Source organism: Wolbachia endosymbiont (group A) of Scambus nigricans (assembly GCF_947251485.1).
Taxonomy (GTDB): Bacteria; Pseudomonadota; Alphaproteobacteria; order Rickettsiales; family Anaplasmataceae; genus Wolbachia; species Wolbachia pipientis.
The window spans coordinates 458,372-516,042 of record NZ_OX366356.1; the positions used below are offsets into that span (position 1 = coordinate 458,372).

Below are 57,671 nucleotides of genomic sequence, written 5' to 3' on the forward strand. Positions count from 1 at the left end.
TTATTTTCAAGATAAAGATTCAAAACTCAAATTAGTTCCACAAGGAGTGGAAGGAAGAGTTCCATTCAAAGGTCCAGCTTCAGGAGTAATCCATCAATTGATTGGCGGATTGCAAGCTGCAATGGGGTATACTGGTAATAGGAATATAGAAGAGATGAAAAAAAATTGTAAATTTGTTACTATTACTGCATCAGGATTAAGAGAGAGTCACGCTCATGATATAGTCATTACACAAGAAGCTCCAAATTATGCTTATCAAACGTCCAATTTGTCAACCGATTCGGAGTAGTCCAGAAAAAGTAGAGAGAAAGTTAAGACGTTTTTGGAGTAAAATAAAACGTTTTTTCAAAATATGACAAATAGAAGAGAATATACAGCAGAATTCAAATTAGAAGCTGTTAAGCTGGTTAAAGAAACAGGTCAAGCAAGTACAAAAATAGCAAAAGATCTAGGTATAGATGGCAGTATGTTAAGTAAGAAAATATGATGGAAAAATGTCTGGAGCATACGCATTTCCAGGCAAAGGCTCCTTATGACAAAGAAAGATTTGATCTAAAAAAAGAACTAACAAGAGAAAGAGACATTTTAAAAAAAGCCCTGGGCAAAGAAAAAGAGTAAAGTATTCTTTTATATAGAAATTGCTATAAAATACAGGAACTATGTAGGGTTTTGTACTGGTGGTATTGGTTGCTAAGGAAAAAAGCAGTAAAGAATTAGCAAAAGAAGGGCTTCTAGCAGATATTCAAAAAATACATCAAGCTTCTAAATGCAGATATGGAGCCCCTAAAATTCACGCTGAATTAAAAGCTTTAGGCAAAAATTAAAACAGTACAAAGTGTTATGCAAGAAAATGGCATTAAAACCAAGCTTAGACGAAGGTTCAAAAATAAAAAACAGCAAATAAGCAACCGAGTTGTGGCTCCGAACACATTGGATCAAAATTTTACTACTGATCAGCCAAATATAGCCTTTCTTATAATAGTCCGAATGCGATAAGATATGTGTTTATGGCTATAGCAGGCCAGTAGCATATTACGGTCTGTTCGGATTATTGTAAAAAGAGCTATAGTTATAGATTCTTTATTGATGGCCGTTGATAAACGCAAACCCGATAAAAATCTGCTGTTACATAGCGATCAAGGGTCACAGTATACCTATCAAAATCACCAATTTCTATTGAATACAAAAAACATCATTTCCAGCATGAGCCATAAGGGCTGTTGTTACGATAACTCTGTTGCAGAAAAGTTCACTTAAAAGGGAGCTGCTTATTGATACTTCTCGCTCAACAAACCAGAACTGCCATATTTGAATACATAGAAATCTTTTGTAACAAATAACGTAGACATTCTACTATTATAGCCTTTCTTATAATAGTCCGAATGCGATAAGATATGTGTTTATGGCTATAGCAGGCCAGTAGCATATTACGGTCTGTTCGGATTATTGTAAAAAGAGCTATAACTATTGCATTCCTGCACAATTTATTCTCATGATAAAAACGTCTTAACTTTCTCTCTACTTTTTCTGGGTAAGGTCAAATAGAGAATTTTACAAAAATCTATTTTTAACTTACAATCAATTATTACAATTTTAAACCTACAACTTATGTATAACAGGCTTATAGTCAAATCTTTTTCAGTATTATGCATCTGTTTATTTGCTTTATACATAACACTGCCAAATTTCTTTGATAATAAGCTTTTTATTTCGAAAAAAAGAATAAACTTAGGCCTTGACCTGAAAGGAGGGGCATCTTTGCTTTTAAACATAGACTTAGACTTCTATTTTAAGGAAAAGCTAAGCATGCTAGCTAACGAAATAAAAGAGACATTGCTAACAAAAAATATTGAATCTAACGTACAAAATAGCGTTATAACTTTAAATAATATTGATGATTATAAAAAAGCATCTGTGTTGATTAATGCGATAAATCCAAATTTAGAACTAAATAGAAAAGATTCTTCGATTCTCATTTCGTATAAACCCCATTATAAAAATTCTTTGATCAGTGAAGTAGCTGCAGAATCAATAAACAATGTCCAGCGCCGTTTGGACAAACTTGGCACAAAGGAAGTCAGCGTTCAAAAACAAGGGCAGAATAAAATATTAGTGCAGGTGCCTGGAGTAGAAGATACCAAGCAGATAAAATCTCTGCTTGGCAAAACTGCTAAGCTAGCTTTTCATTTGGCAAACACTAACATAGCCAAGGTGCAGGATATAGACCATGAAACCACTGTCATGCTCAAGGATTCTTTAGGCAATTCTTATCCAATATTCCGCAAAACTGAAATAGGTGGCGATTCGCTGGTTAACGCATCAGTTAGATTTGGTCACTTAGGTAAACCAACAGTGCATTTTAAATTTGACAGCATAGCGAGTAAAAGATTCGCGAAAATCACTAAAGAAAATGTAGGAAAACCTTTTGCAATTGTTCTGGATAACACAGTCTTAACAGTACCTACAATACGTGAGCCAATTTTAAATGGAGAGGGAGAAATTAGCGGTAATTTTACTGAAAAACAAGCAAGCGAACTTGCAATACTTTTAAAATCTGGAGCACTGCCAGCACCACTTAAAATAATTGAAGAAAAAAACATTGGCCCAAGTCTTGGAGAAGAATCAATAAAGGCAGGGGAAATGGCAGCAACAATCTCTATTATAGCCGTGGCTTTATTTATAATCATCACTTACGGTAAATTAGGTGTATTGGCCTCTGTTGCACTTTTTTCTAATGTACTTCTTATATTATCAATTCTCACTCTGCTTGAAGCAACTCTAACTTTACCTGGAATTGCCGGTATTGCACTTACTGTTGGTATGGCGGTGGATGCAAATGTTTTAATATTTGAGCGAATTCGTGAGGAAATCAAATCTGGCAAGAGAGTGGAACGTGCTATTGAAGAAGGGTTTAAAAACGCTATAAAGACAATACTGGATTCAAATATCACTACATTAATTGCTGCAGGAATAATGTTCATTATTGGCAGTGGAGCAATTAGAGGCTTTTCTGTCACTTTATCAATAGGAATTTTATGTTCGATGTTTTCTGCAATCACAGTCACAAAACTCCTGATAAAGTTGTGTATGAACCCGAAGGAACTAGTGCTTTGTTAGTCAACCACCTTCATTCCTACAACGTTATATCCTGAATCGACGTGCAAAATTTCTCCAGTAGTGCCACTACTTAAGTCGCTTAATAAGTATAACGCTGCCTTGCCAACATCCTCTATTGTAACATTGCGTCTGAGCGGAGAATTATTTCTATTCCATTCTGATATGGAGTGAAAATCGCTTATTCCAGAAGATGCTAAAGTTCTGATTGGACCAGCGGAAATTGCATTTACTCTGATATTTTGTGGCCCGAGATCACATGCTATATATTTTACACTTGCTTCAAGTGCTGCTTTACATAAACCCATAACGTTATAATTTGGCATAACTTTTTCAGCGCCATAATAAGATAAAGTAAGCAAACTACCACCACCTGACATCATTTTTTCAGCTCTTTGTGCTAAAGCAGTGAAAGAATAGCACGATATATGCATTGCATTGAGGAAGTTATCCAGTGAAGTATTGACATATTTACCATCTAACTCATTTTTATCGGAGAATGCTATTGCATGCACCAAAAAGTCAAGAGTACCCCATTTTTTCTCTATTATTTCGAAAGCGTTATCTATGATTTTTTCATTTGAAACGTCGCAGTGTAATATTAGCTCCACATTTAGTTCATCTGCTATTGGTGATAGTTTTTCTTTTATTATTTCATTCTGGTAGGTGATTGCAAGTTCTGCTCCGTGCTCTGAGAGAGTTTTTGCTATACCGTATGCTATTGATCTCTTATTTATTATTCCGGTTATTAATCCCTTTTTGCCTTGTAATAGACTTGTCGTCATAGAACTATCTGTTTTTTTATAATTTGGAATATTAACTAGGTAAAGTCAAGATATCACTATGTTTTAAAATATTTTTTGCAGTAACTTGAAGTCTATAAACAGTAATCTTGATTCTTCTACAACAAAGCCATCCCATATGACATTTTGCCTATACCCAATTAAGCATATTAATAAGTAAGTAAATCTTAATATAATCTTATTATACTTATAAATACGCTGTATAGAATGAAAGTATGGATGATTTCATAACTGCAAGAAGAAAAGATGATGCTGTGGTATCTGTTTGTCAGGATAATAAGAAAAAAAACGTGTTAATTTTAGGGCTCAATCAAGTTGCAAGGGATTTGTTAAAATATGAAGAGAAGAATTTGCTTAATAAGCCATTAATTAATATCTTAAGCACAAGAGCAGCTGACAACGTGAAGAATTATTTAGAGTATACCGAAAATGGACACGATTTACTTGATATACTACCTAAAGTGATAGATTTTTCCTTAATTGATGCTAAGGGAGAAGATATCAGGACAAAAGTAAAAGTTTTCCGCACTGCACAATTTGCCAGTAATAAAATAAATTATGAGCTATTAATACGTGATATCAGTTTGTCCCATAAATTAGGAATCTTTAGAGATGAATATCTAATGGGTAAGAAATATAAAAACCATGACTTATTCGATATAACGGGCAATGAGTCCACTATTCTAGAGTTATACATTATATTGAATTTCGCCTTTCAACATCAAATTAATGCAGCTATAGGAATAATTGGCTTAAATAGTAGCTGTAGCGAGACAAATGATGCACTGAAAGTTGTCATAGAACATTTTTATAAAAATTGCCGTAGTGATGATTTTCTAGGGTATATTGATGAGAATAAAGTGCTTTTTGTTTTGATTAACTGCGATGTATAGCTCTTTTTACAATAATCCGAACAGACCGTAATATGCTACTGGCCTGCTATAGCCATAAACACATATCTTATCGCATTCGGACTATTATAAGAAAGGCTATAAAAAGTACATCTAAAATAATTAATCGTATACATTCTGCCATTAATAAGCAGTTATTAATGCAAAAATTACCAAGTATATCAATAATTTATGGGAATATAGCTCAAAAACAGGCAGCAAAATCTACCAGCGGTGCCTTCTGAAAAGTTGTTTTTTATTTATATTGAGTTTAAACTTAAATTTTTATAAAGATTTAAGTTTATTTATGAAGTTAAAGTACTACCTGGTAGCACTGCTTTCATCATTGTTTTTGCAGAATAGTGCTAGCTCTAAAACAATTTTGGATAAGGAAATATTTTATGCAGAACTAGACGGAAAAATAGATTTGAGATTCGGCTACGCCTTCAACAGAGATTCTTTCAATGCTAAGCCTAAGGATAAAACTTCAAGTTATTCATACTTGCGCTTTCTTTATTTACAGCAAGTTTATCCAAATACTCAAATGGGGGTTAATGTTAAGGCAGGGGTTTCTGGTATTGCAAACCTAAAAGCGTTAGACATAGAAAAGTTAGACATGGAGGAATGGTATTTTATCATAAAAAACCAGGAACTTGGATCAATTGAATATGGTAAAAGAAGTTTAGTTGGTCAGAGCATGTTAATTAACACTTCAAAAATTTATGCAGCTGCTGGAGGAGTAAATGGTCATTGGACAAACTATGCAAATTTGCGCGGTGATCATAAAAAGGATGGTGACCATGGATATGATCAAGACAAGGTGTTCTGGGTCAAGCCCAATATTTATAGCGATTATAATGAACTCGGACTAGGGTTAAAACAATCATCAATTAACTACATCTCCCCTGAAATCTATAACTTTCAACTCGGATTCAGTTATGTTCCAGGAAAAAATAACTTACAGTACAGCAATTTAATTGCTGCTGGCCTTTCCTATAAAAACAGCTTGTCAGATGATATAGGTTTTACTACTGCCTTAACTGGTGAATTTGCAAGAGAAAATTTAACTGATTGCTCAGATGGGACTTCTAAAAATTATGAATGCCGCAATCAATTACTACACTGGAATTTTGGTTTGAAGCTAAAATTGTTCGATCTTGATTGCATTTTTTCGTATGGTAATGGTGGTAAATCTGGTGAGAAGCGTAATCCTGAAACAAATAATACGTATTATATGAATGCAGGTATCGCTTACCGTTCTGATTCTTACAAATCGAGCTTAACATATTTTAGTAGTGGTAGGGATATTGCAGGCGAAGGTACAAACGAGTTAGCATCATATGCTTTAAGTCTTGAAAATTCTCTTTTTTTAGGTACTTCATACTATTTCGATATTGTAAAGTTTAGTACAAAAGAGCCTAAAATAGAAAATAACAACTCTGGTTATGTGTTCTTGGCTGGACTGAAATTAAGTTTTTAATATTGCCTCCTTCCAACACTCTTTTCTGTCATCCAAGGTAACCGTTCACACTTAATTTTTCAATCTCACTCATGGAGAGGCCAGTAAACTGACCTTACCCAGAAAAAGTGGAGAGAAAGAAAAGAGTTTTTTTTGGTAAAATAAAATTTTGGAGGATTAGAAATGGTAAGAGAATATACAGCAGAATTCAAATTGGAAGCTGTTAAACTGGCAAATGAACAAAGAAAGGTAGGTCAACCAGTTGCAAAAGTAGCAAGAGATCTAGGAATAAGGGATAGTGTATTAGGAAAATGGATGAAGAAATATATAGCCTTTCTTATAATAGTCCGAATTCGATAAGATATGTGTTTATGGCTATAGCAGGCCAGTAGCATATTACGGTCTGTTCGGATTATTGTAAAAAGAGCTATAAAGTATGGGATTACTTACATCAAAACCAAGGAGGGATGGCTATATTTGGCAGCAATAATTCTCACGTATGGTAGTTAATGAGTAGTGCAATAAATAAACAATTGGTTATGAACTCTTTATTAATGGCCATTATAGCTCTTTTTACAATAATCCGAACAGACCGTAATATGCTACTGGCCTGCTATAGCCATAAACACATATCTTATCGAATTCGGACTATTATAAGAAAGGCTATAACTATTGCATTCCAGAACAATTTGATGCATCATTCTTTTTGTAAAAAACATTCCACACTTTCTCTCCACTTTTTCTGGGTAAGGTCACTGACTCAATACCCAGTCAATATCCTTTCCACCAGTTCTTTTACTGCCGGTACGTAGCCATTCTCATAAAATGGATCTTGCTTAAATTTGTACACATTGTGCCCGGAAAACATGAGTTCGTTCTCAATATCACCATCGTGTATAACGTTTTGCAGTGTTTTTTGTATGCAAAAACTACGCGGATCTGGCTTTCGTCCTGTTGAATGGTCACCATGATCTTTCCAATTGCTAAACAAACAATGGCTCAAACATCCCATACAATTGATTTGATCTTCTCTTATTTGTTTAAATTTATCTGGCGTTACAAAAATAACAGTTGAATCTGGGGTTTTCATTGCTTCTGTGTACCCTGCTTTAGTCCATGTATTTGCCAGTTCTTTGTCTTTTGCAGTAAGGTAGATCTTCCTACCTCTGCTACCCATTGCAAATTCACTATTGGATTCTTCGCTGGCATTTTCTGAAAAATTTACTTGATGTAATTTTCGTTCCTGTAACTCACGTATAAAATTATTCCTCACCGCAGATGAATAAAACCCTGTTGGACTGAATTTATTTAAAAATACATCACCTTCTTCTAAAGTGAGTAGCTTCTTTTTCCACTCTGCAGAAATTGGGCTTTCTTTCGTCAAAAGTGGACGAGTGCCAAACTGAAAAGCTATTGGTCCAATTTGCAGATTGTCAAACCAATGTTCCCAATCTTTCAAATGCCACACTCCTCCTGCCATAACAATTGGTGTTTCTGAGAGACCGACCTCGTTCATGAAAGATATAAGCTCTGCAACTCTTTCAAATGGAGCCTGTGGTAGCTCTGGGTCTTCACTGTTACTGAGTCCATTGTGCCCTCCAGCAAGCCATGGATCTTCATACACTACTCCACCAAGCAAATAGGAAGATATTCTTTGGTAAGTACGCTTCCATAATGCTTTAAAAGCACGCACCGATGAGATAATAGGGTAATAATAAACCTGATATTTAGCTGCAATTTCTCCAAGCCTATAAGGCATACCAGCACCGCAGGTAATACCATGAATCAAACCTTTCGCTCCTTCTAATATGCCATGAAGCACGCGTTCTGCTGCTCCCATCTCCCAAAGTACATTCATATGTACTCTTCCATGACCTTTTGATATTTCATTTGCTATTCTTGCCTGACTAATTCCAGCTTTAATACTATATTCAATCAATTCGCTGTGTTTTTCATTTCTTGTTCTGCCTTTGTAAATCAGCGGCACCAACTCGCCGTTATCATCAATAAGCTTAGCATTTGCACCAGAAAACGTACCCACAGCATCTGCTGCAGCAAATGCTCCGCTTGATCTCCCATCACTAACTGCAATGCCTTTACCACCTTCGATGATTGGCCACACTTCCTTTCCTGAAATTACTATCTTTTTTATCTTGTTTTTCAAAACTTCCTCGCAATCTTTCACTCTATTTTACTTAATTACTAAAAAAATGATAGCTGTTTATTTTTTCTTGTATCATTAAAGCTTCTGTAGCTACTCATGCTGTTGTAGTTTGAGAGCAGTTCCCATCGGAAGGGTGTCATTCCAGTGCTTGACACTGGAATCCAGTTTTTGATCAAAAATGTTGCTATAGTGCACAATCAATTTTCCTGGATCCCAGTGTCTGGGCACTGGGATGACACCATAGTGGGCTACTTGGATGACAGGGGAGGGAGGCTGCTGGGATCCTGACAACCGTATCCCGCTGCTTGTTAGCGGGATCTAGAGATACCGCGGCGGTATGACGTAGAGCTACGTGTTTAGGTTTAATAAATCCACTATATCTTTTACTTGAGAAAAAACATACTCTTTGCTTACACTGTTATCGATAATAAAGTCACTCATCTTCCTTTTCTCCTCAATAGATAACTGAACATCGGAGATTAGATTAAGCTTTTCTTTATCTATGTTGCGTTCGTTAAGTCTTTGAGCTTGCACAACGCTATCTGCATGAACAAAAACAATAAGGTCGCAATATAAATAAAATTTTGTTTCTAATAGAAGTGGCAGATCTAAAACTAAAAGTTTTCTATCGATCTTTTTTTCCTTGGCAATAAAAAATTCTAATTCACGCAGCACAGCAGAGTGAACCAAAGATTGAAATTGTTTCCAATTTTCATCGTAGGCTAAGAAATATTTAGACAGTACTGTTCTATCTATTTCACCATTTACTACCACTCCAGGAAAATTTTTCTCTGCATAACTTATTATGCTTTTATCCACTTTATAAAGTTGGTGTACAACAGAATCAGCATCAAATACAGCAGCACCAAACTCTTGAAAGCAATTAGTTACAAAGCTCTTTCCTACCCCAATTCCGCCTGTTAGACCTATAATCATATAACAAAAACACATTAGACTTCTTTCGAAACTATAGCTAAGGTTTCTCTATATATATTAACTAGATTTTCTAGATCCCAGTGTCAAGCACATAACTATACGAACATTGCAATTTGTAGGTGGTGTCGTTCCAGTCTGGGATCTAGCTTTTTGGTCATTTTATCGAAAATGTTTGCTCGTTTACAATCAATTTTCCTGGATTCCAGTGTCAAGCAATGGAATGACACCCTACTTAACCGTCATACCGCCGCGGTATCTCTTAGCCACTAACACGTAGCGGGATGACGATTGTCGATAAATCTAAGTTACTTTAGCAACAGTTATTCTCTACCAAATTACTCTGAATTTTGGTTATATTATTTGCGGATTTCACTGCTGAAATCTCAAATTTTGAGCTTGTGTTCAAAAATGATTCAACTGACCTGCCAAAAAAATCATATCTCCACCCCTTGAATAATTTATCTGTCTGTCTAGATATTGACCAGGTTAACTCACCTTTTGAAGAAACTAATTTCCTTGATATGTTACTTTCTTTACATTTACTATCTAAAATAATTGAGAGTATATCAAGTACAGATTTGTCATAATTACTCGATAAGGTATTGTTTTGCTGCATCCAATTTCCCTCATTTTCATTAAAAATATTCACAAACTCTAGTAAATCTGCATCTTTTATATTTTTTGCATTCCTCTTGAGATCATCTAAAATCTCATCAACATGCTCTATATTTTTTTCAATAAAACCAGCTATTACAGCATTATTGATTATTTTATTACGGTTCATATTATAGCGCTGTGCTAAGGTTTCTTGCCACTCACTAACTGCTTTAACAGTTAGTATCAACCTTGGATTTACTTCATAATTAAATTTCATCCTCTTCCATGCATCTTTTGGATTATGTAAGTACTTATTTATATTAACTATTGATTCCATCTCTTCTTGAAACCAACCCATCCTATTATTTTCTTCAAGTTTATTGCACAATATTTGGTGTAGGTCATATAGGTGTATCACGTCGTTTATTGCATAGTCTAACTGATCCTCGGACAACGGACGCCTTAACCAATCTGAATTTTTAGCTTTAATTTTATCCAGTGCTATTCCTTGATATTGCTCCACTACTTTTGAGTAACCAATAAAGTCATGATAATAATGACAAAACATAGCAGCAACTTGGGTATCAAAAATGGGAGTGGGAATACATTTAAACACAGTGAGTAAGGATTCTATATCCTGCTGGCAGCTATGAAACACTTTGGTTATCCCCTGATTTAGCATTATTTTCTTAATGAATGATAAATCAATTTCTGGCACTAGTGCGTCTACAATAAAACTCTTCTCTCCGTAAGAAATTTGAATTAACGATAATTTTGGGTAGTAGATTAAATTATTTCTAATGAACTCCGTGTCAACTGCTATAAATTTTGGCTTTTTTGCTATCAACCCCTCACATATGTCCTCCAGCTCCGACGTTGTATTAATTAACATATGTTTTTTATTCAGTGGTTCTACTTTACCACTTATATTAAATTTTTGCAATTAATGACTTCTTGCAGAACTTTCTATCACTCATTGGCATCACACAAATAGCCTTTTCCATCCCAATCCCAGTGCTTCCTTCTCCTGTGATCCCAGTGCCCTGACTACTTGGATCTAGCAAGCTTTGCTTGCAAATAAGTCTAATACGCGTCGCGTTTTATGCCAAAACACAATTGGAGTTACATGCAAAATAGATCCCAGACTGGGATGAAAAAAAGGAGCACTGGGATGACAGCAGTCCTACGTCATACCGCAGCGGTATCTCTAGATCCCGCTGCGGTATGACGATTGTCGTTTAGCTATAAATATTTAAGAAATTTACCAAATAAAAAAAAAGGCAAAAGAAGCCCCGTGGTTATTATCCGCTTTAAAATATTGGCGTTTTTTATGTTTTAAACGCTTGACAAGCGAAATTCAGCTGCTTTTAATTGCAACTAACTTACGCTGCAAATGTTTAAGAAATTTACTAAGCAGAAAAAAAGACAAAGAATCCCCGAGTTAGCTAGTCTTTTACTATCTCTGTCGAGTATTGGCATTTTTTGATGTCTTGTAACGCTTTATAAGCGCGTTCAGCTTATTTAGATAAAAATCTAGATGTAGATGAAGTTTTGTAAAGACATACAGTATCTATATACTGCAAAAAATTGAACATAAGACGCCGATACATTAAGTAATCCTTACCTTTTAATCTGCAGATTGGCGAAAGCAAATACAATAGCTCCACTATCATGATAAGGGCGCTGGCGAAGGGTGTCAAGTAAGTTTTTCGTTTCTATAGCTACTACCACGATTGTATAGGTAATTCTTCACTTATAATAATGATTCAAGCCTTCAGCTCCTCAAACACTTCACTTGCTCTATTTAAAACAGAATCAGGAAAACCAGCAAGTTTTGCTACATGTATTCCATATGACTCATCTGCAATGCCTTCAATTACTTCATGTAGAAAAATAACCTCTCCGTTCCACTCTCTTATTTTTACACAAAAACATTTCACGTTCTTCAAGTATTTGCTTACTTTAGTTAATTCATGATAATGAGTTGCAAAAATGGCGCGGCACTTATTTACATTGTGAATATGTTCAATCACCGCCTGTGCAATAGATAATCCATCATACACCCCTGTGCCCCTACCAATTTCATCAAGTATCACCAAGGAACGGTCCGTTGCCTGATTTACTATCGTTGCTGTTTCGATCATCTCTACCATGAAGGTAGAATAACCAGCTGTTATATTATCCGTTGCGCCAACCCTGCTGAATATCTTGTCAATCACTCCAATATGTGCACTCTCTGCTGGCACAAATGACCCCATGTGAGCTAAAATTGCAATGAGAGCGTTTTGCCTCAAGAAAGTGCTTTTTCCAGCCATATTAGGACCAGTAATTAGATGTATACCAGCTAAATTGATGCTATTTGCAATGAATTTATCGTTAACTTCAACCACTGGGTGTCTTCCGCTACAGATATTGAACTCTTTGCTGTCATCAATAATGGGTTTTACGTAATTATTTTGCACTGCAAGCTCTGCAAACGCGGTTCTAATGTCAAGTTTTGCCAAAGCATTTGCAGCAAGAGCAATTTTTTCAGACTCTTTAGCAACTTCACTACACAGTTCACTAAAAATTTTCATTTCTAAGCCGATTGCAGCATCACGTGCCGTAAGAATTTTATTTTCTAGTTCTTTCAATTCATTAGTAGTGTAGCGCATGCTATTTGCTAAGCTTTGCCTATGAATAAATATATCCGAAGTTATTTTGTGATTTGCCGACACTTCAACGTAATAACCAAGTATGTTGTTGTGTAATATTTTGAGTGCGGCAATGCCAGTTAGGTCGCGATAAGATTCACGGAGCTTAGTTACCAACTTGTTACTGTTGTTCAATATATAAGATAACTCAGATAATTCTGAGTTGTATTTTGGGTAGATAAACCCTCCCTCTTTCACGGAACTGAGATTATTATCAAGTATAGCACTATTTAGCAGTTCAAATAGGTCTTTATGATTACCAAGGCTCTTATGTATTGTGCTTAGTTCACTCTCGTCTGATTTTACTGTTATTCCAGCGCGTGACGCTGGCTGGATCTCAGTTTGGATGACATATTGTTGTGGGAGAGATCCATTTTCACCTGATTCAATTTTACATAAGAACTCAGACAATTCTAAAGTCTTTCCTAGGCCTATTTTCAATAGGTTCATATCCTTTGGTGAACCACGCCCTAGTATTAAGCGCGATAAAGACCTTTCAATATCCGGAATGTTAGATAATATCTCTCGTATTTTTCTGCGTGAATCATGATTATTTACAAAAAATTGAGCGGTGCTGAGCCTCAAATTGATTGCCTTGGAGCAAGCAAGGGGTGAAGCGAGCATTTGTTTGAGCAGGCGTCCACCAGAAGCTGTAACTGTATGATCAATAACTGAAATTAGTGAACCTTTCTTTTCACAAAATTGAGTTGAAAACAACTCAAGATTTCTCCTTGCTGAAGCATCAATAAGCATGAAATTTTGTTGCTTATAGGTTTTTGGGAATTCAAGCCTTGGAATGGAGCCCCTTTGCGTTACTCTGACATATTCAAGCAGTGCACCACACGCCATGATTTCTACTTTGCTGAAATTTCCTATACTCCCAAGTTCCCTGATTTTATAAAACTCGCATAACGTTCTGTGAGATTTACTATACTCAAAAAAGCTCTGTGCGTGTTGCGTAATTGATATTTTATAATTTTTTAAAATCGATCTAATTTTTTCGTCCTCAGTGAATTTTTCAGAAATTAATAATTCTCTTGGTGATATACGCAATAAATCACTATCTAGAGCTTTCAAACTCGTTAAAGTGTGAAAAAATTTTCCCGTCGATAATTCAAGCCAACTAATAGCATATTCGTCATTTTGTTCAACTATGGACGCGAGATAATTATTGCTTTTATCCTCCAGTAGTGAATCTTCTATAATTGTACCTGGAGTTACAACTCGCACTACATCACGTTTTACTATGGATTTATAGCCCCTCTTTTTTGCTTCATCAGCAGTTTCTAATTGATCACAGATTGCTACTTTGAATCCTAAATCTATTAGCTTGTGCAGGTAAGATTCACTACTGTGTGCTGGCACTCCACACATTGGTATTTCTTGCCCACACGAATTACCTCTCTTAGTGAGCACTATATTCAGCAATTTCGCAGCTTTAATAGCATCATCGAAAAACAATTCATAAAAATCTCCTAGCCTATAAAATAGCAGATGATCTTTGTATTGAGCTTTCAGGTTCAAATACTGCTCCATCACAGGAGTGTTTTTTTCTTTTACGAAGCTCATAATATTTTTTAATTATTGTATTGATAAACGTTATTATAGATTATATTGCACATGTGAATAACATAAATTTTAAATAGGTGTATAGAGGGGAAAATTTAAAACAATTAAATTTCTTGGATCCAAGTAGTCAGGACACTTGGATGACATAAAGAGTAGGAGTATTTGATGACAAAAAAACAAAAAACGCAGTTGTCATTCCAGCTCGTGACGCTGGAATCCAGAATATCCTGATTACAAGGTTTATTATTTAGTTTGAAAAATACTATAGCTTTTTCTATGTAAGTTGTGGCCCTTCTTTATTATTTTTATTAGCGGCAGTTGTATCATCAACAGATATTTCAGAGCTAACAGTGCTAATAGTTTTTTCTATCGCTTTAGCCTGTTCATAGTCTTGACTCAAAAAATACATGGCCAGTCCAATAGCTATACTAGCAACAAGAGAAGATGCTATCATTACACCTAGTATCATACCACCAGAAAGACTTACTGCAACACACACACCAGCTCCAAGTACAACACCAAGAAAACCACCAATTATAGCCTTTCTTATAATAGTCCGAATGCGATAAGATATGTGTTTATGGCTATAGCAGGCCAGTAGCATATTACGGTTTGTTCGGATTATTGTAAAAAGAGCTATATTTCCCTCTTCATCTTTAAAGTTTATATGAGTACGGAATTCTTCATCTAGATTTCTTATTGGGTTGTTTTTTGCATATATCCTAGATTGTATTGCTCCATCTAAGTATTGTATTACTTGTTCTAGTGATTGCTCGCCAGGATTTTGTATAAAATGAAGCAGAATTTCGTGTACTATCGCTTCCTTTGTAGTTTGTGGGAATTGTAAAGCGTAATTATAGCTCTTTTTACAATAATCCGAACAAACCGTAATATGCTACTGGCCTGCTATAGCCATAAACACATATCTTATCGCATTCGGACTATTATAAGAAAGGCTATAAATGTCTGTGTAGTAATAACTTCTTCTTTTCTTTTTTTTAAGAACAACCCTTAAATCTTCAATCGCCTTTTCACCATCTTTTATTCCAAGAATTATTGAATCCAAATTATTTATCATGCTATCCTCCTTGGTTTGATTGCATTACTCATTAATAGATAGTATAATAAATCCTGCTAAAAGTCAAGCAATTAATTAATAAGTTAATACAATCCTCCAAAAGGAGCTCCTTACTTTTTGTTCAGCATGTCCATTGGATCAGACTCTTTAAGCTTGCTGTTTGCTGAATTTATTCATCATAATAGCTACAATGTGCTATCGAAGTTCTCTGTAATCTTAGTTGGTTCTTCTAGAATATTCAAAATATCAGCTGCACAATAAACCCGATCTCTCTTTCCTTGAGAAGTTTGTGAAACGATGCCTAAATCTTCAAGCTTTACGATTGCTCCTTGGGCTGTTGTAAATACGACACCTAAGTTTTCAACCACTTTCCTTATAGTAAAGTAAGGGTTTAAAGACCATTAACTAAATCATTGTCCCATTCAAATTTTGGTGGCAAGGGGCTTGGTATAAATGCCTGATAACCAGCGAATACTTTGCCTGATGGTGATCCTTTAATATACATTCATTCAACCTAGCACACACTATTCTTATAGTATATATTATTTTCAAATAAAGTCAAAAATGAAAATAAGGCTTTATCTTATTTGCGTGCGTGAAAATAAGAAACTCTCTTATTATTGATTTTGCTCAAAAACGAAAATAGAAGAAGCTGCTGAACTTTATATATCCTGTTTTTCTGGAGAACTGCTATAAAACTTCTGAGTGAAGTCACTTAATTTTTACACATCTATTGTAGAGTAAGAAGAACCGAATTTGAAACAAAAATGCTAACTGATGCTTGGACTTTACTGACACTTACACTACTTGAAACTATACTTAGTGTAGACAATTTAATCTTTATTTCTCTAGCAATAGATAAGGTACCAAATGCGCTGAGAGAAAGAGTGCGCCTTATGGGCCTTGGATTAGCACTATTAATGCGTTTTGTAATACTATTTTTTACATCATCTATATTGTCAATGCAAAAACCTATATTTCACACTGCATCAGCAAGGGATTTACTTATGATCGCAGGAGGATTATTCCTTATTGTTAAGAGCTCTATGGAGTTACGGGATGACATCTTTGTATGTAAGAAAAATAAAAGGAAAGCAAACGTTAAATCAAAATTTTTTTTAGTTGTGCTACAAATTATATTAATAGATTTAGTTTTTTCGGTTGATTCGATATTAACTGCTATAGCACTAACTTATAACATGGTAATAATTGCTACAGCATTTACATTTTCCATGCTAGCAATGCTGTTTTTATCAAGTTATACCGCCCAGTTAATCAAATCTAACCCAGGGTTAAAAATAATCGCCATTTTATTTGTTTTACTTGTCGGTGTGTACCTCATACTTCATGGATTTCATATAGAATTACCAAAAGGATATTTGTATTCTTCATTTATGTTTGCACTGCTTGTGGAAATTATAAGCAAAATAAAGAAAATTAACCGTCATACCGCGATTCATTCGCGGTATCTCTAGATCCAGCTAACAAGCAGCGGGATCTTTTTGATTCACTCCCACTCAATAGTTGCGGGTGGTTTAGAAGTGATATCATAAACAACTCTATTTACTCCGGGAACATTATTAACAATTATACTGCCGACATTGCGTAAAAAATCCCAAAATACTAGCAAGTGTTGATCCTTATCTTCAAATGGAAATGCATCGGCTGTCATACCATCAGATGATGTTACAGCCCTTAAAGCACAAACATATCCATACGTACGACCATCTCCCATAACGCCTACAGTTTTTATTGGTAATAATACAGCAAAAGCTTGCCATATCTTATCATATAGATCGTAATTTTTCATCGTATTAATATATATTTCATCTACTTCTTGCAATATTTGCACCTTTTCTTCATCGACTTCACTTATAATCCTCACTGCAAGTCCGGGTCCAGGAAATGGATGTTGAAATATTATCTCATCTGAAAGCCCAATTTCTTTTCCAAGTAGCCTTACCTCATCTTTAAAGAGGTAACGTAAAGGCTCCACTAACTTCAGATTCATCTTTTCTGGCAACCCACCAACATTATGGTGAGACTTAATTGTACTAGTGTTGTCTGAGGCATGCCCTGACTCAACTACATCAGAGTAGATGGTACCTTGCATCAAAAAATCCACATCACCTATTTTTTTTGCTTCTTCTTCAAACACTTCAATAAAAGTGTTACCGATAATTTTTCGCTTTTCTTCTGGATCAGTTATTCCCTTCAACCTACTCAAAAATAAATTTGATTTATCAACGTAGTTTATCGGAATCTCTTTCAACATAGCAATAGTCTGGTTCTTGCGTAACAACCCAGTATCAATGAAAATACAGTTCAATTGTTTTCCTATAGCTTTATGTGTGAGAGCCGCTGCAACACTTGAATCAACCCCACCACTCACTGCAGCGATTACTTTTTTCTCTCCTACTACATTTTTGATTTTTTCCTTTTGCTCCTCAATAAACGACTTCATTGTCCAGTCCCTTTCGCAATTTGCAATATCCAAGAAGTTAGAGAGCAATTTACTGCCATTTGTTGTGGACTTAACCTCAGGATGGAACTGAGTACAGTAAATCTTCCGCTGTTCGTTGACAATCATTGCAATTGTTTGATTTATCACACCTGATGCAATAACAGTAAATCCGTGTGGTATAGTATCAACACTGTCCGCATGGTTCATTAATACATCCACTTCAGAATTAACATCCCAGGTATCCTTTACAATGGGGGATTCTTTTAGTATCTTGATTTTAGTTCTACCAAACTCCTGTTTGAAACTCTCTTTTACTTTTGCTCCAAAATAATGACAAATGAGTTGCTGTCCATAGCATATTCCAAGTATAGGAACGTTTGTTGCCTCATTAAGTTTTATAATTTCATGTACTACTCTACTTGTTTCAGAACAATCATCATTTACAGATTGTGGTCCTCCAGAGAGAATAAACCCATTGAATTTTGATATTGTTTCAAAACTGATGTTGCTTGGAAATATCTCACAATAAACGCCCATTCCTCTTACTTGTCTTGCGATAAGCTGTGTAAACTGTGAACCAAAATCAATAATGGCAATTGCTGACAATTTACTCCTCCATATTATTTAAAATGATATCTGATAATAAAGAAAATAATGGAGTAAGTAAACCAAGACCTCTTTAAAAGCTTTAACGTGTGGTGCAAGTTAGCTATATAGCTAATTTTCCTACACCATACCGCTGCGGCGCTAACTAGTAGCGGGATGACGGTTGTCAGGCTAGCTGTCATCCCAGTGCTTGACACTAGGATCCAGGAAAGTTTGCTTGTGAGCAAGCAAATTAGCATAGAAAAACGTTTTCGATGAGATTGCAGAAAGGCTGGATTCCAGCGTCACGCGCTGGAATGACACCTTCCGTGTAAATATTAAAAGATTTACCAAATGAAAAAAAAGGCAAAAGAAGCCCCATGGTGGTTGGCTATTTACTATGTACTAAAATATCGGCGTTTTTTTTATTCTAAAACGCTTGATTAAGAGCGATTTAGCTGCTTTTAACTTGCAACTAACCTACACCGCAAGTGTTTAAGAAATTTACCAAGCAGGAAAAAAGGCAAAGAAACCCTAGGGTAGCTAGTATTCAAATTCTCCCTTGTCAATTTGACGTTTTTTGCTGTCTTAAACGCTTTGTAAGCGCGTTTCAGCTTATATAGGTAAAAACCTAGAAATTTTTAAAGACATGCGATGCACGTAGTGCGAAAAATTAAACATGAGACGCCAAATACCCTAAGTTTTTTGTCATTAACCTGCACAGATTGCGAAGATAAATAAATAGCTTCAGTTTCATGATATGTATAACAATGTTACAAAAAATAATATCATAGAATTCAATAGGATAATTCCTAGAAAACCCCTACATACTAAAAAAAGCAAAATGCTGTTAAAATGAGCTTAAGAATAAATAGCAAACATCTAACATAACAATTCTATTTGTAAATCAGGTGCGACTTATCCTATAGAAAGCTTTCGAACTACGCAAGCGTATCTTTTGCCTTTAGTATTTCTTTAAACCTGCTGCAAAAGAGTAGGAATGGTTATAAAATAGGGAGGTATAGCAAGAGAATAGAGAGGGAAGATGAGCTTAAACTACCATAATCTAAAAGAACATCCGAGAAATTTTCGAGATGTAACAGGTTTGAAAATAGAAGAATTCGAAAAGGTTGTAGAAAAAGTGCGCCCAGAGTGGGAAAAAGTTCAAGAACAGAAGAAATGCCATGGAAGAACGTCAAGATTGCCTGTATTGGAAGATAAAATACTCTGTATAATTCTATAGACCTGCTGCAAAAGAGGAGATATTTAAAGAGAGATGTAGCAAGAGGGAATGAGCTTAAATTATCAAATCAACGTTATTCTACTTTACCTCACTAGCATTTTCCTTACCTTGAGCCTTACTATTACTCACAAATACAAACGTTCGTTACATAGCTCTTAATATGTCTACAGAGACGAAATTTCCCGAATTATTTATAATGGACCCTTACGATCACATTCTGGGGACGTACATCAGAAAACTTTTATATTATTAGTTTTGTAGTAAAATTATATGAGTACATCGTATCTATTAAATCAGAAGCTTTATGGATTACAGATTGAGAGCTTATTTGTTTGGGGTTATCTGGTTTATACTTAGCTTACTTAGTAGTGTAGCTAATGATACTATATCAAAATATCTAAGTTTACATCTTCAGAGTTTTGAAATAATTTTTTTCCGCTTTCTGTTTACCACTATTACCCTTGTACCTTTTATGTTTTACTATGGAATAGAAACTTTTAAAACAAGTCAAATATCTACTCAAATAACCAGGGGTGGGGTGTTGTTTTGTGGAATGACCTTATGGATTTACGGGTTGACTGTTTTCCCCATAGTATAGCCTTTCTTATAATAGTCCGAATGCGATAAGATATGTGTTTATGGCTATAGCAGGCCAGTAGCATATTACGGTCTGTTCGGATTATTGTAAAAAGAGCTATAACTGCAACGATTATAAGTTTTTCTATACCATTATTTGTTATACTTCTTGCAATTCCTTTTCTGGAAGAAAATATAATTTGGCAAAGATGGGTAGTAGCTGTCATTGGTTTTATTGGTATTGCTATTACTACTAAAGCTTATAGTGAGGATTTTAATCCTAAAATTCTTATTTTTATTGTATCTGCATTGATCTTTGCTATATTGGATATACTTAATAAGAAACTTGTAATAAAAGAGTCAGTAATAAGTATGTTATTTTATTCAGCTCTAACGACAACTATTTTTTCTATTCCACCTTTGTTATTTTATTGGCATATGCCTTTCTTGTTGGAGTTAGTATTACTGCTGATTTTAGGAATAAGTTCAAACCTAATTCTGTTCTTCATGTTAAAAGCTTTTGCTCTTACTGATGCTACTGCACTTGCACCGTATAGATACATAGAGCTAATAATTTCTGCAATAGTAACATACGTTATATTTAATGAATTACCTGATAAAAGTGCTTTATATGGTACTTTGATATTAATACCATCAACCTTATTTATAGCTTATTCGGAAGGTAAGGCAATTAAGAAAAATAATGTAACAACAAAAGTTTATAATTGTTAATGGTATTTATTTTAGATGCTAAGCTATATTTTTAAGGTGATAATAAAATGCACATAACTATTATAGGAGTAGGGTATGTAGGATTAGTATCTGGTACAATGTTATCTGAGCAGGGCCATAAAGTTGATTGCATTGACATAAATACTGAGAAGATTGAACTTTTGAAATCAGGGAAAATTCCTCTATATGAACCTGGATTAGCAGATTATTTAGAGAATAATATAAAGTCACAAAGGATAAGATTTTTCGATTCGTATTTTCAAATAAATCCCAATACAGAAGTAGTATTTATAACTGTAGATACTCCATCAGACTCCCTAGGAAATGCAAATTTACAGAATGTATATAATGCAGTAAGTGAAGTTTCTGAGAGAGTTAATCAAGATTGCTTAATAGTGATAAAGTCAACTGTTCCTCCTGGTACTGCAGAAAATATATATAATTATTTATCTAATAAGGGCTATAACTTTGATTTGGGGGTTAATCCAGAGTTTCTCAAGCAAGGCTCTGCAGTATCAGATTTTTTATACCCAGATAGGATAGTAATAGGAGTGAAAACTAAGCTAGCTAGAGCAAAACTAGAAGTTATATATAGATCATTTATAGATAAGAATATTCCGTTAATAGTCACTGATACAGTTACTGCTGAAATGATTAAATATGCTTCTAATGCTTTTCTAGCAACAAAGGTTGCTTTTATCAATGAGATGGCAGGTTTATGTGAGCTATTAGGAGCAGACATTGACCTTTTAGCTAACAGTATGGGAATGGACCATAGAATAGGTAAGGAATTTCTCAAAGCTGGTCCAGGATTTGGAGGATCATGTTTTCCTAAAGATTTGTCAGCTTTAATAAGGCTTGCTGAAGATCACAATGTCAAGCTACAAATTTTAAATTCAGTTAAGGAATCTAACTATGATCATATAACAAACATTGCTAAAAAGGTAGAATATGTATTAAATGGAGTCCAAAATAAAAAATAGCAATATGGGGGCTAACTTTTAAGTCTGGTACTGATGATGTAAGAAATAGCCCAGCTATAGATATTGCACAATTGTTAGTGAATAACAAGGCTAAAATTACTGCATATGACCCAATGGGGATGGATAATGCTAGGCAAGTTCTAAAGGATATAGAATACGCGGACAATGTTATAGGGGCTGCAAGGGACGCGGAAGCCTTGTTATTGTTAACGGAGTGGAAAGAATTTAAAAATCAAGATTTTGCAAGTTTAAAGAGTATTATGGCTGCACCTAATGTTTTTGATTTCCGTAATTTATTAGATAGCGAGCTGTTACTAAGATATGGTTACCATGTTTATTCCTTGGGTAAAAAATCTATCTACAAAGTTTAACTGTTGAGAAATTTTTTTTACACCGCTTTACTTAGTTTTTTTAGATCTTTGCTTGATAGTATGGAAAAGCAAACGAGTGCAACAACAGAGCAAATGGAAAAAAATGAAAACATAATACTGTTACCACAGTGCTTAACAAGTACTCCTAAGAGCACGCATGAAAATATTGAACTTGCAATATACCCAAATAATCCTGTTAAGCTTACAATTGCACATACATTATTTTGTGGAGCAATTTCTACAGCTATAACACCTGTCAGTACTTGCACTCCAAATATAAAGAATCCTGATAAGATTGCACAAAGGTTCATAAGAATTATGTTTTGACCAAAGTTCATTGCAATAAAAGTGAGTGCTATACCCAACATATATAGCTCTTTTTACAATAATCCGAACAGACCGTAATATGCTACTGGCCTGCTATAGCCATAAACACATATCTTATCGCATTCGGACTATTATAAGAAAGGCTATACATATCACTAATTCTTCCTGTTATTAAAGTTCCAAGGATTCCACCTAAATCATATACGCCTGTTATTAGTGAGGATTGTACAAGAGAAATTTGTAATTTATTCTTTAAAATTATAGGAAACCAAAAGAAGATTCCCATTTTTATAATATAAGCACAAAAAGTAGCACAACATAGAAACCATATGGAACTTGTTACCTTGATACCTATTTGAGATTTCTGCACCTTATAATAGGTAGTAAAGTTGGCACTTTCTTTGTAATATGCCTTTAATATTATATAAATTCCAAAAAGTAAGCATAAGAAACCAGAGTACAAAAATGCACTTTTTGCATTATATATTTTAATTATACTTGGTAATACAATTAAAGTAATACAAGAACCAAGTTGCTGAGATGCGCTCATAACTCCCCATGATGATGCAATTGAAGAGATGCTAGAGTTTGTAACCATAAACTTGGTAATAGCTGGCCAACCTAACCCTTGTGTCCAAGCTAATAATATTAATGTTAACAGTAATAAAGTTAGATTATTATATGATAAAGTTATACCAATGGTTAATAATCAAGTTGCAATATTGCATAGCCCAAACATAAATAATGGATTATTTTTGGAGTCCATGATTATTCCATTAACAAATTTTGATACTCCATAAAAAAAAGAAAAGCAGGCAAAAAAATAGCTTAATTTTACATGGTCAGTATCTATTAACAGTGGTAGAGCAATTGGTATACTTTGTCTTGATAAATAAAGCAGCATATATCCACAGAAGAATAGTATAGCTCTTTTTACAATAATCCGAACAGACCGTAATATGCTACTGGCCTGCTATAGCCATAAACACATATCTTATCGCATTCGGACTATTATAAGAAAGGCTATAAATATTGAAAGAAGACAAAGTTCACACCTATTTCCAAATAGCTCTATGCAGATGCTAGCATAATACTATATTGGTATAATATTGTTTGACAAGAAGTTTGCAAACAATTAGTGCAGAAAATTACTTAGTATCTTTCTTATAGCAGATACAGTAGTATTAATATCTTCATAGCTTATATCTCTATGTGTTATAGCTCTGATTTTACCTTTGATGTTAGCCATTCTAATTCCATAATTTGTCATTAGTACGTTTATTAATTCTTGAGTAGATATACAATTAGTACGTAATGAAAAATACGCTATATTAGTTTTATACAGGTCGATATCAATTATAACTTGATCTATGGAGTCTAGGCCTTCTATAAGGTGCTGCATTTTTTTATGATCTTCTTCTAAAGAATTTACATTATTATGTAGAGCATATAAACATGCAGCTGAAATAATGCCAGCTTGGTGCATACCTCCGCCAATTTGAAACTTATAGTACCAAGCTTTTTCAATAAAATCTTCACTTCCAAGCAATATTGCGCCCATTGGAGCACCTAATCCTTTACTAAAATCAATGAATACCGAATCAAAATAACTTGCATACTCCTTTGGAGATATTTTAGTATGAGCACAAGCGTTGAACAGTCTTGCTCCATCTAAATGAGTGAATACGTCATTCTCTTTGCAGAGACTTGAGATCTCTTGAATATATTCTAAAGGCCACACAGCTCCACCACCAAAATTTGTCGTTTGTTCGATAGAAACAAGCCCAACTCTCGGAATATTTCTTAAACTAGGACGAGTAATAAACTCAACAATTTGTTCTCCAGTAAATATTCCTCTTGTACCTTTGATGGGCAAAGGAGTAGCATGTGCCTGGGCTGCGATCAAGCCAGATTGTACTATGAGTGGATGTGAAGTTTCATCAAGCAGCAAGTAATCACCAGGTCTTTGAATGTGTACTTTATAAGCAATTACATTGGACATCGTTCCTGAAATCAAAAAGATTCCTGCAGGTTTACCTAATATTTTACATGCGGTTGCCACTAATTCGTTCACAGTTGGATCTTCACATGCAGCTTCGTTTCCAACTTTTGCTTTAGCCATCGCTTCCCTCATTTTAGCTGAAGGGTCAGTGTTTGAATTGCTAAAGAAATCTATTTTTACTCTCATATTAAATTTAACACAACCTCCTTTATAATTTCAGCAGCTTTCATGATGTCTGGTTCCTTTGTGCCAAGATGGGTAACTGCTCTTATATGAGACTCGAGCCAAGGAAAAAGCAATAAACCATAAGCTTGGCACTTACTCAAGAAAACCTCATTAGTTACATTTAGTGCTTTTATACTAAAGCTTACTATATTAGTTTCTGGATAAGGTAGTACCAGTTTTATGTGTGGAATTTCCTTAATCTTGTCTGCAAACAGTTTGGCGAGTTTATTGTCTTCTTTAAGCCTAGAAATATTGTTCTGTAGTACATACTTTGCTGCATTAGCACAATACCCTATCTGATGATAACCACTACCTAGCCAAACCTGTAGCTTTTTAGCCCTTTCAATTATCTCTCTTTTACCCATAAGCATTGAACCAAAAGGAGCTCCAAGTCCTTTGGTAAAAGAAAAGCTCATTGTATCCACATATTTAGCATAATCTGCTAAAGCAATATTTGTTTCGACATGAGCATTAAATATTCTTGCACCGTCTAAATGAAGATTTACATTGTGAGCTTTTAAAAAGTGATATAACTCGACTTGTTTTTCAAAAGGATAAATTTTACCATTAAACCCGTTTATACTATTTTCTATAGAAACAAGACTCACCTGAGCAAAATTTTGTACCTTGGCTTAGAATTAATAGCATATTCTACTTCAGCAACATCTAAGATTCCGCTATTATTTCTAATACAATTAAATACGATATTATTTACTTTTGCATTGCCTGCGCTATCGAAAAAATTAACGTGATAATTATAATGAGTTATTAGTTCATCACCAGGACTTGTTTGACTGGCAATGGCTAATCTATTTGCAAGCATACCGCTGGTTGCAAATAATGCTTCTTCTACTTTGAATAATTGTTTGCAATATTCTGATAAGTCATTACAGCTTTTGTCTTCACCATAAGCAAAATCTCCAACAGTTCCATTACTTATTGCATGTATAACGTTGGAGCTCTGCAGAGTTGTAGTGTCACTTCTCAGATCAATAATTTTCCATCTTATTTTTTGCCATTCAAACAACCAATTTGAGCATTCCAAAGTTCCTTGTAAAGACCTTGCTTAGAAACTATAGCCTTTCTTATAATAGTCCGAATGCGATAAGATATGTGTTTATGGCTATAGCAGGCCAGTAGCATATTACGGTCTGTTCGGATTATTGTAAAAAGAGCTATAATTCAGCGTGTTTACCATCTTGGACAATTTTTCCTTTGTTAAATACTAGAATTCGGTCCATGTGTAAAAGTGTAGAAATACGGTGTGCTATAGTAATCGTAGTTTTATTTTTCATCAATTTGAATAAACTCATTTGAATTGTTTTTTCTGTTATAGAGTCTAACTGACTAGTTGGTTCATCGAGAAATAATATTGGAGCGTTTTTTAAAAATGCCCTGGCTATTATTATTCTTTGTCTTTCTCCTCCAGATAGCTTGATGCCTTTTTCTCCGACTGTAGTTCCATATTGATCTGGTAGAGTCATAATGAAATCGTGAATACCAGCCAGCTTTGCAGCTCTCATTATTTCTTCGATAGTAGATTGAAGTCTACCATATATGATGTTTGCTAAAATAGTATCATGAAATAACAATGGGTCTTGAGGTATTACAGATATTTGTTGCCTCAAAGAACTCTGTGTAACTTCTGATACTATTTGATTATCAATCTGTATATTACCTTTTTTAACATCAAATAGCCTTAGGATTAAGTTTATAAAAGTAGATTTATAGCCTTTCTTATAATAGTCCGAATGCGATAAGATATGTGTTTATGGCTATAGCAGGCCAGTAGCATATTACGGTCTGTTCGGATTATTGTAAAAAGAGCTATACCACCTCTAGAACAACCAACTAGACCTACTTTTTCGCAAGGATTAATGGTAACTGAGAAATCTTGAAATAATGACTCCTGACCTTCATAAGAAAAAGAAACATTATTAAACGTTATTTTTCCACTTAATAAATTTAATTCTTTAGCATTTTTCTTATCTTGAATTTCTGGTACGGTAGTTAAGATTGGCAATGCATCTGAAACTTTGCCGAAATGAGTAGAAAATTGGGTAAGATTCCTAGTTAGATGGTTAAGAAACTCTATAATCGATATATTAATTCCAAGTACAAGAGCTATATCTCCTATTGCGATCTTGTTCAATTGATAGTCATAAATTAAAAAGTACAAGTTTACTGCTTGGAGTATATCAAATGAATAGCCATATATAAACCAAAGACAAAAGTATGCCCATTGTAATTTTCTCTCTGCAATAGTTCTTTTCTTGCATATTTGAAAAAATTTGTGTCTCTCATGTGCTTGCTGAGTAAATAGCCTTACTGATATAACATTTAAAATACTATCTGCTATACTAGCTATTACTTGTGAATTTTGTTTGGAGTAATTATCAGCTAGTTCAGTAAGTACACGAAAGCTGAAAATCGATACTAAAATAAAAATGCTTACCCAAGTGAATGTAGCGATTGCAAATTTTATGTTTACTAATGATAAGGTATAAATAGCTAAGACTAATGCTATGCTGTAACCGAAAAAACAATCTATAAGCAATCTTATTAACTCTATCACACTATCCATTAAGCTACTGACCTTATGTACTAAGCTTCCAGATATAGCCTTTCTTATAATAGTCCGAATGCGATAAGATATGTGTTTATGGCTATAGCAGGCCAGTAGCATATTACGGTCTGTTCGGATTATTGTAAAAAGAGCTATAAAACTGATTCAGAAATAAGATATTTGCATTTCTAATTTTGACTTGTACAATTAAGATACTTAGATTTATATGGAGGAATTATGATTGGTTTGAGAAGAAGCGATCAACCAGGCACTTCAAGGGAAAGTGCTGAAGTAGTTTTTGTTCGTCAACCACCCATGGAGGTAGAGAGAAAATTATTTTTTTTTGCAAAATCTTTTATGAGTAATGCTTACATCTTATTCGAATCAGCTAAATCTCACTGCATGTCAAAAGGGGGATTTGCTAAAAAAGTCGCAAAAGAATTTCCGGTTTCATTCGCTGGGGCGATGGCAGGTTGTGCAGTTACCGGTTCCTTTTTAGGAGCTGCACCTTCAGCGACATTATTTGCCAGAAACTTTACTAATGCGGTTATTAGTAGTCTGTCTAGGAGAAAAAGAAAAGCTGGGAAAATTGTTGAAATTTTTGAATCCAAAGCTAAGGTTGTTTCCGATCTAATCTTATTGGAAGCTGGAATTAAAATTTTCCAAAGTTTTGAAAAGCAATTTATAGAATTGACAGGTAGTCGACTTAATACTCCAGTCCTGTCAAAGCTATCATTATGTGCTGCCTTTAGAGCAGTATACTATGCTTGTGAAAAATTGGAGGATTTATCGGTTGATTCGATAATAGAAGGTGTTCTTTTAGGTGACATTGAAGGATTAGATGAGTCTTCAATTAGCTTTAAGCACAATGGACAATATGTGTCTTCTAATAAAGTATACAATCAAACGGGTATAATTATAAAGGAAGAATCAAACTCTGTGTATTTACAATTTTGCGGAACTTCTGGCGATCGATACGGCTACAGACATCCTTTAGCCTTTGAGGAAGAAGGGGTTGGCGCTATAATGAAAAAGCAAAAAACAGTCCACGTGAATCGCAATTCAACTGTCCAAGAAGATGAGTATCAATATACTTTAGGAGGAATAAATTTAAAAGAGAAAGCTCAGGAAATGCTAGAACAAATCAAAATCAAAGGAATAGCTCAGAAAGGTGATATTGCTTCTCTTAAAAGTGAAATAAATAGTATAAAGGATTTGATTATAAATCAAGGTCCAGGAGGTGGACAAGGTCCAGGAGGTGGACAAGGTCCAGGAGGTGGACAAGGTCCAGGAGGTGGACAAGGTCCAGGAGGTGGACAAGGTCCAGGAGGTGGACAAGGTCCAGGAGGTGGACAAGGTCCAGGAGGTGGACAAGGTCCAGGAGGTGGACAAGGTCCAGGAGGTGGACAAGGTCCAGGAGGTGGACAAGGTCCAGGAGGTGGGGAAAGTAGACAATCAGAAGGTTCTAGTAGTGATAATAGTCCAATAGCAATGCTACGTTGTTTGTCACTTCGTCGAGGTGACACCAGAGTTTCTTCAGATAACTCAAGTGGAACTGGTGGAACTCAATCAGCTTTAGAATATGCTGAATATGAGAAAGCCATTTTAAAGGCAGTGAAGAAAGAAAATTCAAAGCCGATTTGGTTTGAAGTAAAAGGTCCAGTGGCATTATTTACTGGAAGAGAAAAAGAATTAAGTGATTTACATAGTAGGATACAAAATTCAGAAAAAACGTCAGTGATATCACAAATGGTGTCTATTACTGGGTTGGGTGGCATAGGCAAAACTGAGTTAGCTAGGAAGTATGCGCAAAAATATTTCAGGGATTACGACGAAAATGTAATATGGATAAATGCTGGGGGCAAGGCAGAGCTTGTACAGTCTTTTCTTGGATTAGCTAGAGATAATAGGTTGGGGATTAATCTTGATTGCAGAGATGGAAAGAAAAAGACTGCAGGAGATATTGTGAAAGAAGTATATAGGTTTTTTGCAGATAGGAAAAGTCTCTTTATTTTTGATAATGCTTGGAATGTTAAGTGTCTAAAGGAGTTTTTACCATTGTACTCTCTAAAATCTAGTGATAACAAGCCTTATATTTTAATTACTTCTCGTGATCGAGAATTGGAAGGAATAGGATGTATAGAACTAAAAGGGTTGTTACCAGATGATGCGTTGCAATTTGTAAAAAAAGAACTGGAGATAAAGGATGATTCTCAAGACGAAGAAATAGAAAAATTGGTAAGTGTAGTGGAATCTTTTCCCTTAGCTCTACAACAAGCAGTGTCACATATTCTAGATCAAAGGTCAGGTAGGTTTGGTCTTAGTAATTATTTGAATCAATATAACAAAAAGAAAAAGGAACTGCTTGATTCTGATGTGTTTATGGGTGTTGATAATACCTATGCTAGTACAACTTTTACAACGTGGAAGGTTACACTTGATATGATATTAAGTAATAGAGAACATGGATGTCTGGCTTTAGAGATTTTGGAAATTGTGTCTTATCTTGAACCTCGGAATATCGATAGGAGAATGTTTTTAAATTTAGCGGGAGGTGATGAGAATAAGTTGGAGTTAGCTATTCGTTTGCTTACAAGATATTCTATGGTGAACGGTAAACAAGAACAAAGCACACTAAATGTTCAAAGATTGGTTCAAGAAGTAATCCGATTACAATTAGGTGATCAGAAAAGAACGAAAGAGGTTATCAAAAAGACTTATGAATTACTAAAAAGTCTTTTCCCTGTTGGTATTGAAGGTGTGGAAGACTATGATAGGAAGGAACAGTTGTCACCACACTTAGAGGAGTTTTTGTTTCATGTAGAGAGTTGGGCAGCAAAGGATCCTGAAAGTGCATCAGATGTAGAAAGATGTTATGTACAGCCTTTATTATGGTTATTGGCTGAAGCATATTCCGACCTGGAAATAGCAGAAAATGAAGTATCAGTGCTTACAAAGCTCTTGGGGATTGAATCCCGACTTGATGCAACTCAGGTGAAGGTGGCTAAAGTATTTATAAAACTTGGTAATGCTACTGGATTTTTACAAGACAATATTGGAAAGATCTTATATCTTGAAAAAGGTATAGAAATTTTAAAAAATTATCCTGGTTGTGCTTCTGAAACAGCTTATGCACTATTAAATCTTGCTGATGCTCAGCGAAATTTGGGAGAAAATGTTGCAGAAATCAATAGTCTTAAGAAGAGCATAGAGATTTTTAGAGAGCTTTATAGAAATCAGGGTTCTCCTTATGATCATGAAGTATCTGGAGCTTTTGTAAAACTGGTTGATGCTTGTCGTACTTTGGGCTCTTATGTGGAAGAAACTAGTTTCATTTTAAACGAGGATTTACTGTCTACAGTTTACGAATGTTATTATCATAAGGATGAATTGTCATTAGCCAAGGTTCTGTTAGCTGTTGCTAGGGTTGGGAGTAACCTAGATATAAAGAAGGTTCTAATTAAAAGAGCTATGTCCATTTTTTTAGACAAGCGCGATTCTTCTCTTTCAACACTTGGATATGTCATGGAATGTTGTGATCTTGAGAATGAACTGGAGTATTCTATAGCAGAAGGAGAGTTTTCTGGTAAAGTTGTTAGCTTTGTTTTTGAGCAAAATTCTTTTTTGAGTCAATACCAAGCAACTGATTTACTATTAGAAATAGCTCAACATTATAAAGAACAAAATAATATTTATTATGAGATGATTGCGCTTGAAAATGCCTTTACTACTTATCTTTCTTTTAATCCGAGTGGTGATTTTGCCTATCACAAATTGATTGACCTTTTGTGCAGAATTGCTAGTGCTCATAGGGATATTGACAATTATTATGAAGAAGTCGATTGTCTTGAGGAAGCCTTGAGTCATTATGAACAACTTTCTACTAGCGATCTTGATACAATGTTAAAAATAAGATTAAGACTCGGTATTGGTTATAGAAATTTAGAGAATTATAATATGCAATATTATAATCTTGATATGGTATTAAAGACTTTAAAAGGTTCAGTTAGTATCAATAATGCAAAATATCGTACAATAGTAGCTGAAGCGCTAGAAGGCTTTATTGATGCTTGCTTATATTTAAAAGAATATAAGCAAGTATTTAGCTACGTTAGTCAGAGCTCGGAAGTTATTAGTTTAGTTGATTATTCTGACGAATATCAGGCTTCTACTGTACACGGAGTGCTATTAATGCTTGAAAAAGTTTATAACATTTTAGGTGAGCATGCTGAAGGAAGATCCTGCAAGGAGAAAGCTTTGTTGGTTATGGAAAGATTAAATGAAGTGGATTTCAAAACATCAATTGGTATACTAGAGGAGTCTAGTGGTGTGCATGCGTATCCAAGAAAAAAACAGGGGGGTGGAGAGGTCTCATCATCTGGGTATTCGTTAAATAAGAAAGCAAGGGAAAGAGGAAGTGTAGAAATTGCTCACAAGGATTCATTGGATAAAGAAGAATTTACAGGGAAAAAAAGGAAGTTATTAAATGCTGATGATAGAATAAAAAGAGTAAAGAGTACTGGAAAATTTAGTAGTCAGGTTGCCGAATTTTCTAAGCAAGTGTCTGAGAACAAAACTATGGATGTTGAAGAAGCACTTATTGCAGAGATTAAAAATGTAGATCCAAATGCGGTAGGTTCAAGAATTATGAATGTTGCAAAGAAGTTTAAATCGTTACCCAATAATTATCTTGATGAGGTATCGGTTGTTAGTAACTCGACTGGATTTCAGAAATAATATGTAATATCTTCTTTAAAAGACAAGATTTTATCTGACACAGAAGAATTGATGTAGTAAAAATTAATATAAGACTCTTGTCTAATCCTACCAATGTTTTTCTGAAAAGCAAATATGTTTACTGTCAAAAAATGTTTGTATAGGTGTAGCAGTATTCGCTGAGTGAGGTCTTGTTTGATTATAAGAACGCAACCAAAGATCAACATCAACCTGTAGATCTTTCAAAGAACTAATGTTGTAACGCTCATCTTGTATAATTCTATGAAATCTTTCATATATGCTATTACAGCTTTTTCCTAATAGTCCGAACAGCTCATAAAAAAGCAGAATCGCCATCTTATATTTTCTTGGGTTTATGAAAGGTTGCATTATCCGAAATCACTGCTTGCTCAGACTGTAGTATTGGCACCTAAAATTGCTTAAATCAGCTATTATAGCCTTTCTTATAATAGTCCGAATGCGATAAGATATGTGTTTATGGCTATAGCAGGCCAGTAGCATATTACGGTCTGTTCGGATTATTGTAAAAAGAGCTATAAAAATGTCTGTATCGCAGTAGCCTTTGAAAGTCATAGTCGCCATAATTTTCGCCTTATTTAAAGCTGCAATTATACTAGGTTTTGTAAACAAAATTTTGTTAGAGAGAATAAGATAGGGAAAAGATATAAAGAAGGAGGGAAAAGTGGTAGTTCAACCACAATTAAATAGAAAAATGTAGAAACTGCCAAATGGGATATTATAGCTGACTCAAATAAGGGTTACCTAGATCAAATATTATGGTAAAGATGGTAAATTAAATAAAAAAAGTGGGAAAGTTAAGAATGTCAAAACCATAACAGGTCATAGGAGGAAGATTAAAGATATAAATAGTTTTAGCAAGTTTATAGAGGATAATCAGGATTTCACAGTTGATAAAATAATCGAGAAATTTGGTAAGATGTGCAAAAATACAGCGTACAATTATCTAAAAAAAGTTGGCTATACATATAAAAAAACTTTTCTTTATCAAGAGAGGAATGAAGAAAAGCGTAAAGAATTTATAGAAAAAATAGCGATGATAGAAGAGAAAAACCTAGTGTTCATAGACGAATCTGGCATTGATAATAACGAATTTTATGCATATGGCTGGGCGCCAAAAGGCAAGAGATTATTTGCTGAGAAGCCTGCGTTTAAGAATAAAAGAATCAGCATAATTGGAGCCTTAAATGAAGGAAAAACCATGCGTATTTGAGGGTTATTGCAATGGTGAATTTTTTGAAGCATACGTTAAAATATTCTAGTTCCAGTATTGAAACCTGGACGAACAGTAATCCTCGATAATGCACCTTTCCATAAATCTGTAAAAACGAGGAAATTAATCGAAGAAGCTTGATGTAAGGTAATATTTTTACCGCCATATTCGCCTGACTTAAGCCCTATTGAGCATTTCTGGTTTGCTATTAAACACGCTGTAAGAAAAGTACTACAGATCTTTTGGCCGAATATTCATGATGCTGTTGATTTTATTTTTTAAAAATCCGGTAAACCTTATTTGAGTTAGCTATATATGGCAAGTAACAAGTTATATCTTATTAGACATAGGGATCATGCTACTAAACGACATATCAAAGTATAGCCTTTCTTATAATAGTCCGAATGCGATAAGATATGTGTTTATGGCTATAGCAGGCCAGTAGCATATTACGGTCTGTTCGGATTATTGTAAAAAGAGCTATAAATTCATATGTAGAGAAGGCGTGTCCTGGTAGAGAGGCGGGATGTCCTGGCAAGTTAAGTCCGAAGAAGTTTGACAAGTTTATGATTCAATTTAATAGCAGGCTAAATATTGTATTAAATCAATCAATAGAGCAGATATTACACAACAGAGATGGTAGATTAGAAGTTGATGATGCAAAAAAACAGCAGATGAGTTTAGAGCCTCAAAGTTATTTAAGTATAGCTCTTTTTACAATAATCCGAACAGACCGTAATATGCTACTGGCCTGCTATAGCCATAAACACATATCTTATCGCATTCGGACTATTATAAGAAAGGCTATAATGCTTCAGTTCACAGCCATTCAAAGGAGAAAGTATCAACTTGTCTTTCTGAGATAGGAGTAACCAAGCTTAGAGGTAATCTCAATAGGTGAGTTATAATATAAGGGGTGGAGCTATAATATGCCAAGTAGTGGAAAATTTAAAGTGAGGGTGGCTTTGATATAGAAATTTGGGTAATGTTATGATAGTAATTTATATAATTCTATGTACAATCTTCATAGCTGTTTTAGACAGTTGACTAGATTCTTAATGAGGGGATATGTCTAACTTAGAGAAGGTTTTCATAAATGTTGAAGTGAATAAGTAGGGATATTATGTTTTTTCTTTGAGTTGTGAGATTTCAGAATGAGAGAGGCCAGTAGACTCAGCTATTAAGTCAATAGATACACCTGCTTTAAGCAAGTTTTTGGCAACTTCAATTTTACCTTTTTCATGGCCGATTTGGATGCCTTCTTGTCTACCTTCATGTTTAGCATCATCGAGTTTTTGTTCCAAGATAGCAGCTTCTTTCTGTAAATCCATTACCCTTTCTTCATAAGCTAATAGGTCCTTCTCATTCCAATGGAACTTATCTAATTCATCATATGCTAGCTTTATTATTGGTGACTTTTCTGCTATTTTTCTTAAATCTTCATCTGTTGTTTCTTCTGCATACTTAAAGAAAAAGGACCATCTCTCAACTGTAGTTTCCAACTGCTCTACTTTACTTTTTGTAAATTTAGGTAGTTCAATAAAGACAAATTGAAAATCTTTTAAATAGTGTCCGTTAGTCTTTATATCTCGTATATTATGAGTGGAAATATAAAAAACATCTGAAGGAAAAAGAGTACTATTGGAAATAGCAATAAAGAACACTGTCTTAAAATCAATGTAATTGCCAGACTGTCTTGAGTAGGCTTTAGCAGCATAAAGTTGGGCACGTTTCTCAAAGCCTTTATCACGAGCGAGCTGCATTTCCGCAATATACCTATTTCCGAGAGAATCCTTACAGAGGACATCAACGATGCTTTGTTTATCAGAAGCAATCTCAGGATTCATAATGGTGCTGAGGAACTCAACATCCTGAATAGCATTGACTCCAGTAAAGCCTAAGATATCATTCAAAAAATGGATAAGGATATTCTTATTTTTTTCAGTACCGAAGATTTTCCTAAATGTTAAATCTAATTTTGGATCGAGAAACTTCGAAAGAGCCATAGCAAGAGTAAGTAAAAAGCATTAATAATTGTACACAATTGTGAAGAAATATTCAACTAAAATGCAAACATTTTGTATATCTTTATTTGGTAGTATTAACTTGTATAATATTTATGGCAAATATCTCGATAAGGTACCAAATAGCACAAAAAGTAAGGAGCTGGAGGCTAAAGCGAGGATATACTCAAAAAGATTTAGCGGGAAAAATCGGTGTAACATATCAAATAGTACTACAATATGAAAAAGGAATACGTAAAATTTCGATTGAAAAGTTATATGCTATAGCAAAGGTGTTATCGGTTGATATTATAGACCTAATTCCTGTATCAAATGAGAAAGCCTGCTTTAAAAATGAGGAACTAAATCTAATAAGAGAATATAAAAAGATTAACGATCATGAGTTACGTAGGATGTTTTGTTTATTAACCAAATTTGTTCAAGTTAGTGAGAAAAGTAGTAAAAAAACAGAGAGAATAAAAATTGCAAAAGGTCTGGTTAAAGGAGGAGTTTCTGTTGATACTGTTTCAAAAACAATTGGTCTGTCTGCTGATGAATGTGTTGAAGAAAAAACGGGTTCTATCTACTACAAAATAGGAAAGAAGATAAAAGAATGGAGGCTAGTGAGAGAGTATACTCAAAAAGATTTAGGAGAGAAAATGAGTACAACACGTCACGAAATAAGCAACTATGAACAAGGAAGGACTGCTGTTCCACTTGATAAATTATATGAAATGGCAGAAGTGTTATCAATTAATATTACAGATCTACTAATAGAAGAAGATGAAGGTAGTAAAGTAGAAAATGAGCTGCCTGATTTGATTAAAGAATACAAAGAAATTGAAAGCCAAGAACTACGTCATGCACTAATAAAATCTTTGTTTGAAGGCATACGGATTTGTGAAGAAAAAGTGAGGAAAGCGGAAAGAATCAAAGTTGCAAAGGATCTAGTAAAAGGGGGAATTTCTATTGATATTATTTTGCAAATAGTTGGTTTATCTGCTGATCAAAAAGATTGTTTTTTGAATTGAGGTATACATGTTTGTTTCTGTAAGTGATGTTAGTCCTATAAGCTACAAAGTAGGGCAAAAAATAGAAAATTGTAGGTTAACGCAAGGGCATACTCAAATAGAATTAGCAAATAAAATAGGTTTAACATATCAAGAGGTGAACATCTATGAAAGTGGCTATAGCGCTATTCCAATTGAAGTATTATATACGATAGCAAAAGAACTATCGGTTAGTGCTATAGATCTGCTACCTGAACTAGTAGTAGTAAGAGAGTATAAAGATGAAGACGAAGAAATACTCTATCTGACGAAAATATACGAGGATCAAAAGTTAGGCAAAATAGTACCTTCATTAGTCAGGTTTGTTCATATTAGCGAGAAAATCAATCAAGAGGAGGCAAGGTTGGAAATAGCAAAAAATCTATTGAAAGAAGGGGGTTCAGTTGACATAATTTCCCAAGCAACCGGCTTATCTATTTACGAGTATGATAATACAGAGAGAGAAATCTGCACTGATTCTATATATTACAGAGTAGGGCAAAGAATAAGAGAATGGAGGTTGATAAGAAGATATACTCAAAAAGATTTGGCAGATAAAGTTGGTTTAACACTTAAGGAAATACACGAATATGAAAGAGGGTACACTGCTATAACATTTGATAAATTATATGAAATGGCAGGAGCATTATCAGTGAATATTAAAGTTTTGCTACCTGAAACAAATGAAGATAGTGAACTACTCAATTTACTCAGAAAAACTGAAGAGCAAGAATTAGTGAAGAAATTTTTATCTAGGGATATGAAGAATAGTAAGGAAAAAGTTAAAAAAATAGAAAAAATCAAAGTTGCGAAAAATCTAGCAGAGGCAGGTGTTGCTAGTGATGTTATTGTGCGAGCAAGTGGCCTAACTGCTGATGAGTGTGAAAATTGAATTGTGTTAAATAATATATTAAGATATAAGTAAAAATAGTTATATATTTAATATGTCTAAATCCTTGTTTAGCTCTGCAGAATTTGACGTATCAAGATAAAACATCACAGAATTTCTCTATCACTTTCTGATTTTCCTCTATCATTGCATTTGCCTCCTGTTGAAGAAATTTGATATTTTTTAATGTAATGTTATCCATGTCAGCCGACGCTAGCTTCAATTGCAATTGTATACGTATATATTTATCAGCTATAACTTGATCAAGTTGGTAGTTGACTGCATCTAAACTTGAAGCAAACATCACATTCAGTAGTGGCTTGATCCAGCCTATTTTTCCAAATCTCTTTGAATTGGCATACTCTATGCTTCTGTCTGTTCTTCCAGTACCTATCGATAACAGTAGAATATCATCATTTGGAAATAACCTCTTGCCACTTGCATATGCACAAGCAGCTGGATTATTGGCAAATACCCCTCCATCCACTAATATAGCTCTTTTTACAATAATCCGAACAGACCGTAATATGCTACTGGCCTGCTATAGCCATAAACACATATCTTATCGCATTCGGACTATTATAAGAAAGGCTATACCATTTCCTTTTGGTTGATTTTTAAATATTTAGGTGCAAAGTAAGTAGGTGCTGCAGTTGCTGCTCTTAATACATCCCTTAATTTAATAAAATTCCTATCCTCTTTCCAGCTTTTGAAGAAAAATGGGCAATTATTCTGAATGTCGTAACTGGTAAGCAGTACATTATTTAAAGTGTTTTGTAGAGTATCATCACCAAAATATTTTTCTAATATCGATTCGATGTTTTTATGTGGATATTGTGCACAGTTAAACCAAGATAATATTGATCGCCTAAAAAATGAAGATTTAAAAATATATGACCCGTACTTTTGGTAAAGTTCAACCAAATCATTGGCAGAGTATTGAGGATTTCCTTGTTGATCTTTTTTGCATAACCCTGCTACAATAATTCCACCAGTTGAAGTACCAGCCATAAGATCAAAAATCTGGGAAATAGGTTTTCTTGCTCTCTTTTCTATTTCTGCTAATATTATGGCTGGTATTATGCCCCTTATGCCTCCACCGTCAACTGAAAGGATATATTTAGTCATGTTTAGATATTTAATGATTTTATTAACTTGTTCTCTTTTATCAGGTTGTGTTTCTTGTCCAAGTACTACTGTATGTTTCACTCCTAGAGAAAATTGTACCAGTCTAATAATTGATTCTATGGATCATGCTAAAAAATCCGTGTTGGTTCAGGCATATCAATTTACTTCAAAGCCTATTGCACAATCTTTAATTAGAGCAAAAAAACGTGGTATTGATATTAGGGTTATCCTAGATGAATCACAGGTCAGCTCAAAATACAGCGTCATCAATGAATTATTTAGGCAAAAAATACCGATATACATAGACTATAAACCTGCAATTGCTCATAATAAAATAATTATTATTGATGATAGCAAAGTAATAACTGGATCTTTTAATTTTACATATGCAGCTGAATCAAGGAATACTGAAAACCTACTGATTATAATGGGAGATCCTCTGTTAGTTGAGCAATACGTGGAAAATTGGAAAAATCGTCAATCGCAATCCAAGCCTTATGAACCAGAATAACTACTTTGAGCTGGCTTTGAATTCGTCAAGTTCCTCAGAAAGATTTTTTACCCGCTCTTCCAGACGATATACCATAACGGTCAATCCGTTGTTCTGCTCTATAAATTTATCATGCATGTGAACCCGTAAATCAAGCTTAGCGAGCCACCAAATTGTTGCTATGGTTTGTATTACCATCGTTACTATTACTGTGATTGGGATTTTTTTGTTTAGCATATTTTTTACTGGTTATAAAATAATTGCAAATTACTGATAAAAGAAGAAATATGTTCAGTTTCTATATTTTGCTGTGGTAGTCACTATTTGAATTCGTATTGCTCTTCTGCAGATCCTTATGACTCCAATATATCTTTGATATTATAGCCTTTCTTATAATAGTCCGAATGCGATAAGATATGTGTTTATGGCTATAGCAGGCCAGTAGCATATTACGGTCTGTTCGGATTATTGTAAAAAGAGCTATAACTCACTACATCCAACAATGAAGCCAGTAGAATTAATGGAAAGAGCAATAGTTAATAGCAGTAGACCAGGAGATATAGTACTTGATCCATTTAGTGGCTCTGTAAGTACACTGATTGCATGTGAGAGAACAGGAAGAATTTGCAGAACAATAGAGCTAGATTCAAAATTTGTAGATGTAACCATAAAACGTTGGCAAATATACACAGGTAGGAAGGCAATTCTTTCTGGTACTGACAAAACTTTTGCACAAATTCAAGAAGAAAAACAGCAATAAAGGGGCAAAAAAAGTGGAAAAGATCACACAAACGGAATGGGCAAAAGAACTAGGAGTTTCAAAGCAATATGTCTGTTATTTAGTAAAAAAAGGAATAGTTGAGTTGGAGGATGGTTTGATCAATAGAGAGCAAGCAAATGAAGCGGTAGCAGCAATAAGAGATCCAAGTCAGCCACTGAGGAGGAAAAATCCAGAAAACGAAAATACAAGTAACCTTTCCACAATGTTGCTTAAAACTCGAATAAAAAATGAAATGGAACGAGGTAAACTACTTGAGGCGAAAGCTAAGGCTGAGATAGGAGAACTTGTAGCAGTAGAGGAAGTAAAGCGCGATGCATTTAATGTAGCAAGAGTTGTCCGTAATAATTTGCTTAATATTACAAATAGAGTTTCAGCACTGCTTGCATCACTGAGTGACACTGAAAAGATTCATATGGCGCTAACCGAAGAGATTACAGACTCATTACAAGAATTATCTAATATTAAGTTTTAAATAATGTCTGCTAACTTAAGTTTAGAATTAATAAAGTGTCTCATTAATCAACCAGGAGTGGATGTAAATGTTAGAGGATTAAATGGAAAGACACCGCTGCATTATGCAGTAGAAATTAACGAGTTTGGTATGGTTGCACTCTTACTGAACAGGAAAAATATTAATCCACTGATCACTGATGATGGTAAAAGTGCGCTCTCTTGTGCAAGAGAAGAAATATTACAGGCGCTAATTAATAACAAATACGGATCAGAGCAAGATAGCTTACTCCACTTAGCTGCGATGTTGAATGAAGCAAATGCTGTAAGGTTTTTACTCGACAAAGGGGTTAATGTTAATGAGCAGAATGCTCTACTACATACAGCATTACACTTAGCAGCAGGAGCTGGAAATGAAGAAATAGTAGAAATTTTAATTAGAGAAGGAAATGCGGATAAGGACATTCTTGATGCGAGAAATCACGCAGCAATTCATTATGCAGTAAACAACAAGAAAATAGGAGTAGTAAAAAAACTAGTAGACCTCGATGCATAGCCTTTCTTATAATAGTCCGAATGCGATAAGATATGTGTTTATGGCTATAGCAGGCCAGTAGCATATTACGGTCTGTTCGGATTATTGTAAAAAGAGCTATAAATAGGACCGGTAGTGGAGAAAATGCAACAAAGTTATCACCTCTTCACAATGCTGTAAGCGTTAGCAATTATGATGAACGAGATTTGTGTTTGGATATTGTAAGGTGTTTAACAAATGCTCCAAACTCCAAGGTCAATTTACAAGACTATGAAAATAAAACACCATTACATTATGCTGAAAGACTTAAAACAATAGAGGTTTTACTAACGCGAGAAGATATAGATCCTTTGATTAGAGATGATAAAGGCAAAGCACCATTTTGTTATGCAAGAGAAAGGAATAAACAAGATATAGTGGAAATTTTAATGAGTAGTAAATATGGAGAAGATAAAAACAGTTTACTTCATTTAGCTGCAAAAAAAGGATATGAGGAGTTCCTAGAAGAGATTTTAGAAGAGGGAGTTGAAGTAGATATTTTAAACAATAAAGGAGAATCAGCGATATATCTTGCAGCAATAAATAGACATTTTAATATAGTAAAATTACTGCTAAAGAAAAGAGCAGATGCTACAGATGTTTTTCAGTACGCAATAACAACAAATAACGTAAAACTGATAAAGTTATTAAGCAAAGAAAAAGATATAGTTTTATTTGGAAAAAATGACAACTTTCCAACGTTTCATTTATTGAGCAATAAATATTTTGAAGAAAGGAAAATAGCAGACAAAAAAATAAAGAAATATATCAATATCATCTGTGTTTCTATAACAGTATGTGCAATAGCGATAGTGGGAATTTACCCTAACATTATAGCTGCAGTAATGGTGGGAATAGTTGCACTCATAGCTGCAATAGTAATGAGTAATTTAATTCAGAAGTATATAGAAGAAGCGCTTGAAAAGAAAATGTTTATTGAACTCGAAAGTGAGAAAACAAGTGAGAGCGTAAGTCCTAATTTAAGTGATGTTGAAGTATCATCTAATGATGGTGAAGAGCTAGCAATATGATATACGCCACATCATTTTCTGAAGGTTTAAAACCAGATCCAGAGCTTAAAGTATCAGAGTGGGCGAATGAGTATCGAGTTCTAGCACCAACTGCAGCATCAGAGCCAGGAAAGTGGAGAACGGAAAGAACTCCTTATTTAAAAGAAATCATGGATTCACTTTCTCCGTCCTCACCAGCAGAAAAAGTAGTATTTATGAAGGGAGCGCAGATTGGAGGAACAGAAGCTGGCAACAATTGGATTGGCTATATCATCGATCAAACACCAGGACCAATGCTAGTAGTACAGCCAACAGTTGAAATGGGAAAGCGTTGGTCAAAAGGAAGATTTGCGCCACTGATTGAAAGTACACCATGTTTAAAAAGTAAAGTAAAAGACCCAAGATCAAGAGATTCAGGCAATACTGTACAAAGTAAGGAATTTCCAGGTGGAATAGTAGTAATAACCGGAGCAAACAGCAGTGTAGGACTTCGCTCTATGCCAGTAAAGTATCTCTTTCTTGATGAAATAGATGCCTATCCAGGAGATTCAGGAGGAGAAGGAGATCCAGTACTGCTCAGTATTGAACGAACTAATACATTTGCACGGCGAAAGATTTTTTTAGTATCAACACCAACGATTCATGGAATAAGCAGAATTGAGAAAGAATTTGAAGCAACAGATAAGCAGTACTTTTTTGTACCATGTCCGTATTGTAATTACTATCAAGTTCTAAAATGGTCACAAATTAAATGGGAAAACAACGACGCAAGAACAGCACATTATGTCTGCACTGAATGTAGCGGCAAAATAGAAAATCATCAAAAGACAGAGATGCTAGACCGTGGAGAATGGAGAGCTACAAATCAAGTACACAATAGCAAGGTAATAGGATTTCACCTTTCAAGTCTTTATAGCCCAGTTGGGTGGTATAGTTGGCAACAAGCAGTAGAGGATTTTCTGCATGCAAAGGAAAGTGAACAATTACTGAAAGTTTGGATCAACACAACGCTTGGAGAAACCTGGGTAGATAAGGGAGAAGTACCAGACTGGAAGCAATTATTCAACAGAAGAGAATTTTTTCCCGTAGGCACAGTACCTAAGAGAGAAGCGGTACTTACTGTAGGTGTTGATGTTCAAAAAGATCGGTTAGAAGTAGAAGTTGTAGCATGGGGAAAAAGCCGTGAAAGTTGGTCAATAGACTACCGAGTATTTGAAGGAGACACAGGAAGTGGATAAGTATGGAAAAAGCTTTCAGAGCTCCTCAATCATCATTTTATCGGTGAAAATGGGCTTGAATATATGATAAGTATGATGGCAGTTGATGCAGGATATGCAACACAGGAAGTTTATAGCTCTTTTTACAATAATCCGAACAGACCGTAATATGCTACTGGCCTGCTATAGCCATAAACACATATCTTATCGCATTCGGACTATTATAAGAAAGGCTATACAACTGGGTAAGAGGTCATCAAGGGTCGGGAAGAGTAATGGCAGTAAAAGGTGTAAATAAAGCGCTAGTACCACTTAGCAGCCCAAGTAGAGTAGATATAACAGTTGGTGGTCAAAAGCTAAAGAGAGGAATAAAGCTCTGGACAGTAGGAGTGTCGATATTAAAGTCAGAGCTTTTTCAATTACTTAATATTTTGAAAGAAGAAGAGAAAGTGCCAGCAGGATATTGTCATTTTCCTGAGTATGCACCTGAATATTTTAAGCAGCTAACGGCAGAGCAATTAGTCAGCAAGGTAGTAAAAGGATACGCCAAACAAGAGTGGCAAAAGGTAAGAGAAAGAAATGAAGTACTGGATTGCCGAATTTATGCGAGAGCAGCATCTATTGCGCTTGGAATCGATCGTTGGCCAGAGAGTAAATGGAATAGTTTATAGCCTTTCTTATAATAGTCCGAATGCGATAAGATATGTGTTTATGGCTATAGCAGGCCAGTAGCATATTACGGTCTGTTCGGATTATTGTAAAAAGAGCTATAACTCTATTGGAACAGGAATAAAACCACAATCAAAAGCAAGAGATGGAGAATTTCGAAAGAAGGTGCAAGAATTATGGCTAAAATGGACAGATGAAGCAGACAGTAACGGAGTAAGTGATTTTTATGGATTACAAGCTATAGTGTGCAGAAGTATGATAGAGGGAGGAGAATGTTTTGTACGTTTAAGAACGAGAAAGCTGGAAGATGGATTTTCTGTGCCATTACAACTGCAAGTACTAGAATCAGAGCATTTGGACAATAAGAGCAATAAAACACTAGCCAATGGTAATGTAATAAGAAACGGCATTGAGTTTAACAGGCTTGGACAAAGAGAGGCATATTACTTATTTAGAGAACACCCTGGTGAAGGTTCGTTTGGTGAATCAGTGAGAGTGCCAGCAAATGATGTTTTACATATTTATAGACCACTAAGACCTGGTCAGATTCGAGGAGAGCCATGGCTTTCGAGTATACTTCTGAAACTTTATGAGCTTGATCAATATGATGATGCAGAGCTGGTGAGAAAGAAAACTGCAGCAATGTTTGCTGGATTTATTACGAGACTCGATCCAGAAGCAAATATCATGGGAGAAGGTGAAAGTAATGAGCAAGGAGTAGCACTATCAGGTTTAGAGCCAGGAACAATGCAGCTTTTAGACCCAGGAGAGGACATAAAATTTTCAGAGCCATCTGATGTTGGAGGAAGTTATGAAGCATTCATGAGACAGCAACTGAGGGCAATAGCGATTGGTACAGGGATAACATATGAACAGCTAACAGGAGATTTAACAGGTGTTAATTACTCATCAATCAGAGCAGGATTAATAGAGTTTCGTCGTCGATGCGCTATGCTGCAACATAACATTATAGTATTCCAATTTTGCAGACCAGTATGGAGTAGATGGCTAGAACTTGCCACTTTATCTGGAGAGCTTTCTACAACAGATAATCAAATATTTAAAGATGTAAAATGGATACCACAGGGATTTGATTGGGTAGATCCACTTAAAGACCAGCAAGCACAGCAAATGGCAGTAAGAAATGGCTTCAAAAGTCGATCGGAGGTAGTATCAGAAATGGGTTACGATGTAGAAGAAATTGACCAAGAAATAGCAGAAGATCAAAAGCGAGCTAATTCTTTTGGACTTTGTTTCGATTCTGATGTTAATCATAAAAGGGAAGGAAGGTGATGTGGATAAATAAACCAGTAATGGTAGAGAGAAGAAGCTTTGAACTACTATCATTATATAACAGCAAACAACCTATCTTTAAGAACTTAAAGCATTTTCATATAAACCCAAAAGGAATAGCAATAATACGTATTTATGGAGTTTTGACAAAAAAAACAGAAGCTTTTGATCATACTTTAGATATGACTTCGTATGAAAATATTCATGAAGAGATAGAGAGTGCTTTAGAAGATAAAAGCATAGAGACGATTCTACTTGACATAGACAGTCCAGGAGGAGAAGTAAACGGTGTCTTTGACCTAGCTGATTTTATTTATGAATCAAGAGCAAAAAAGAGAATTATTGCAATAGCAAATGATGATGCATATTCTGCTGCGTACGCTATAGCCTCTAGCGCTGAAAAGGTATTTGTGAGTAGAACTTCAGGAGTAGGAAGTATTGGAGTAATAGCAAGTCACATAGATCAAAGTAGGTTTGATGAAAGGCAAGGTATTAAGTACACCACAATCTTTGCTGGTAGTCGAAAGAATGATTTAAACCCACATGAGCCAATGACGTCTGAAAGTTTAGAAAGCTTACAAAAAGAAGTAGGCCGACTATATGAAATGTTTTTGCAGCTAATAGCAAGGAACAGAGGTCTTTCAATTGAAAAGATTCGATCAACAGAAGCAGGTCTATATTTTGGCGAGAAAGCAGTAAAAATAGGTCTTGCAGATGGAGTTACAACATTTTTTGAATTTATCAATAATCATAAAAGTAGGAGTGTTAGTATGACAACTATTGAGGAAGGCTACGAGAACTGTCGTGGAGAAATTTTAGAGATAATAAGATTATGTAATATATCAAAGATGCCAGAAAAGATAGGAGAATTTATTGAGCAAAGCGTAAGTGTTGAGCAAGCCAGGGAAGTTTTAATGGAACTGCTAGCAGAGCGAACGAAGAAGACAGAAATACTGAGTGCAATACCACAGAATTCAGGAGAAGATTTAATGATACAGGTAGCGAAAAGTCGGTGCATTTGATGGTCTTAACCGTGGTATATAATCGCCGCGGTAAATAAGTGTTCAAAACGTGCCACAATTATAACCGCCGCGTATAACAACTACAAATATGGCGGTAAAAAAATAAAAAAAGGAGAGAAAAAGACATGACAAGTATAACTGAGGGAAATAATTTAGGCGATCTTTTAAAATATGAAGTGTCCAACCTATATTCAAGAGACCAAATAACAGTAGCTATAGCTCTTTTTACAATAATCCGAACAGACCGTAATATGCTACTGGCCTGCTATAGCCATAAACACATATCTTATCGCATTCGGACTATTATAAGAAAGGCTATAAAGGTCAAAATCTTAAGCTTGGTGCAGTAGTTGCCAAAAAGACGGAAGATGGTTTTATTAGAGTACTTAATCCTGCTGGAACAGATGGCACACAAACAGCAATAGGTGCAATAGTAAGTGATGTAAATGCGACAGAAAATGCCAAAGCAGTAATTATTACTCGTGGTGCAATACTAGCAGATCATGCAGTTGTGTGGCCAGCAAATATCACTGAAGAACAGAAAGCTGAAGCAATAAAGCAACTTGAAGCACGAGGAATCATTATCCGTAAAGCGGCCTAAAGCTATATTAAACAATAAAAAACACAAAGGGGGAAAAGAAAAAATGCAAAATCCATTTACAAATGCAGCATTTATAGCTCTTTTTACAATAATCCGAACAGACCGTAATATGCTACTGGCCTGCTATAGCCATAAACACATATCTTATCGCATTCGGACTATTATAAGAAAGGCTATAGTATGACGGCACTAACAAATGCGATGAATATATTGCCGATAAATTATGGACGTGTTGAAAATTTAAACTTGTTTCCAAGTAGGTCAGTAAGATTTAGACATATCACCATAGAAGAACATAATGGAGTTTTAAGCCTGTTGCCAACACAAGTTCCAGGAGCACCAGCAACAGTAGGAAAAAGAGGAAAAAGAAAGGTAAGAACGTTTACGATTCCACATATTCCACATGATGATGTAGTGTTACCAGAGGAAGTACAGGGAATAAGGGCATTTGGATCAGAGAGTGAACTTAAAGCGCTGGCAGATGTAGTAACGGATCATTTGCAGCTAATGAGAAACAAACATGCAATAACGTTAGAACATTTGCGGATGGGAGCATTGAAAGGAATAATTTTGGATGCTGATGGATCGGAGTTATTAAATCTGTACAATGAATTTGAAATTACGCCAAAGGTAGTAAATTTTGCACTGGGAACAGCAACAACTGATGTAAAGCGTAAGTGTCTGGAAGTATTGCGCCATGTTGAAGATAACTTAAGTGGTGAATATCTGACCGGAATTCATGCCTTAGTAAGCCCTGAGTTTTTTGATGCACTCACTTCACATACTAAAGTGAAAGAAGCATATGAAAGATGGCAAGAAGGAGCAGCACTTCGAAATGATATGAGATCAGGATTTACGTTCTGTGGAATAACATTTGAGGAGTACATAGCCTTTCTTATAATAGTCCGAATGCGATAAGATATGTGTTTATGGCTATAGCAGGACAGTAGCATATTACGGTCTGTTCGGATTATTGTAAAAAGAGCTATAAATTTGCAAAAGCGCAGATAGTATTATCGGATAGTTGGAATTTAGGAGAAATAAACGCATGCTTTCCAGTTAGTAGTGTAGAGGAAAGAGGGAATAAATTTGTATTGGGAAGCGATAAACTTTCAGGGCAACATTGGAGTTTATAGCCTTTCTTATAATAGTCCGAATGCGATAAGATATGTGTTTATGGCTATAGCAGGCCAGTAGCATATTACGGTCTGTTCGGATTATTGTAAAAAGAGCTATAAAACACAAGCTAATTTTAGAAAGATTCAGCATTATCCATCGTTACAAAGTAGAAAATTATACAGATCAGAAGGTCAGAAAATATGTTTTAGCAGAACACAACGTTTACTATAAAAATGACTTGGATTCAGAGCAAAAAGACTCAATACACGAATTAGAAAAGCACATTTTAGTATTTTACCCGGGAGTACTGAAGTGGCATGAACATCGACATTTGCACAGAAGTTGGAAAGATAGTCGAATAATATCTCTAATAAGTTAAGTGCTTATATTTAGATACTCATATATTATATTAATAATAGGTAAAAGTGTATGAAATAAAAAGACTTGCTTTCTCATGCTAAAAAGGACATGACTTGAATAGCAGCAGGTAAATATAAGAAATTTGTCTGGCGCTAGAAAAGCTAATTTTGTGAGGTATGAAATGAGTTTTAGCAAGAGTAAGTTTTTTAAAGAAGTATCAAGTAACGGGTTTAAAAACATTAATAAAAGAAATGAAGAAGGAGAGACGATCTTGCATCAAGCAGTAGAAATCTCTGATTACAAAACAGTGAGATTATTAATAAAAAAAGGAGCAGAGGTAAATGCAAGAGATAAAAATGGTTATACACCACTACACTGTGCAGTATTTGCGAAAAGCTTAGAAAATGTAAAAGTGCTGCTAAGAGAAGGAGCAGAAGTAAATGCTACTCAATATGTCACTGGATGTACGCCACTGCACTCTGCGTGCAAAATAGGAGGAGCAGGAGTTGAAATAATAAAAGAGCTAGTAAAAGCAGGAGCTGAGGTGAATCAACTGAATAAATATGGTGCAACACCAATGTATTACATATGGGAAAGTGAAAAGTATCGTCTATGTGATAGCAAAGAGAGTGAAAAGGCAAGTAAATTTTTAAGAGAAAAAGGAGGAGTAACAAAAAGTAGGGAACTGACGTGCTATGGAATAGAGGGGCTAGTGGGAGAAATAGCAGACATGTTGAATGGAAGCTACATGCCGGAGCTAAAAATAATAGAGATAGGAGAAATAAGGAAGAGAGACAAATCGCTAATAAAGGAAAGATGTCAAAATTTAGCAAGCAAAATAATGAGCCAAGTGAATGAAATGATAGATGAGGTAGAAAATGTAGTGAGAGGGAAGGCTTAAAAGAGGGATTTAAATTTAAAGAAAAAGTGGGGTAAGTTATGGTAAAGCTGGGTAAAAAAGAGGAGTCACTATTAGAGAACTCGTTTAAAAATATTTATGAAAGAGACGAAAAAGGAAGAATAGCTCTGCATTATGCAATAGACGCAAAAACAGTGAGATTATTAGTTGAAAAAGGAGCGAATGTGAATGCAGCAGATGTAGGAGGATATACAGCACTGCACCTAGCGGTAACAGAGAAACGTCTAGAAACCGTGAGAGAATTGATAAAATCAGGAGGGAATGTAAATGCTGAAGAGTATGGCAATAAATGCACTCCATTGCACCTTGCATGTATGGTGGGGAAAGTGGAAATAGTAAAAGAGTTAGTGGAAGCAGGAGCAGAAATAGAGCAAGCAGATAAGTTCGGAATGACAGCAATGGATTATGCGAAAAATAACAAAGAAATAGCCGAAGTATTAAAGAAAGAAACAGACAGAATTGAAAAGCTATTTATGAAGGGCTAAAAATATGGAGAAAGAAATAGAAAAGAAAGTAATGAATTTAGAGAGAAAACCTTTGGGTGAGCTGAGAAAAACGTGGAAGAAGGTATTTGGGGAAGAGGCGCCTAGATACTCAAAGAAATATCTGATACCAAGATTAGCTTATAGAATGCAGGAAAAAGCGTATGGAGAAATGTCAAGAAAAGGGTTAAAAAGACTAGAATATCTGGCAGATCGACTAGAGAAGGGAAAAAGAATAAGTAGCGATAAATTATCAGTAGAAGGGACAGAATTAATACTAGAGAGAGGTGAAGAGACGCATGCGGTAATGGTAACAGATAAGGGTTTAATCTACAGAGAAGAATTTTATACATCATTGTCAGCAGTGGCGGGGAAAATAATGGGAATGAGCTACAATGGGACGCTTCTATTTGGAATGAGAGATAAGGAGAAAGAATGCTGAAAGAGGTAAGATGTGCGATATATACTAGGAAGTCAAATGAAGATGGTCTGGAACAAAAGTTTAATAGTCTTGATGCGCAACGTGTAGCATGTGAAAAATATATAAAAAGCCGAGAAGGCTGGGTAGCATTGGCCAAAAGGTACGATGATGGAGGTTTCTCAGGAAAGAATTTAGAAAGACCAGCAATAAAGGAATTGTTTGAAGATGTAAAAAAAGGAGAGGTAGATTGTGTAGTAGTGTACACACTAGACAGACTATCAAGAGAAACAAAAGACAGCATCGAAGTAACGTCATTTTTTAGAAGGTACCGAGTAAATTTTATAGCAGTAACGCAGATATTTGACAATAATACGCCAATGGGAAAATTCGTACAGACAGTATTATTAGGAGCAGCACAACTAGAAAGAGAGATGATAGTAGAGAGAGTAAAAAATAAAATAGCAACATCAAAAGAACAAGGATTGTGGATGGGAGGAACTTTACCGCTTGGGTATAATGTAAAAGATAAGGAATTAATAATAAATGAAAAAGAAGCAAAAACAGTGAAGTATATATTTGAAAGATATTTGGAGCTGAGATCAATGGCAGAATTGGCAAGAGAGTTGAACAGAGAAGGATATCGAACAAAAGCAAAATCAGATATTTTTAAAAAAGCAACAGTGAGAAGGATAGTAACAAACCCAATATATGTGGGAAAGATAAGACATTATGATAAACAATATGAAGGAAAGCATGAGGCGATAATAGAAGAAGAAAAATGGCAAAGCACAAGAATTGATAAAGGATCAGCTATATAGAAAAGTAAAATATGAGGAAGCATTGCTAAAGGGAATAATAAAGTGCAAGAGCTGTGAAGTAAACATGACGCTGACGTACTCGAAAAAAGAGAATAAAAGGTATCGATATTATGTATGTAACAATCATCTAGGAGGGAAAAATTGTGAATCGGTAAATCGAACTATAGTTGCTGGAGAAATAGAAAAAGAAGTAATGAAAAAAGCAGAGCAATTATATGAAGAACGGGGAGAAAAAGGGGAAGAATGGAGTTTTGGAAAGCAGAAAGAAATAGTGAAAAAGTTAATAAAGAAAGTAATGGTAAAAGAGGATGGAATAGAAGTGTGTTTAGAGGATAAGGTGGAATTTATACCAATGAAGAAAAAAGGAAAGAAATGCACAGTAGTAGAACCAGAAGGTATAGCTCTTTTTACAATAATCCGAACAGACCGTAATATGCTACTGGCCTGCTATAGCCATAAACACATATCTTATCGCATTCGGACTATTATAAGAAAGGCTATAAAACAAATAATGCGCTACTGAAAGCAGTGGTAAGAGCCCATCTGTGGAAACGTCAACTAGAAGAGGGAAAATATGGAAGTGTGAAAGAGCTGAGTGCCAAAATTAATATAGGTACAAGACGTATACAACAAATTTAAAGATTAAATTATTTAGCTCCGAAGATTAAAGAAGATATAGTAAATGGAAGACAGCCAAGAGACTTGAAGCTAGCTGATTTGAGAGAAATACCGATGTTATGGAGTGAGTAAATGGAGAAGTTTTACGGCTCAGCGTTGTAACGTTTATAAAAATATAGCTCTTTTTACAATAATCCGAACAGACCGTAATATGCTACTGGCCTGCTATAGCCATAAACACATATCTTATCGCATTCGGACTATTATAAGAAAGGCTATAACAATATGAAAACATCGAAAAAAGTATGTGCCAGAAAATTAAAAAAGGTTATTGCAAAAGAAGCTGCTACAAAGAGCCATGCCAAAAGATATTGAGATTGATATAGAAAAGTAAGTCAATGTTACAGAATCAATTATGCGAAAAATATCAATATAAATGATGAATATTTTAACATATCGGATGCAACAGTGATAGAAAATGTATCCAATTTTAGCTGCATATTTTAATAGTAAACCTGGAGTGTAAAAGGCAGCTCAGCCAATTGTATGTTCCATATCCCCATTTTGTAGTCAGCTTAAAAACAATATAAAAGAGTATTCTTAGAAGACATTGGTACAACTTCCTTAATCTATAAATTATAGTAGTTTATATTTAAGTAATAATCTTCAACTTTTATGACAAATTAATCTACCTAAAAATTTCTCCCACAGAGTTATAAATCCTTCTTGAATCTTCACGTTCTAACCATGAATCTTTGTTCTTGTTAGACTCGCTTATTACTTCAGGATGCACTAATTTTCCAGACCTTTCAAAATATCCCCGTTTAATAGCACAGTAGACATCATAATCACCAAGTGCACAATCCTCGCCTAATTCTTCTTCATGACCTTTGAATTTTTCCAATACTTCCTCTTTATTACTCACTTTTACTATAATTTTGCTTTTATCTTGTACGTCAGGATACAGTCTAACGTCTATATTTCCCAAACTGGTATAGAAAGTTAATACTATATCGCTGCCTTCTGTAAGATCTGTGTAACTCCTCATGCCATCTTGGGTTATAATTTCCACCTCACTTTTGTCAATTTTTATTACACTCCTTCCATATCCTTTTTCTCCTTGAGGTATTCCTAAATTCCTTGTTCTATCTGTGATTTTTTCAACATCTATTATACTATCCTCTGAGTATTCTAAGTAAGATACACTGTTATCGATTTTTCCATCACACAGTTGACCACTGGTAGCATCCCTTGCAACTCTAAAAAATTCTTCAGCATAATTAATGTACTCTACATGAGCCTCGATTACATTAGCTTTATGATCTTTAAACTCTCGTTCTATTGTATCAATGACTTTTAAACTATCTGAATTTTTTAACTTTGCTCCTCTCGATATTAATGCACATACTATATCACTGGCAATTCCATAGCTTCCTCCTAGCTGAGCAATTTTTTCTAGTACGTGATCTGCAAAGTAATAATCTTTGTCTTTAGCAAAATTTAATCTCATTCCAGAAGCTATAATCTCATTTACAACTTCCTGTAGTTCAATCATGCTTCTAGCTTTTACTACCTTATTCAAAAACTTATTTAGCTTAGCAAGTTGATTTGTTTGATACATCTCTGATAAGAGACTATCACATTTTTCACAATTATCTTGCTTATTACCTACAAAGTCAGTTGCTCCTGCTTTTAAGAGTAAAGCTTTTACACCAGGAGATCGACAAAACGGCCAAATTGAACTATCACCCTTAACATTTAAAACTATCTTTAAATCTTGGTTATTTTTATGTTTACCTAAAAACTTTTTCAGATCTTCAACACCTGGACCATAAGGATTATCACAACCTTCATCAGAATCTGTAGCTTTAACCATTTTACGTAGTTGGTCTCTTAACTTTTTTTGGTTGTCAGTTAAAAAATACTCTATAACATTGTTGCTATCAATTGCAATTTGCAGTGGGGTTTTTCCATTGTTATTTTTTATGTTTAAATCAGCTCCTTTGCTTATGAGTAAATCCATAACCTTTTTGCTATAATCATTACAATTAGCAGCATAATAGTGTAAAGGTGTATTACCTTTTTTATCTTGTATATTTGGATCAGCTTTTGCATCTAAGAGATACTTTAGACCTTCATACTCACTGGAATAAATAGCAGTATCATGCAAAAGTGTTTTACCTTTATTATCCTGCATATTTAGATCAGCACCAGCTTTGAGAAGAGAATGAATGACTTCATCGTGTGCGACAAACACATTCAATACTGTTGTTCCTAGATGCCCTCTTTTTAGATTAAGAACGTACTTCAGGTCTTTATTTTTCTCGTTACTTTCTAAAAACTGCTTAAGATTTGAAAATGAGTTATAATTTCCCATATTAAAATCTTTTATAATACTATTGAGTAATTTTTGATTTAACTTTTTTTGACTCTCTTCCAGTTTTAAGTTAGGTGCATGAATAAGCCACTCATCTATTAAATCCTCTAAGTATTTTTTATCATCTATCAAACTTCTACCAGCCCGAAGCAAATCTCCCTTAATGAATTCATAATAACTATCTACTGGTAATTCAGTTGCTTCTGTTTTTGGACTACCTATTTCTGAACACTCTTGTCCAGCACTTGGGTCCCACTTCAGTTTTTGCTCATCAGTGTGTTTACTTTGTTTACTGATAGGTTCTGCAATATATTTTACTGACCCTGTACCCATATTACCTCCTAGCTCTAGATATAGATATAGATATAGATATAGAATATATACAATGTGTAGTATGTGTCAAGCTGATTTCAACACAATCTTTTTACTACTCATATTTTTGTTAAGTTTTTATGGTGAGTACTGCTAGGTTAAAAGTTGTTTATTACTGGAAGTTTTAGCCAATTTTACTATAGATCAACAAAATTGAGAACACCAGCTATATTTAATATATAGGAATATGATGGATTATGCTTTATAAGAAGTGCAAAAACTGCTGAAGTTTATACAGTAACCTGCGGAGCCACTTCAGCAGAATAAAAAACACATGCCAGTATCAGTAGAGAATTATTTATGAGTCAACTAACTTTTTCAAAAAATACTTTAGTAAAAGTACCATGCTAGTTAGTGTTATAAAGAATTCAATTGTTTACTCCTTCAAAAAAGATCGTATATTTTTGAGAACAAGTTGCGTAAAATAGGGTTGTAAAAATAGAAGTTTGAAATCTTTGCAATAAAGTTAGGCAAAATAGTTCGTATGTAGATGTGGGTGAAATGAACTAGTATGGCTAGTTTTAGCGTATAATAAAATTATCATATTAAAAAGTTCGTATGGTACACATGGTAGACCAACCGATTCCAAGAAAAATTGTTCTCACGCTTGCTGGTTTTGGGTGCTGGAAATGGTTATATTGTTTAGGTTTTTAACAGTATATATTACTAAATTAGTAGCAATATATTAAAGACTTTCATCAAAAATTATTCCATAAAAAATTTCTAAATAGGGGTTGATAAGTTTTAAAAATGGAGTATTGCACTGAGTAGGAAAATAGTTTTTTTTATATAGTTTATGAAAGATCAAACGAGCCTTACAATGGATTTTACGCATGCTATAGAAAATGACGACTTTAAACGGTTGGAGGAATATATTGATCAACATATTGATAAATATAATGTTAATCGTGAACTTTTAGATAAGTTGCCTTTGCTGTCCTGGGCTGCCTGTAAAAATAGTGTAAATGTAGCTCAACTTCTTCTTAGTATTGGTGCTGATATTGACATTAGATGTGACCAAAATTGGACACCTCTACACTATGCTGTTAGTGCAGGTCAATACGATATGGTTAGATTTCTTGTTGATCAAGGTGCCAGCATTTTAGCTAAGGATAATAATGTTAAGACACCTTTACGCATAGTAAATGAGCTTGGTAACACAGAAGTAGCAAACTTTTTGAGAGCAAAGCTAGATAAATATTTATTTTCTGCTATAGAAAGAAAAGATATTAGAAAGGTTAGTGATTTTCTTGATGGAGGTGCTGATATTGAGGCTAAAGGTATAAACAATCAAACGCCTTTGTGTGTAGCTTCTTGTAAGGGTAATTTGTATGTCCTTAAACTTCTTCTCAGTAGAAATGCTAAGGTTAACGTTCAAGATGATAGTAGAAAAACACCTTTACATTATGCTGCTAGGGAAGGTCATTCAGATGTAGCTGAACTTCTTCTTGGCCGTGGTACTATGATTGATGCTGAAGACTGTTTTGGTATGGCTCCTCTACACTATGCTGCTTACCACAATAGAAAAAATATGGTTAGCTTTCCTATAAAACAAGATGCCAAAATTGAGGCCGTGGATAAAGAAGCTAAAACACCTTTACATTATGCTGCTGGGAAAGGTCATTTAGATGTAGCTGAACTTCTTCTTGACCGTGGTGCTATAATTGATGCTGAAGACCGTTTTGGTATGACTCCTCTACACTATGCTGCTTGCTACAATAGAGAGGATGTGGTTAGCTTTCTTATAAGCCGAGATGCTAAAGTTGAGGCCATGGATGAAGAAGATAAAACACCTTTACATTATGCTGCTGGGGAAGGTCATTTAGATGCAGCTAAACTTCTTCTTGACCATGATTCTATAATTAATGCTAAAGACCGTTTGGGTATAGCTCCTCTACACTATGCTGCTTACTACAATAGAGAGGGTATGGTTAGCTTTCTTATAAGCCAAGGTGCTAAAGTTGAGGCCATGGATGAAAAAGCTAGAACACCTTTACATTATGCTGCTAGGGAAGGTCATTTAGATGTAGCTAAACTTCTTCTTGAATGTGATGCTATAATTGATGCTAAGGACTGTTATGATCGGGATCCTTTATATTATGCTGATTCGTATAATAAATTAGATGTAGTTAGACTGCTTGAAGGTAGGAATGGTGTAAACACTTGTAACCCTCTTACTAATTTTTTAAGTGCATGTATCCATTCCCCTATTGCTCGTTACTTCGGAAGTGTTTGCGTAGAAGGAGCGCCAATTTTATACAGAAGGCAACGTGCCTCTGCAATTGATCACAATGCTTTGGAAGGTAGTTTACGACTCTTCAGTATCTGTAAAGGAGGAAGAGAAGGTATAGATAAAACACGTTTCAATAAAGAGATTAGTTATCTACATGAAAATGCTTATTTGTATGATGGTTTACTGTTACAAGATGAGGAAAATCAAAACACACTTTTGCATGTGGTTATTAAAGAAAATCAGGTTGATCTTGTAAAAGAACTTTTGTGTATTCTTAAGGAGCCATATCGTTCGAATAAGGTGTATAAGTGCAAGTATTTTGAAGATAAGCAAGAAAATGAAAAGCCGCTTTCTAAAGTTATTAATTCTAAGGATAAAGACGGAAAAGATGCAATTACTCTGGCTATTGAAGGTAATGACCCAGAATGTATTTCGGCTCTTTTCAAGTATTTAACTTATGAAAATATTAACAGAAGGAAAGATGTTAAAAGCGATTACACACCTCTACATGAAGCTGTGCGTTCTAGAAGTAGTAACGCAATTAGTGCGCTTCTAAAATCAGAGCATGTAAACGTTGAGCTCATAGATGGAAGATCTTACAGAGCATGGAAATATGTTAATAATGAAGAAACAAAACAATTATTTATTAAGTATAATAGTGATAAAATTAATGATTTGCGTAAAGAATTAGCACATTGCAATGAAAAATTAGCGCAAGTCGAGTATTTCCTGTGCAGAACAAAACTTGCTTTTGTATGCTCTGCAGCTTTTGGCTCTTGTCTTAATATGTATAAAAATTTTCATGATGCAAGAAGTGGAGATATGCCAGGTGTTACCATTCATCCTCTCTTGTTGTTATTTTCTAGTGCTACAGGTCTAATAGTGTTGTGTAATCATTTTATCGATTTAACACTTTCAAAGTATAAAGAAGAAAGTGTTAGCTTGCAAAAAAAAATTGGACAGTTTTAGAGAAGCAAGAGATAAGTTGGAAAATAAATTACTTCATTTTCAAGAAGGTACATCTCAGGGTATTAGGACGAATTCAATTTCTACGCAACTATCTGATTATGATGACGTACCTGGAACATTATAGCTCTTTTTACAATAATCCGAACAGACCGTAATATGCTACTGGCCTGCTATAGCCATAAACACATATCTTATCGCATTCGGACTATTATAAGAAAGGCTATAAGTTAGGTAAGTTTTTATAAATGTGGAGGGACAAATGACTTTAAACAATGATGATTTATTAGTTAGTGCTGCAGGAGCAGGACGCCTTAGTGACGTTAGAGAACTTCTTGAGAAAGGGGCTAATATTGAAGCTAGAGATAGTGATGGTTACACATCTTTGCATAGGGTTGCTGAAGGAGGTCATTTAGAGATAATTAGATTTCTTATAGATAAGGGGGCTAACATTGGAGCTAAAAA

54 protein-coding genes and 18 pseudogenes (2 of these 72 running past the window's edge) are annotated in these 57,671 nt (G+C 34.7%); 46 read left to right on the forward strand and 26 right to left on the reverse strand.

Going from position 1 to position 57,671, the window contains the following annotated elements; genetic code table 11:
* Both guaB and OPR46_RS06965 read left to right on the forward strand, forming a co-directional pair.
* A protein-coding gene (guaB, locus tag OPR46_RS02600; RefSeq protein ID WP_265043875.1) for an IMP dehydrogenase crosses the window boundary here: on the forward strand, positions 1 to 289 show its final stretch. The gene continues 1,205 nt to the left of window position 1, outside the view; only the last 289 of its 1,494 coding nucleotides appear in the window; the start codon falls outside the window, past its left edge; the stop codon is at positions 287 to 289.
* A gap of 63 nt (positions 290 to 352) precedes the next feature.
* Positions 353 to 1,340 (forward strand): annotated as a pseudogene (locus tag OPR46_RS06965) (IS3 family transposase).
* On the opposite strand, the gene OPR46_RS02625 reads toward OPR46_RS06965, so the two are convergent.
* Positions 1,286 to 1,483 (reverse strand): hypothetical protein, encoded by a 198-nt coding sequence (locus OPR46_RS02625; protein WP_265043878.1) that lies wholly within the window; start codon positions 1,481 to 1,483, stop codon positions 1,286 to 1,288. The pseudogene OPR46_RS06965 and the gene OPR46_RS02625 overlap by 55 nt on opposite strands.
* Before the next feature lie 125 nt (positions 1,484 to 1,608).
* Between OPR46_RS02625 and secD the strand changes: the two genes are divergently transcribed.
* Positions 1,609 to 3,117, forward strand: coding sequence for a protein translocase subunit SecD (gene secD, locus OPR46_RS02630; RefSeq protein ID WP_265043880.1), 1,509 nt, complete (start codon positions 1,609 to 1,611; stop codon positions 3,115 to 3,117).
* Here secD and OPR46_RS02635 read toward each other — a convergent pair.
* Positions 3,114 to 3,899: an enoyl-ACP reductase FabI gene (locus OPR46_RS02635; RefSeq protein WP_151808061.1), complete on the reverse strand. Its 786-nt coding sequence runs from the start codon at positions 3,897 to 3,899 to the stop codon at positions 3,114 to 3,116. The two genes, secD and OPR46_RS02635, sit on opposite strands and share 4 nt — an antisense overlap.
* 233 nt (positions 3,900 to 4,132) lie before the next feature.
* On the opposite strand from OPR46_RS02635, the gene OPR46_RS02640 reads away from it, so the two are divergent.
* The 5 genes from OPR46_RS02640 to OPR46_RS02660 all read left to right on the forward strand — a co-directional run bounded on the left by OPR46_RS02640 (position 4,133) and on the right by OPR46_RS02660 (position 7,078).
* Entirely contained in the window at positions 4,133 to 4,810 is a 678-nt protein-coding gene (locus OPR46_RS02640) for a hypothetical protein (protein WP_265043882.1), read from the forward strand.
* A 32-nt stretch (positions 4,811 to 4,842) separates the two neighbouring features.
* Positions 4,843 to 5,052, forward strand: coding sequence for a hypothetical protein (locus tag OPR46_RS02645; protein ID WP_265043884.1), 210 nt, complete (start codon positions 4,843 to 4,845; stop codon positions 5,050 to 5,052).
* 62 nt (positions 5,053 to 5,114) lie between these two features.
* Positions 5,115 to 6,287, forward strand: coding sequence for a porin (locus OPR46_RS02650; protein WP_265043886.1), 1,173 nt, complete (start codon positions 5,115 to 5,117; stop codon positions 6,285 to 6,287).
* 162 nt (positions 6,288 to 6,449) lie between these two features.
* Entirely contained in the window at positions 6,450 to 6,626 is a 177-nt protein-coding gene (locus OPR46_RS02655; protein ID WP_265043888.1) for a transposase, read from the forward strand.
* A gap of 149 nt (positions 6,627 to 6,775) precedes the next feature.
* Complete coding sequence (locus OPR46_RS02660; protein ID WP_265043889.1) at positions 6,776 to 7,078, forward strand: hypothetical protein; 303 nt, start codon at positions 6,776 to 6,778, stop codon at positions 7,076 to 7,078.
* Here the strand turns inward: OPR46_RS02660 and OPR46_RS02665 are convergent.
* From OPR46_RS02665 to OPR46_RS02685, 5 genes are all read right to left on the reverse strand, one after another.
* Positions 7,027 to 8,430 (reverse strand): NAD(P)H-dependent flavin oxidoreductase, encoded by a 1,404-nt coding sequence (locus OPR46_RS02665; RefSeq protein WP_265043891.1) that lies wholly within the window; start codon positions 8,428 to 8,430, stop codon positions 7,027 to 7,029. The genes OPR46_RS02660 and OPR46_RS02665 overlap by 52 nt on opposite strands.
* Before the next feature lie 90 nt (positions 8,431 to 8,520).
* Positions 8,521 to 8,721 carry a hypothetical protein gene (locus tag OPR46_RS02670; protein WP_265043892.1) on the reverse strand — a complete coding sequence of 67 codons (201 nt, stop codon included), beginning with the start codon at positions 8,719 to 8,721 and terminating at the stop codon, positions 8,521 to 8,523.
* 57 nt (positions 8,722 to 8,778) lie between these two features.
* A complete protein-coding gene (coaE, locus tag OPR46_RS02675) occupies positions 8,779 to 9,366 on the reverse strand; it encodes a dephospho-CoA kinase (RefSeq protein ID WP_265043894.1) in 588 nt (195 codons plus the stop codon).
* A 310-nt stretch (positions 9,367 to 9,676) separates the two neighbouring features.
* Positions 9,677 to 10,855, reverse strand: a complete 1,179-nt coding sequence (locus OPR46_RS02680) for a ribonuclease D (RefSeq protein WP_265044063.1) — start codon at positions 10,853 to 10,855, stop codon at positions 9,677 to 9,679.
* A 37-nt stretch (positions 10,856 to 10,892) separates the two neighbouring features.
* A complete protein-coding gene (locus tag OPR46_RS02685; protein ID WP_265043896.1) occupies positions 10,893 to 11,027 on the reverse strand; it encodes a hypothetical protein in 135 nt (44 codons plus the stop codon).
* Between the two features lie 38 nt (positions 11,028 to 11,065).
* Here OPR46_RS02685 and OPR46_RS02690 point away from each other — a divergent pair, with 38 nt between their 5' ends.
* Complete coding sequence (locus tag OPR46_RS02690; RefSeq protein WP_265043898.1) at positions 11,066 to 11,191, forward strand: hypothetical protein; 126 nt, start codon at positions 11,066 to 11,068, stop codon at positions 11,189 to 11,191.
* Positions 11,192 to 11,729: 538 nt separating this feature from the next.
* Here OPR46_RS02690 and mutS read toward each other — a convergent pair.
* Both mutS and OPR46_RS02700 read right to left on the reverse strand, forming a co-directional pair.
* Positions 11,730 to 14,225: a DNA mismatch repair protein MutS gene (mutS, locus tag OPR46_RS02695; protein ID WP_265043900.1), complete on the reverse strand. Its 2,496-nt coding sequence runs from the start codon at positions 14,223 to 14,225 to the stop codon at positions 11,730 to 11,732.
* Positions 14,226 to 14,499: 274 nt separating this feature from the next.
* Positions 14,500 to 14,829: a hypothetical protein gene (locus tag OPR46_RS02700; protein WP_265043902.1), complete on the reverse strand. Its 330-nt coding sequence runs from the start codon at positions 14,827 to 14,829 to the stop codon at positions 14,500 to 14,502.
* A gap of 288 nt (positions 14,830 to 15,117) precedes the next feature.
* Between OPR46_RS02700 and OPR46_RS02705 the strand changes: the two genes are divergently transcribed.
* Complete coding sequence (locus tag OPR46_RS02705; RefSeq protein WP_265043903.1) at positions 15,118 to 15,240, forward strand: hypothetical protein; 123 nt, start codon at positions 15,118 to 15,120, stop codon at positions 15,238 to 15,240.
* A 248-nt stretch (positions 15,241 to 15,488) separates the two neighbouring features.
* On the opposite strand, the gene OPR46_RS02710 is transcribed toward OPR46_RS02705, so the two are convergent.
* Positions 15,489 to 15,671, reverse strand: a complete 183-nt coding sequence (locus OPR46_RS02710) for a hypothetical protein (RefSeq protein WP_265043905.1) — start codon at positions 15,669 to 15,671, stop codon at positions 15,489 to 15,491.
* A gap of 399 nt (positions 15,672 to 16,070) precedes the next feature.
* On the opposite strand from OPR46_RS02710, the gene OPR46_RS02715 reads away from it, so the two are divergent.
* Complete coding sequence (locus tag OPR46_RS02715) at positions 16,071 to 16,778, forward strand: TerC family protein (RefSeq protein ID WP_264723269.1); 708 nt, start codon at positions 16,071 to 16,073, stop codon at positions 16,776 to 16,778.
* A 32-nt stretch (positions 16,779 to 16,810) separates the two neighbouring features.
* Here OPR46_RS02715 and guaA read toward each other — a convergent pair whose 3' ends face one another.
* Positions 16,811 to 18,373, reverse strand: a complete 1,563-nt coding sequence (gene guaA, locus OPR46_RS02720; protein WP_265043907.1) for a glutamine-hydrolyzing GMP synthase — start codon at positions 18,371 to 18,373, stop codon at positions 16,811 to 16,813.
* Positions 18,374 to 19,397: 1,024 nt separating this feature from the next.
* Between guaA and OPR46_RS02725 the strand changes: the two genes are divergently transcribed.
* The 5 genes and pseudogenes from OPR46_RS02725 (at position 19,398) to OPR46_RS02750 (ending at position 22,584) form a co-directional block, all read left to right on the forward strand.
* Positions 19,398 to 19,595: a hypothetical protein gene (locus OPR46_RS02725; protein ID WP_155968442.1), complete on the forward strand. Its 198-nt coding sequence runs from the start codon at positions 19,398 to 19,400 to the stop codon at positions 19,593 to 19,595.
* A gap of 304 nt (positions 19,596 to 19,899) precedes the next feature.
* Positions 19,900 to 20,903 (forward strand): annotated as a pseudogene (locus OPR46_RS06660) (DMT family transporter).
* 47 nt (positions 20,904 to 20,950) lie between these two features.
* Positions 20,951 to 21,886: a UDP-glucose dehydrogenase family protein gene (locus OPR46_RS02740; RefSeq protein ID WP_265043911.1), complete on the forward strand. Its 936-nt coding sequence runs from the start codon at positions 20,951 to 20,953 to the stop codon at positions 21,884 to 21,886.
* Positions 21,887 to 21,942: 56 nt separating this feature from the next.
* The gene (locus OPR46_RS02745; RefSeq protein ID WP_265044066.1) at positions 21,943 to 22,257 is read left to right on the forward strand and encodes a UDP-glucose/GDP-mannose dehydrogenase family protein; all 315 of its coding nucleotides are present in this window, start codon (positions 21,943 to 21,945) and stop codon (positions 22,255 to 22,257) included.
* Positions 22,258 to 22,305: 48 nt separating this feature from the next.
* Positions 22,306 to 22,584, forward strand: a complete 279-nt coding sequence (locus OPR46_RS02750) for a hypothetical protein (RefSeq protein WP_265043913.1) — start codon at positions 22,306 to 22,308, stop codon at positions 22,582 to 22,584.
* A gap of 82 nt (positions 22,585 to 22,666) precedes the next feature.
* On the opposite strand, the gene OPR46_RS02755 is transcribed toward OPR46_RS02750, so the two are convergent.
* Positions 22,667 to 23,245, reverse strand: coding sequence for an MFS transporter (locus OPR46_RS02755; protein ID WP_320109364.1), 579 nt, complete (start codon positions 23,243 to 23,245; stop codon positions 22,667 to 22,669).
* On the opposite strand from OPR46_RS02755, the gene OPR46_RS02760 reads away from it, so the two are divergent.
* Positions 23,163 to 23,384 carry a hypothetical protein gene (locus OPR46_RS02760; RefSeq protein WP_265043915.1) on the forward strand — a complete coding sequence of 74 codons (222 nt, stop codon included), beginning with the start codon at positions 23,163 to 23,165 and terminating at the stop codon, positions 23,382 to 23,384. The two genes, OPR46_RS02755 and OPR46_RS02760, sit on opposite strands and share 83 nt — an antisense overlap.
* Before the next feature lie 159 nt (positions 23,385 to 23,543).
* Positions 23,544 to 23,675, forward strand: a complete 132-nt coding sequence (locus OPR46_RS02765) for a hypothetical protein (protein WP_265043917.1) — start codon at positions 23,544 to 23,546, stop codon at positions 23,673 to 23,675.
* Positions 23,676 to 23,719: 44 nt separating this feature from the next.
* On the opposite strand, the gene OPR46_RS02770 is transcribed toward OPR46_RS02765, so the two are convergent.
* The 5 genes and pseudogenes from OPR46_RS02770 to OPR46_RS02795 all read right to left on the reverse strand — a co-directional run.
* Positions 23,720 to 24,772, reverse strand: coding sequence for a threonine aldolase family protein (locus tag OPR46_RS02770; RefSeq protein WP_265043919.1), 1,053 nt, complete (start codon positions 24,770 to 24,772; stop codon positions 23,720 to 23,722).
* Positions 24,769 to 25,830 (reverse strand): annotated as a pseudogene (locus tag OPR46_RS06665) (threonine aldolase family protein). Before OPR46_RS06665 ends, OPR46_RS02770 begins: the two are co-directional and overlap by 4 nt.
* Positions 25,817 to 25,954 carry a hypothetical protein gene (locus OPR46_RS02785; RefSeq protein WP_265043922.1) on the reverse strand — a complete coding sequence of 46 codons (138 nt, stop codon included), beginning with the start codon at positions 25,952 to 25,954 and terminating at the stop codon, positions 25,817 to 25,819. Before OPR46_RS02785 ends, OPR46_RS06665 begins: the two are co-directional and overlap by 14 nt.
* Before the next feature lie 32 nt (positions 25,955 to 25,986).
* Positions 25,987 to 26,538 (reverse strand): annotated as a pseudogene (locus OPR46_RS02790) (ABC transporter ATP-binding protein); the annotation flags it as partial.
* A gap of 104 nt (positions 26,539 to 26,642) precedes the next feature.
* Positions 26,643 to 27,431 (reverse strand): annotated as a pseudogene (locus OPR46_RS02795) (ABC transporter transmembrane domain-containing protein); the annotation flags it as partial.
* A gap of 183 nt (positions 27,432 to 27,614) precedes the next feature.
* On the opposite strand from OPR46_RS02795, the gene OPR46_RS02800 reads away from it, so the two are divergent.
* Positions 27,615 to 32,114, forward strand: a complete 4,500-nt coding sequence (locus OPR46_RS02800) for an NB-ARC domain-containing protein (protein WP_265043926.1) — start codon at positions 27,615 to 27,617, stop codon at positions 32,112 to 32,114.
* On the opposite strand, the pseudogene OPR46_RS02805 reads toward OPR46_RS02800, so the two are convergent.
* Positions 32,105 to 32,399 (reverse strand): annotated as a pseudogene (locus OPR46_RS02805) (integrase core domain-containing protein); the annotation flags it as partial. The gene OPR46_RS02800 and the pseudogene OPR46_RS02805 sit on opposite strands and share 10 nt — an antisense overlap.
* A gap of 93 nt (positions 32,400 to 32,492) precedes the next feature.
* Positions 32,493 to 32,696, reverse strand: coding sequence for a hypothetical protein (locus OPR46_RS02810; protein ID WP_265043927.1), 204 nt, complete (start codon positions 32,694 to 32,696; stop codon positions 32,493 to 32,495).
* Between the two features lie 355 nt (positions 32,697 to 33,051).
* Between OPR46_RS02810 and OPR46_RS02815 the strand changes: the two genes are divergently transcribed.
* Both OPR46_RS02815 and OPR46_RS06670 read left to right on the forward strand, forming a co-directional pair.
* Complete coding sequence (locus OPR46_RS02815; protein ID WP_265043929.1) at positions 33,052 to 33,345, forward strand: transposase; 294 nt, start codon at positions 33,052 to 33,054, stop codon at positions 33,343 to 33,345.
* A gap of 150 nt (positions 33,346 to 33,495) precedes the next feature.
* Positions 33,496 to 33,627, forward strand: coding sequence for a transposase (locus tag OPR46_RS06670; RefSeq protein WP_406833331.1), 132 nt, complete (start codon positions 33,496 to 33,498; stop codon positions 33,625 to 33,627).
* A 91-nt stretch (positions 33,628 to 33,718) separates the two neighbouring features.
* Here OPR46_RS06670 and OPR46_RS02820 read toward each other — a convergent pair whose 3' ends face one another.
* Positions 33,719 to 33,883, reverse strand: coding sequence for a hypothetical protein (locus OPR46_RS02820; RefSeq protein ID WP_265043931.1), 165 nt, complete (start codon positions 33,881 to 33,883; stop codon positions 33,719 to 33,721).
* Positions 33,884 to 33,911: 28 nt separating this feature from the next.
* Between OPR46_RS02820 and OPR46_RS02825 the strand changes: the two genes are divergently transcribed.
* Positions 33,912 to 34,211 (forward strand): hypothetical protein, encoded by a 300-nt coding sequence (locus OPR46_RS02825; protein ID WP_265043932.1) that lies wholly within the window; start codon positions 33,912 to 33,914, stop codon positions 34,209 to 34,211.
* A 255-nt stretch (positions 34,212 to 34,466) separates the two neighbouring features.
* Here OPR46_RS02825 and OPR46_RS02830 read toward each other — a convergent pair whose 3' ends face one another.
* Positions 34,467 to 35,351 carry an Rpn family recombination-promoting nuclease/putative transposase gene (locus OPR46_RS02830; RefSeq protein ID WP_265043934.1) on the reverse strand — a complete coding sequence of 295 codons (885 nt, stop codon included), beginning with the start codon at positions 35,349 to 35,351 and terminating at the stop codon, positions 34,467 to 34,469.
* Between the two features lie 113 nt (positions 35,352 to 35,464).
* On the opposite strand from OPR46_RS02830, the gene wmk (OPR46_RS02835) reads away from it, so the two are divergent.
* Positions 35,465 to 36,379: a WO male-killing family protein Wmk gene (gene wmk, locus OPR46_RS02835; RefSeq protein ID WP_265043935.1), complete on the forward strand. Its 915-nt coding sequence runs from the start codon at positions 35,465 to 35,467 to the stop codon at positions 36,377 to 36,379.
* A gap of 7 nt (positions 36,380 to 36,386) precedes the next feature.
* The gene (wmk, locus tag OPR46_RS02840; RefSeq protein ID WP_265043937.1) at positions 36,387 to 37,289 is read left to right on the forward strand and encodes a WO male-killing family protein Wmk; all 903 of its coding nucleotides are present in this window, start codon (positions 36,387 to 36,389) and stop codon (positions 37,287 to 37,289) included.
* A gap of 91 nt (positions 37,290 to 37,380) precedes the next feature.
* On the opposite strand, the pseudogene OPR46_RS06675 reads toward wmk (OPR46_RS02840), so the two are convergent.
* Positions 37,381 to 38,414, reverse strand: a pseudogene (locus OPR46_RS06675) (patatin-like phospholipase family protein).
* On the opposite strand from OPR46_RS06675, the gene OPR46_RS02860 reads away from it, so the two are divergent.
* Entirely contained in the window at positions 38,413 to 38,925 is a 513-nt protein-coding gene (locus OPR46_RS02860; protein ID WP_265029701.1) for a phospholipase D family nuclease, read from the forward strand. The pseudogene OPR46_RS06675 and the gene OPR46_RS02860 sit on opposite strands and share 2 nt — an antisense overlap.
* Here the strand turns inward: OPR46_RS02860 and OPR46_RS02865 are convergent, their stop codons facing one another.
* Entirely contained in the window at positions 38,926 to 39,141 is a 216-nt protein-coding gene (locus tag OPR46_RS02865) for a hypothetical protein (RefSeq protein WP_265029702.1), read from the reverse strand. It abuts the gene before it with no gap.
* 61 nt (positions 39,142 to 39,202) lie between these two features.
* Entirely contained in the window at positions 39,203 to 39,352 is a 150-nt protein-coding gene (locus OPR46_RS02870; RefSeq protein WP_265043940.1) for a hypothetical protein, read from the reverse strand.
* 18 nt (positions 39,353 to 39,370) lie between these two features.
* Here OPR46_RS02870 and OPR46_RS02875 point away from each other — a divergent pair.
* From OPR46_RS02875 to OPR46_RS02905, 6 genes and pseudogenes are all read left to right on the forward strand, one after another.
* Positions 39,371 to 39,664 (forward strand): annotated as a pseudogene (locus OPR46_RS02875) (DNA-methyltransferase); the annotation flags it as partial.
* 13 nt (positions 39,665 to 39,677) lie between these two features.
* Positions 39,678 to 40,157 carry a hypothetical protein gene (locus tag OPR46_RS02880; RefSeq protein WP_265043942.1) on the forward strand — a complete coding sequence of 160 codons (480 nt, stop codon included), beginning with the start codon at positions 39,678 to 39,680 and terminating at the stop codon, positions 40,155 to 40,157.
* Between the two features lie 3 nt (positions 40,158 to 40,160).
* Positions 40,161 to 41,740 (forward strand): annotated as a pseudogene (locus OPR46_RS06680) (ankyrin repeat domain-containing protein).
* Positions 41,737 to 43,068, forward strand: a pseudogene (locus OPR46_RS02895) (phage terminase large subunit family protein); the annotation flags it as partial. The pseudogenes OPR46_RS06680 and OPR46_RS02895, both read left to right, overlap by 4 nt.
* Positions 43,043 to 43,234 carry a hypothetical protein gene (locus tag OPR46_RS02900; protein WP_265043946.1) on the forward strand — a complete coding sequence of 64 codons (192 nt, stop codon included), beginning with the start codon at positions 43,043 to 43,045 and terminating at the stop codon, positions 43,232 to 43,234. The pseudogene OPR46_RS02895 and the gene OPR46_RS02900, both read left to right, overlap by 26 nt.
* Positions 43,164 to 43,607, forward strand: a pseudogene (locus OPR46_RS02905) (terminase gpA endonuclease subunit); the annotation flags it as partial. The gene OPR46_RS02900 and the pseudogene OPR46_RS02905, both read left to right, overlap by 71 nt.
* On the opposite strand, the gene OPR46_RS02910 reads toward OPR46_RS02905, so the two are convergent.
* Positions 43,555 to 43,737, reverse strand: coding sequence for a hypothetical protein (locus OPR46_RS02910; protein ID WP_265043948.1), 183 nt, complete (start codon positions 43,735 to 43,737; stop codon positions 43,555 to 43,557). The pseudogene OPR46_RS02905 and the gene OPR46_RS02910 sit on opposite strands and share 53 nt — an antisense overlap.
* On the opposite strand from OPR46_RS02910, the pseudogene OPR46_RS02915 reads away from it, so the two are divergent.
* From OPR46_RS02915 to OPR46_RS02980, 13 genes and pseudogenes are all read left to right on the forward strand, one after another.
* Positions 43,708 to 44,898 (forward strand): annotated as a pseudogene (locus OPR46_RS02915) (phage portal protein); the annotation flags it as partial. The gene OPR46_RS02910 and the pseudogene OPR46_RS02915 overlap by 30 nt on opposite strands.
* A complete protein-coding gene (locus tag OPR46_RS02920) occupies positions 44,898 to 45,920 on the forward strand; it encodes a S49 family peptidase (RefSeq protein ID WP_265043949.1) in 1,023 nt (340 codons plus the stop codon). The pseudogene OPR46_RS02915 and the gene OPR46_RS02920, both read left to right, overlap by 1 nt.
* A 125-nt stretch (positions 45,921 to 46,045) precedes the next feature.
* Positions 46,046 to 46,132 (forward strand): annotated as a pseudogene (locus OPR46_RS02925) (head decoration protein); the annotation flags it as partial.
* Positions 46,133 to 46,239: 107 nt separating this feature from the next.
* A pseudogene (locus tag OPR46_RS02930) lies at positions 46,240 to 46,521 on the forward strand (head decoration protein); the annotation flags it as partial.
* Positions 46,484 to 46,705, forward strand: coding sequence for a hypothetical protein (locus tag OPR46_RS02935; RefSeq protein ID WP_265043951.1), 222 nt, complete (start codon positions 46,484 to 46,486; stop codon positions 46,703 to 46,705). The pseudogene OPR46_RS02930 and the gene OPR46_RS02935, both read left to right, overlap by 38 nt.
* Positions 46,702 to 47,406: pseudogene (locus OPR46_RS02940) on the forward strand (major capsid protein); the annotation flags it as partial. The gene OPR46_RS02935 and the pseudogene OPR46_RS02940, both read left to right, overlap by 4 nt.
* 104 nt (positions 47,407 to 47,510) lie before the next feature.
* Positions 47,511 to 48,019 (forward strand): annotated as a pseudogene (locus OPR46_RS06685) (hypothetical protein); the annotation flags it as partial.
* Between the two features lie 162 nt (positions 48,020 to 48,181).
* The gene (locus OPR46_RS02960) at positions 48,182 to 48,901 is read left to right on the forward strand and encodes an ankyrin repeat domain-containing protein (protein WP_265043955.1); all 720 of its coding nucleotides are present in this window, start codon (positions 48,182 to 48,184) and stop codon (positions 48,899 to 48,901) included.
* Positions 48,902 to 48,939: 38 nt separating this feature from the next.
* Complete coding sequence (locus OPR46_RS02965; RefSeq protein WP_264705156.1) at positions 48,940 to 49,404, forward strand: ankyrin repeat domain-containing protein; 465 nt, start codon at positions 48,940 to 48,942, stop codon at positions 49,402 to 49,404.
* A 4-nt stretch (positions 49,405 to 49,408) separates the two neighbouring features.
* Complete coding sequence (locus OPR46_RS02970) at positions 49,409 to 49,843, forward strand: DUF2924 domain-containing protein (RefSeq protein ID WP_265043957.1); 435 nt, start codon at positions 49,409 to 49,411, stop codon at positions 49,841 to 49,843.
* A pseudogene (locus OPR46_RS02975) lies at positions 49,837 to 51,037 on the forward strand (recombinase family protein); the annotation flags it as partial. The gene OPR46_RS02970 and the pseudogene OPR46_RS02975, both read left to right, overlap by 7 nt.
* A gap of 104 nt (positions 51,038 to 51,141) precedes the next feature.
* Positions 51,142 to 51,390: pseudogene (locus OPR46_RS06690) on the forward strand (recombinase family protein); the annotation flags it as partial.
* Positions 51,383 to 51,547, forward strand: a complete 165-nt coding sequence (locus tag OPR46_RS02980; protein WP_265043959.1) for a hypothetical protein — start codon at positions 51,383 to 51,385, stop codon at positions 51,545 to 51,547. The pseudogene OPR46_RS06690 and the gene OPR46_RS02980, both read left to right, overlap by 8 nt.
* Positions 51,548 to 51,946: 399 nt before the next feature.
* On the opposite strand, the gene OPR46_RS02985 is transcribed toward OPR46_RS02980, so the two are convergent.
* A complete protein-coding gene (locus OPR46_RS02985) occupies positions 51,947 to 53,968 on the reverse strand; it encodes an ankyrin repeat domain-containing protein (protein ID WP_265043961.1) in 2,022 nt (673 codons plus the stop codon).
* Between the two features lie 835 nt (positions 53,969 to 54,803).
* On the opposite strand from OPR46_RS02985, the gene OPR46_RS02990 reads away from it, so the two are divergent.
* Together OPR46_RS02990 and OPR46_RS02995 are read left to right on the forward strand one after the other, a co-directional pair.
* Positions 54,804 to 57,209 (forward strand): ankyrin repeat domain-containing protein, encoded by a 2,406-nt coding sequence (locus OPR46_RS02990; protein ID WP_265043963.1) that lies wholly within the window; start codon positions 54,804 to 54,806, stop codon positions 57,207 to 57,209.
* A 259-nt stretch (positions 57,210 to 57,468) separates the two neighbouring features.
* A protein-coding gene (locus tag OPR46_RS02995) for an ankyrin repeat domain-containing protein (protein ID WP_265043965.1) crosses the window boundary here: on the forward strand, positions 57,469 to 57,671 show its start. The gene runs 283 nt beyond the window's last position; the window shows 203 of its 486 coding nt (coding positions 1-203); the start codon lies at positions 57,469 to 57,471; its stop codon lies beyond the right edge, outside the window.

What these genes read in the sequence shown, in the direction of transcription:
- secD (WP_265043880.1), top strand. Translation starts at nt 1,609, where the DNA reads ATGTATAACAGGCTTATAGTCAAATCTTTTTCAGTATTATGCATCTGT.
- OPR46_RS02635 (WP_151808061.1), bottom strand. Translation starts at nt 3,899, where the DNA reads ATGACGACAAGTCTATTACAAGGCAAAAAGGGATTAATAACCGGAATA.
- OPR46_RS02640 (WP_265043882.1), top strand. Translation starts at nt 4,133, where the DNA reads ATGGATGATTTCATAACTGCAAGAAGAAAAGATGATGCTGTGGTATCT.
- OPR46_RS02645 (WP_265043884.1), top strand. Translation starts at nt 4,843, where the DNA reads ATGCTACTGGCCTGCTATAGCCATAAACACATATCTTATCGCATTCGG.
- OPR46_RS02650 (WP_265043886.1), top strand. Translation starts at nt 5,115, where the DNA reads ATGAAGTTAAAGTACTACCTGGTAGCACTGCTTTCATCATTGTTTTTG.
- OPR46_RS02655 (WP_265043888.1), top strand. Translation starts at nt 6,450, where the DNA reads ATGGTAAGAGAATATACAGCAGAATTCAAATTGGAAGCTGTTAAACTG.
- OPR46_RS02660 (WP_265043889.1), top strand. Translation starts at nt 6,776, where the DNA reads ATGAGTAGTGCAATAAATAAACAATTGGTTATGAACTCTTTATTAATG.
- coaE (WP_265043894.1), bottom strand. Translation starts at nt 9,366, where the DNA reads ATGATTATAGGTCTAACAGGCGGAATTGGGGTAGGAAAGAGCTTTGTA.
- OPR46_RS02680 (WP_265044063.1), bottom strand. Translation starts at nt 10,855, where the DNA reads ATGTTAATTAATACAACGTCGGAGCTGGAGGACATATGTGAGGGGTTG.
- OPR46_RS02690 (WP_265043898.1), top strand. Translation starts at nt 11,066, where the DNA reads ATGCCAAAACACAATTGGAGTTACATGCAAAATAGATCCCAGACTGGG.
- mutS (WP_265043900.1), bottom strand. Translation starts at nt 14,225, where the DNA reads ATGAGCTTCGTAAAAGAAAAAAACACTCCTGTGATGGAGCAGTATTTG.
- OPR46_RS02700 (WP_265043902.1), bottom strand. Translation starts at nt 14,829, where the DNA reads ATGCTACTGGCCTGCTATAGCCATAAACACATATCTTATCGCATTCGG.
- OPR46_RS02705 (WP_265043903.1), top strand. Translation starts at nt 15,118, where the DNA reads ATGCTACTGGCCTGCTATAGCCATAAACACATATCTTATCGCATTCGG.
- OPR46_RS02715 (WP_264723269.1), top strand. Translation starts at nt 16,071, where the DNA reads ATGCTAACTGATGCTTGGACTTTACTGACACTTACACTACTTGAAACT.
- OPR46_RS02725 (WP_155968442.1), top strand. Translation starts at nt 19,398, where the DNA reads ATGAGCTTAAACTACCATAATCTAAAAGAACATCCGAGAAATTTTCGA.
- OPR46_RS02740 (WP_265043911.1), top strand. Translation starts at nt 20,951, where the DNA reads ATGCACATAACTATTATAGGAGTAGGGTATGTAGGATTAGTATCTGGT.
- OPR46_RS02760 (WP_265043915.1), top strand. Translation starts at nt 23,163, where the DNA reads ATGCTAGAGTTTGTAACCATAAACTTGGTAATAGCTGGCCAACCTAAC.
- OPR46_RS02765 (WP_265043917.1), top strand. Translation starts at nt 23,544, where the DNA reads ATGCTACTGGCCTGCTATAGCCATAAACACATATCTTATCGCATTCGG.
- OPR46_RS02770 (WP_265043919.1), bottom strand. Translation starts at nt 24,772, where the DNA reads ATGAGAGTAAAAATAGATTTCTTTAGCAATTCAAACACTGACCCTTCA.
- OPR46_RS02785 (WP_265043922.1), bottom strand. Translation starts at nt 25,954, where the DNA reads ATGCTACTGGCCTGCTATAGCCATAAACACATATCTTATCGCATTCGG.
- OPR46_RS02800 (WP_265043926.1), top strand. Translation starts at nt 27,615, where the DNA reads ATGATTGGTTTGAGAAGAAGCGATCAACCAGGCACTTCAAGGGAAAGT.
- OPR46_RS02810 (WP_265043927.1), bottom strand. Translation starts at nt 32,696, where the DNA reads ATGGCGACTATGACTTTCAAAGGCTACTGCGATACAGACATTTTTATA.
- OPR46_RS02815 (WP_265043929.1), top strand. Translation starts at nt 33,052, where the DNA reads ATGTGCAAAAATACAGCGTACAATTATCTAAAAAAAGTTGGCTATACA.
- OPR46_RS02825 (WP_265043932.1), top strand. Translation starts at nt 33,912, where the DNA reads ATGATTCAATTTAATAGCAGGCTAAATATTGTATTAAATCAATCAATA.
- OPR46_RS02830 (WP_265043934.1), bottom strand. Translation starts at nt 35,351, where the DNA reads ATGGCTCTTTCGAAGTTTCTCGATCCAAAATTAGATTTAACATTTAGG.
- wmk (WP_265043935.1), top strand. Translation starts at nt 35,465, where the DNA reads ATGGCAAATATCTCGATAAGGTACCAAATAGCACAAAAAGTAAGGAGC.
- wmk (WP_265043937.1), top strand. Translation starts at nt 36,387, where the DNA reads ATGTTTGTTTCTGTAAGTGATGTTAGTCCTATAAGCTACAAAGTAGGG.
- OPR46_RS02860 (WP_265029701.1), top strand. Translation starts at nt 38,413, where the DNA reads ATGTTTAGATATTTAATGATTTTATTAACTTGTTCTCTTTTATCAGGT.
- OPR46_RS02865 (WP_265029702.1), bottom strand. Translation starts at nt 39,141, where the DNA reads ATGCTAAACAAAAAAATCCCAATCACAGTAATAGTAACGATGGTAATA.
- OPR46_RS02870 (WP_265043940.1), bottom strand. Translation starts at nt 39,352, where the DNA reads ATGCTACTGGCCTGCTATAGCCATAAACACATATCTTATCGCATTCGG.
- OPR46_RS02900 (WP_265043946.1), top strand. Translation starts at nt 43,043, where the DNA reads ATGCAGGATATGCAACACAGGAAGTTTATAGCTCTTTTTACAATAATC.
- OPR46_RS02920 (WP_265043949.1), top strand. Translation starts at nt 44,898, where the DNA reads ATGTGGATAAATAAACCAGTAATGGTAGAGAGAAGAAGCTTTGAACTA.
- OPR46_RS02960 (WP_265043955.1), top strand. Translation starts at nt 48,182, where the DNA reads ATGAGTTTTAGCAAGAGTAAGTTTTTTAAAGAAGTATCAAGTAACGGG.
- OPR46_RS02965 (WP_264705156.1), top strand. Translation starts at nt 48,940, where the DNA reads ATGGTAAAGCTGGGTAAAAAAGAGGAGTCACTATTAGAGAACTCGTTT.
- OPR46_RS02970 (WP_265043957.1), top strand. Translation starts at nt 49,409, where the DNA reads ATGGAGAAAGAAATAGAAAAGAAAGTAATGAATTTAGAGAGAAAACCT.
- OPR46_RS02985 (WP_265043961.1), bottom strand. Translation starts at nt 53,968, where the DNA reads ATGGGTACAGGGTCAGTAAAATATATTGCAGAACCTATCAGTAAACAA.
- OPR46_RS02990 (WP_265043963.1), top strand. Translation starts at nt 54,804, where the DNA reads ATGAAAGATCAAACGAGCCTTACAATGGATTTTACGCATGCTATAGAA.